General features: G+C 39.1%; 57 protein-coding genes and 1 tRNA gene (2 of these 58 cut by a window edge). 8 read left to right on the top strand and 50 right to left on the bottom strand.

From position 1 onward, the window contains the following. From rnr to KTHG_RS17215, 11 genes are all read right to left on the bottom strand, one after another. Window positions 1-980, bottom strand: the 5' portion of a protein-coding gene (rnr, locus tag KTHG_RS17265) for a ribonuclease R (RefSeq protein WP_139995526.1). Its footprint begins 1,396 nt before the window's first position; only the first 980 of its 2,376 coding nucleotides appear in the window; its start codon is at window positions 978-980; the stop codon falls past the left edge of the window. Window positions 981-1,007: 27 nt separating this feature from the next. Beyond that, entirely contained in the window at window positions 1,008-1,754 is a 747-nt protein-coding gene (locus KTHG_RS17260; protein ID WP_126991283.1) for an alpha/beta hydrolase, read from the bottom strand. Between the two features lie 108 nt (window positions 1,755-1,862). Continuing rightward, a complete protein-coding gene (gene secG, locus KTHG_RS17255) occupies window positions 1,863-2,090 on the bottom strand; it encodes a preprotein translocase subunit SecG (RefSeq protein WP_126991282.1) in 228 nt (75 codons plus the stop codon). 204 nt (window positions 2,091-2,294) lie between these two features. Next, on the bottom strand, window positions 2,295-3,590 hold the full coding sequence (gene eno, locus KTHG_RS17250; protein WP_139995524.1) for a phosphopyruvate hydratase: 1,296 nt from the start codon (window positions 3,588-3,590) through the stop codon (window positions 2,295-2,297). A 33-nt stretch (window positions 3,591-3,623) separates the two neighbouring features. Further along, complete coding sequence (gene gpmI, locus KTHG_RS17245) at window positions 3,624-5,150, bottom strand: 2,3-bisphosphoglycerate-independent phosphoglycerate mutase (protein ID WP_139995522.1); 1,527 nt, start codon at window positions 5,148-5,150, stop codon at window positions 3,624-3,626. Further along, window positions 5,143-5,904 carry a triose-phosphate isomerase gene (gene tpiA, locus KTHG_RS17240; RefSeq protein ID WP_126991279.1) on the bottom strand — a complete coding sequence of 254 codons (762 nt, stop codon included), beginning with the start codon at window positions 5,902-5,904 and terminating at the stop codon, window positions 5,143-5,145. Before tpiA ends, gpmI begins: the two co-directional genes overlap by 8 nt. Window positions 5,905-5,929: 25 nt before the next feature. After that, a complete protein-coding gene (locus KTHG_RS17235) occupies window positions 5,930-7,114 on the bottom strand; it encodes a phosphoglycerate kinase (protein WP_139995520.1) in 1,185 nt (394 codons plus the stop codon). A 182-nt stretch (window positions 7,115-7,296) separates the two neighbouring features. After that, window positions 7,297-8,304 carry a type I glyceraldehyde-3-phosphate dehydrogenase gene (gap, locus tag KTHG_RS17230; protein ID WP_126991277.1) on the bottom strand — a complete coding sequence of 336 codons (1,008 nt, stop codon included), beginning with the start codon at window positions 8,302-8,304 and terminating at the stop codon, window positions 7,297-7,299. A 27-nt stretch (window positions 8,305-8,331) separates the two neighbouring features. Then, window positions 8,332-9,369 carry a sugar-binding transcriptional regulator gene (locus KTHG_RS17225; RefSeq protein WP_126991276.1) on the bottom strand — a complete coding sequence of 346 codons (1,038 nt, stop codon included), beginning with the start codon at window positions 9,367-9,369 and terminating at the stop codon, window positions 8,332-8,334. A gap of 246 nt (window positions 9,370-9,615) precedes the next feature. Then, a complete protein-coding gene (locus KTHG_RS17220) occupies window positions 9,616-9,876 on the bottom strand; it encodes a glutaredoxin family protein (protein WP_139995518.1) in 261 nt (86 codons plus the stop codon). 159 nt (window positions 9,877-10,035) lie between these two features. Next, window positions 10,036-11,562 carry a DHA2 family efflux MFS transporter permease subunit gene (locus KTHG_RS17215; protein ID WP_139995516.1) on the bottom strand — a complete coding sequence of 509 codons (1,527 nt, stop codon included), beginning with the start codon at window positions 11,560-11,562 and terminating at the stop codon, window positions 10,036-10,038. A gap of 228 nt (window positions 11,563-11,790) precedes the next feature. Between KTHG_RS17215 and KTHG_RS17210 the strand changes: the two genes are divergently transcribed. Next, complete coding sequence (locus KTHG_RS17210) at window positions 11,791-12,672, top strand: TetR/AcrR family transcriptional regulator (RefSeq protein ID WP_139995514.1); 882 nt, start codon at window positions 11,791-11,793, stop codon at window positions 12,670-12,672. Window positions 12,673-12,715: 43 nt separating this feature from the next. Here KTHG_RS17210 and KTHG_RS17205 read toward each other — a convergent pair whose 3' ends face one another. Both KTHG_RS17205 and KTHG_RS17200 read right to left on the bottom strand, forming a co-directional pair. Further along, window positions 12,716-14,146, bottom strand: a complete 1,431-nt coding sequence (locus KTHG_RS17205; protein WP_126991272.1) for a polysaccharide pyruvyl transferase family protein — start codon at window positions 14,144-14,146, stop codon at window positions 12,716-12,718. Window positions 14,147-14,350: 204 nt separating this feature from the next. Then, a tRNA-Arg gene (locus KTHG_RS17200) sits at window positions 14,351-14,422 on the bottom strand. Between the two features lie 164 nt (window positions 14,423-14,586). Here KTHG_RS17200 and clpP point away from each other — a divergent pair. Both clpP and KTHG_RS17190 read left to right on the top strand, forming a co-directional pair. After that, window positions 14,587-15,177: an ATP-dependent Clp endopeptidase proteolytic subunit ClpP gene (gene clpP / locus KTHG_RS17195; RefSeq protein ID WP_126991271.1), complete on the top strand. Its 591-nt coding sequence runs from the start codon at window positions 14,587-14,589 to the stop codon at window positions 15,175-15,177. Between the two features lie 126 nt (window positions 15,178-15,303). Beyond that, window positions 15,304-16,113: a glycerophosphodiester phosphodiesterase family protein gene (locus KTHG_RS17190; protein ID WP_126991270.1), complete on the top strand. Its 810-nt coding sequence runs from the start codon at window positions 15,304-15,306 to the stop codon at window positions 16,111-16,113. A 122-nt stretch (window positions 16,114-16,235) separates the two neighbouring features. Here KTHG_RS17190 and KTHG_RS17185 read toward each other — a convergent pair whose 3' ends face one another. The 25 genes from KTHG_RS17185 to KTHG_RS17065 all read right to left on the bottom strand — a co-directional run bounded on the left by KTHG_RS17185 (window position 16,236) and on the right by KTHG_RS17065 (window position 39,804). After that, window positions 16,236-16,568, bottom strand: a complete 333-nt coding sequence (locus tag KTHG_RS17185; protein ID WP_126991269.1) for a hypothetical protein — start codon at window positions 16,566-16,568, stop codon at window positions 16,236-16,238. A gap of 209 nt (window positions 16,569-16,777) precedes the next feature. Continuing rightward, complete coding sequence (locus tag KTHG_RS17180; protein ID WP_139995512.1) at window positions 16,778-18,769, bottom strand: LPXTG cell wall anchor domain-containing protein; 1,992 nt, start codon at window positions 18,767-18,769, stop codon at window positions 16,778-16,780. A 386-nt stretch (window positions 18,770-19,155) separates the two neighbouring features. Then, a complete protein-coding gene (locus tag KTHG_RS17175) occupies window positions 19,156-19,410 on the bottom strand; it encodes an HPr family phosphocarrier protein (RefSeq protein WP_126991266.1) in 255 nt (84 codons plus the stop codon). Window positions 19,411-19,433: 23 nt separating this feature from the next. Continuing rightward, window positions 19,434-20,384 (bottom strand): DNA-binding protein WhiA, encoded by a 951-nt coding sequence (gene whiA, locus KTHG_RS17170; RefSeq protein WP_139995509.1) that lies wholly within the window; start codon window positions 20,382-20,384, stop codon window positions 19,434-19,436. 21 nt (window positions 20,385-20,405) lie between these two features. Beyond that, window positions 20,406-21,371, bottom strand: a complete 966-nt coding sequence (locus tag KTHG_RS17165) for a gluconeogenesis factor YvcK family protein (RefSeq protein ID WP_126991264.1) — start codon at window positions 21,369-21,371, stop codon at window positions 20,406-20,408. Between the two features lie 5 nt (window positions 21,372-21,376). Continuing rightward, a complete protein-coding gene (gene rapZ / locus KTHG_RS17160; RefSeq protein WP_126991263.1) occupies window positions 21,377-22,255 on the bottom strand; it encodes an RNase adapter RapZ in 879 nt (292 codons plus the stop codon). Between the two features lies 1 nt (window position 22,256). Beyond that, on the bottom strand, window positions 22,257-22,733 hold the full coding sequence (locus KTHG_RS17155) for an NUDIX hydrolase (protein ID WP_126991262.1): 477 nt from the start codon (window positions 22,731-22,733) through the stop codon (window positions 22,257-22,259). 275 nt (window positions 22,734-23,008) lie between these two features. Then, window positions 23,009-23,959, bottom strand: a complete 951-nt coding sequence (gene trxB / locus KTHG_RS17150; RefSeq protein WP_126991261.1) for a thioredoxin-disulfide reductase — start codon at window positions 23,957-23,959, stop codon at window positions 23,009-23,011. Window positions 23,960-24,033: 74 nt separating this feature from the next. Beyond that, window positions 24,034-25,563 carry a tetratricopeptide repeat protein gene (locus tag KTHG_RS17145; protein WP_139995507.1) on the bottom strand — a complete coding sequence of 510 codons (1,530 nt, stop codon included), beginning with the start codon at window positions 25,561-25,563 and terminating at the stop codon, window positions 24,034-24,036. Window positions 25,564-25,703: 140 nt separating this feature from the next. Continuing rightward, window positions 25,704-26,321 carry a bifunctional phosphoribosyl-AMP cyclohydrolase/phosphoribosyl-ATP diphosphatase HisIE gene (hisIE, locus tag KTHG_RS17140; RefSeq protein WP_139995505.1) on the bottom strand — a complete coding sequence of 206 codons (618 nt, stop codon included), beginning with the start codon at window positions 26,319-26,321 and terminating at the stop codon, window positions 25,704-25,706. Next, complete coding sequence (hisF, locus tag KTHG_RS17135; RefSeq protein WP_139995503.1) at window positions 26,318-27,076, bottom strand: imidazole glycerol phosphate synthase subunit HisF; 759 nt, start codon at window positions 27,074-27,076, stop codon at window positions 26,318-26,320. The genes hisIE and hisF overlap by 4 nt, the downstream gene beginning before the upstream one ends. Further along, on the bottom strand, window positions 27,076-27,813 hold the full coding sequence (gene hisA / locus KTHG_RS17130; protein ID WP_139995501.1) for a 1-(5-phosphoribosyl)-5-[(5-phosphoribosylamino)methylideneamino]imidazole-4-carboxamide isomerase: 738 nt from the start codon (window positions 27,811-27,813) through the stop codon (window positions 27,076-27,078). Before hisA ends, hisF begins: the two co-directional genes overlap by 1 nt. 2 nt (window positions 27,814-27,815) lie before the next feature. Next, the gene (gene hisH, locus KTHG_RS17125; protein WP_139995499.1) at window positions 27,816-28,460 is read right to left on the bottom strand and encodes an imidazole glycerol phosphate synthase subunit HisH; all 645 of its coding nucleotides are present in this window, start codon (window positions 28,458-28,460) and stop codon (window positions 27,816-27,818) included. 11 nt (window positions 28,461-28,471) lie between these two features. After that, window positions 28,472-29,062 carry an imidazoleglycerol-phosphate dehydratase HisB gene (gene hisB, locus KTHG_RS17120; protein WP_139995497.1) on the bottom strand — a complete coding sequence of 197 codons (591 nt, stop codon included), beginning with the start codon at window positions 29,060-29,062 and terminating at the stop codon, window positions 28,472-28,474. A 2-nt stretch (window positions 29,063-29,064) separates the two neighbouring features. Next, window positions 29,065-30,342 carry a histidinol dehydrogenase gene (hisD, locus tag KTHG_RS17115; RefSeq protein ID WP_139995495.1) on the bottom strand — a complete coding sequence of 426 codons (1,278 nt, stop codon included), beginning with the start codon at window positions 30,340-30,342 and terminating at the stop codon, window positions 29,065-29,067. Window positions 30,343-30,346: 4 nt separating this feature from the next. Then, the gene (gene hisG, locus KTHG_RS17110) at window positions 30,347-30,982 is read right to left on the bottom strand and encodes an ATP phosphoribosyltransferase (protein ID WP_126991253.1); all 636 of its coding nucleotides are present in this window, start codon (window positions 30,980-30,982) and stop codon (window positions 30,347-30,349) included. Beyond that, window positions 30,979-32,145, bottom strand: coding sequence for an ATP phosphoribosyltransferase regulatory subunit (locus KTHG_RS17105; RefSeq protein WP_139995493.1), 1,167 nt, complete (start codon window positions 32,143-32,145; stop codon window positions 30,979-30,981). The genes hisG and KTHG_RS17105 overlap by 4 nt, the downstream gene beginning before the upstream one ends. Window positions 32,146-32,291: 146 nt before the next feature. Next, complete coding sequence (locus KTHG_RS17100; protein WP_126991251.1) at window positions 32,292-32,798, bottom strand: acyltransferase; 507 nt, start codon at window positions 32,796-32,798, stop codon at window positions 32,292-32,294. Continuing rightward, the gene (gene ppaX, locus KTHG_RS17095) at window positions 32,791-33,441 is read right to left on the bottom strand and encodes a pyrophosphatase PpaX (protein ID WP_139995491.1); all 651 of its coding nucleotides are present in this window, start codon (window positions 33,439-33,441) and stop codon (window positions 32,791-32,793) included. The genes KTHG_RS17100 and ppaX overlap by 8 nt, the downstream gene beginning before the upstream one ends. A 76-nt stretch (window positions 33,442-33,517) precedes the next feature. Further along, complete coding sequence (gene lgt, locus KTHG_RS17090) at window positions 33,518-34,321, bottom strand: prolipoprotein diacylglyceryl transferase (RefSeq protein WP_139995489.1); 804 nt, start codon at window positions 34,319-34,321, stop codon at window positions 33,518-33,520. 20 nt (window positions 34,322-34,341) lie between these two features. Continuing rightward, window positions 34,342-35,271 (bottom strand): HPr(Ser) kinase/phosphatase, encoded by a 930-nt coding sequence (gene hprK, locus KTHG_RS17085; protein ID WP_126991248.1) that lies wholly within the window; start codon window positions 35,269-35,271, stop codon window positions 34,342-34,344. Window positions 35,272-35,375: 104 nt separating this feature from the next. Continuing rightward, window positions 35,376-35,696 (bottom strand): cytochrome c551, encoded by a 321-nt coding sequence (cccB, locus tag KTHG_RS17080; protein WP_126991247.1) that lies wholly within the window; start codon window positions 35,694-35,696, stop codon window positions 35,376-35,378. Window positions 35,697-35,756: 60 nt separating this feature from the next. Further along, window positions 35,757-36,983 (bottom strand): EAL and HDOD domain-containing protein, encoded by a 1,227-nt coding sequence (locus KTHG_RS17075; RefSeq protein WP_139995487.1) that lies wholly within the window; start codon window positions 36,981-36,983, stop codon window positions 35,757-35,759. A 91-nt stretch (window positions 36,984-37,074) separates the two neighbouring features. Then, window positions 37,075-37,719 (bottom strand): VTT domain-containing protein, encoded by a 645-nt coding sequence (locus KTHG_RS17070; protein WP_139995485.1) that lies wholly within the window; start codon window positions 37,717-37,719, stop codon window positions 37,075-37,077. 102 nt (window positions 37,720-37,821) lie between these two features. Next, window positions 37,822-39,804 carry a S9 family peptidase gene (locus KTHG_RS17065; RefSeq protein ID WP_139995483.1) on the bottom strand — a complete coding sequence of 661 codons (1,983 nt, stop codon included), beginning with the start codon at window positions 39,802-39,804 and terminating at the stop codon, window positions 37,822-37,824. Window positions 39,805-39,978: 174 nt separating this feature from the next. Here KTHG_RS17065 and KTHG_RS17060 point away from each other — a divergent pair, with 174 nt between their 5' ends. Both KTHG_RS17060 and KTHG_RS17055 read left to right on the top strand, forming a co-directional pair. Further along, window positions 39,979-41,343 (top strand): amino acid permease, encoded by a 1,365-nt coding sequence (locus KTHG_RS17060; RefSeq protein WP_126991243.1) that lies wholly within the window; start codon window positions 39,979-39,981, stop codon window positions 41,341-41,343. A 75-nt stretch (window positions 41,344-41,418) separates the two neighbouring features. Continuing rightward, a complete protein-coding gene (locus KTHG_RS17055) occupies window positions 41,419-41,703 on the top strand; it encodes a DUF4293 family protein (protein WP_126991242.1) in 285 nt (94 codons plus the stop codon). Between the two features lie 136 nt (window positions 41,704-41,839). Here the strand turns inward: KTHG_RS17055 and KTHG_RS17050 are convergent, their stop codons facing one another. The 6 genes from KTHG_RS17050 to lplA all read right to left on the bottom strand — a co-directional run bounded on the left by KTHG_RS17050 (window position 41,840) and on the right by lplA (window position 48,723). After that, entirely contained in the window at window positions 41,840-43,249 is a 1,410-nt protein-coding gene (locus KTHG_RS17050) for a long-chain-fatty-acid--CoA ligase (RefSeq protein ID WP_139995624.1), read from the bottom strand. 71 nt (window positions 43,250-43,320) lie between these two features. Continuing rightward, on the bottom strand, window positions 43,321-45,258 hold the full coding sequence (locus KTHG_RS17045) for an FtsX-like permease family protein (protein ID WP_255512494.1): 1,938 nt from the start codon (window positions 45,256-45,258) through the stop codon (window positions 43,321-43,323). After that, a complete protein-coding gene (locus tag KTHG_RS17040) occupies window positions 45,224-45,997 on the bottom strand; it encodes an ABC transporter ATP-binding protein (RefSeq protein ID WP_139995479.1) in 774 nt (257 codons plus the stop codon). The genes KTHG_RS17045 and KTHG_RS17040 overlap by 35 nt, the downstream gene beginning before the upstream one ends. Before the next feature lie 15 nt (window positions 45,998-46,012). Continuing rightward, window positions 46,013-47,002: a sensor histidine kinase gene (locus KTHG_RS17035; RefSeq protein ID WP_139995477.1), complete on the bottom strand. Its 990-nt coding sequence runs from the start codon at window positions 47,000-47,002 to the stop codon at window positions 46,013-46,015. Between the two features lie 2 nt (window positions 47,003-47,004). After that, a complete protein-coding gene (locus KTHG_RS17030) occupies window positions 47,005-47,709 on the bottom strand; it encodes a response regulator transcription factor (RefSeq protein ID WP_126991238.1) in 705 nt (234 codons plus the stop codon). Window positions 47,710-47,730: 21 nt separating this feature from the next. Beyond that, window positions 47,731-48,723: a lipoate--protein ligase gene (lplA, locus tag KTHG_RS17025; RefSeq protein ID WP_126991237.1), complete on the bottom strand. Its 993-nt coding sequence runs from the start codon at window positions 48,721-48,723 to the stop codon at window positions 47,731-47,733. A gap of 137 nt (window positions 48,724-48,860) precedes the next feature. Here lplA and yhfH point away from each other — a divergent pair, with 137 nt between their 5' ends. Next, entirely contained in the window at window positions 48,861-48,986 is a 126-nt protein-coding gene (gene yhfH, locus KTHG_RS17020; protein ID WP_081715080.1) for a protein YhfH, read from the top strand. Window positions 48,987-49,232: 246 nt separating this feature from the next. Here the strand turns inward: yhfH and KTHG_RS17015 are convergent, their stop codons facing one another. The 6 genes from KTHG_RS17015 to hemE all read right to left on the bottom strand — a co-directional run bounded on the left by KTHG_RS17015 (window position 49,233) and on the right by hemE (window position 55,786). Next, entirely contained in the window at window positions 49,233-50,627 is a 1,395-nt protein-coding gene (locus KTHG_RS17015; protein WP_139995475.1) for a sensor histidine kinase, read from the bottom strand. Then, window positions 50,627-51,304 (bottom strand): response regulator transcription factor, encoded by a 678-nt coding sequence (locus KTHG_RS17010; protein WP_126991235.1) that lies wholly within the window; start codon window positions 51,302-51,304, stop codon window positions 50,627-50,629. Before KTHG_RS17010 ends, KTHG_RS17015 begins: the two co-directional genes overlap by 1 nt. Further along, window positions 51,305-52,204, bottom strand: coding sequence for a YncE family protein (locus KTHG_RS17005; protein ID WP_255512493.1), 900 nt, complete (start codon window positions 52,202-52,204; stop codon window positions 51,305-51,307). Window positions 52,205-52,353: 149 nt separating this feature from the next. Beyond that, window positions 52,354-53,775: a protoporphyrinogen oxidase gene (gene hemG, locus KTHG_RS17000; protein WP_255512492.1), complete on the bottom strand. Its 1,422-nt coding sequence runs from the start codon at window positions 53,773-53,775 to the stop codon at window positions 52,354-52,356. Between the two features lie 11 nt (window positions 53,776-53,786). Then, on the bottom strand, window positions 53,787-54,719 hold the full coding sequence (hemH, locus tag KTHG_RS16995; RefSeq protein ID WP_139995471.1) for a ferrochelatase: 933 nt from the start codon (window positions 54,717-54,719) through the stop codon (window positions 53,787-53,789). 20 nt (window positions 54,720-54,739) lie between these two features. Continuing rightward, window positions 54,740-55,786 (bottom strand): uroporphyrinogen decarboxylase, encoded by a 1,047-nt coding sequence (gene hemE, locus KTHG_RS16990; protein ID WP_139995469.1) that lies wholly within the window; start codon window positions 55,784-55,786, stop codon window positions 54,740-54,742. Window positions 55,787-56,003: 217 nt separating this feature from the next. On the opposite strand from hemE, the gene KTHG_RS16985 reads away from it, so the two are divergent. Together KTHG_RS16985 and KTHG_RS16980 are read left to right on the top strand one after the other, a co-directional pair. After that, window positions 56,004-56,549: an antibiotic biosynthesis monooxygenase family protein gene (locus tag KTHG_RS16985; protein ID WP_139995467.1), complete on the top strand. Its 546-nt coding sequence runs from the start codon at window positions 56,004-56,006 to the stop codon at window positions 56,547-56,549. A 59-nt stretch (window positions 56,550-56,608) separates the two neighbouring features. After that, on the top strand, window positions 56,609-57,671 hold the 5' portion of the coding sequence (locus KTHG_RS16980) for a M20 metallopeptidase family protein (RefSeq protein ID WP_139995465.1). It continues 107 nt past the right edge of the window; the window shows 1,063 of its 1,170 coding nt (coding positions 1-1,063); its start codon is at window positions 56,609-56,611; the stop codon falls past the right edge of the window.

Here is a 57,671-nt window from a genome sequence, read left to right as displayed (position 1 = left end):
ATACCATTTGATAAACGGTGTGGAATCATTGGGATTACGCGGTCTGTTAAGTACACAGAAGTCGCACGCTCGTATGCTTCCTTATCTAAAATCGAATCAAGTGTCACATAGTAGCTGACGTCTGCAATGTGAACCGTTAATTTGTAGTTCCCGTTGTCTAATTTCACAACACCTACTGCATCATCTAAGTCTTTTGCAGATTCGCCATCGATTGTTACGACCATATCCTCGCGGCAATCGCGGCGTCCTACGCGGTCCTCATCTGAAATTTCGTCTGGCACTTGTTGCGCGGCCTCTACGACTTCTTCAGGGAATTCTACGTCGATATTGTGCTTATGAATGATTGATAAAATGTCTACACCTGGGTCATTTTTATGACCTAAGATTTGTGTAATCATACCAGATGCAGAGCGTTTTTCGTCTGGCCATTTTGTAATTTCAACAACAACTTTATGCCCGTCAACAGCGCCTAATGTGTGGCCTTGACCGATGAAAATATCTGTACCAAAACGTTTGTCATCTGGCAGTACGAAACCGAAGTTTTTATTCGCTTGGAATTCACCAACGATACGTGATGTCCCACGTTCTACAACCTCGATAATTTGACCTTCACGACGTTCACCTGTTGAGTCAGAAGATACTTTCACGATGACTGTATCACCGTTTAAAGCGCCACCTTTCATTGTTGGTGGAATGAATACATCATCTAAGCCTGCTTCTTCTGGTGCTACGAAGCCAAAGCCTTTTGCATGGCCGATAAAGCGACCTTGGAATGTGTTCATACGTTCAGGTGTACCGTATTTGTCATTGCTGCCGCGTACGATTGTACCTGCTTCTTCTAATTTCACTAATACTTTTACTAAGTCTCTGAAGTCATCTGCCTCTGTAAGTCCTAAGTTTTCTTCTATCTCCGCCACCGTTAGCGGTTTAATTTCTGGTTCTGTGAGTAACGCAAGTGTGCGTTGTTCTAAATTACTCAAATGTTTTCCTCCTACGTTTTCTGACGATTATTCCTGCCAATCTAATGTATTTAGAAATGCTAAAATATCCTCATGTAATTGTTTTTTCTCTTTATCTAACGTAATGACATGGCCTGATTCCTCATACCATTTTATGTGTTTGTCAATTGACTCTACTGTATCATAAATAATCTGCGCTGACTTCGGATTTATGACATCGTCTAATCGTCCTTGTACAACAAAGATCGGTGCATACACTTCATCTACGTGACTGCGCACATCTTGAATCAGTTCAGGAAGTTTTGGCAATGAGGGCATTCCTTCACGCTTAATGTCTTCCTTTAGCGCTACTCGTTGCTCTTCAGTATATCCAAATGCGCGACTAAAATCGTTCGCATATTTTAAAATGCCGCTAAACATTGTGTCGGTTGTACGCATCGTCATCGGCGCACACATCGTCACAATGCCTTTTAGCGGTTTTGTATAACCTAAACGAAGAGAAAAGACGCCGCCAAGCGATAGGCCCGCTACAGCAATTTCTGAGTAACCAGCTTCCACTAGCTCCTCATACGCCCTTTCAACATCCTGCCACCAATCTTTTGGTCCAGTTTGAATAAGCTCCTTAGGTGATACACCATGGCCCTTATAATGCGGAGCTTTAACGGTATATCCTTCCTTTTCTAGAAAGCGCCCTAAAATACGCACATCCGCTGAACTCCCTGTAAATCCGTGTAGTAATAATACTGCTCGTTTCCCAGCCTCAAAAAAGAATGGCTCTGGCAAAGATACCTTCACTTCAAAAACCTCCTGATGTGTCATTCGTTGATAAATATGTCTTTCTCTATTATATCCTTAATAAATATAAAATGCCTAACCTTTTGGTGGTTAGGCATCAATCGTTTATTAGAATTTTGCAATTAAAATTGCTACCACGAAAAATAATACTGAAAGGACCATTGTTACGCGGTGTAAAACAAGTTCAACACCACGCGCTTTTGACTTACCAAATAGCTGCTCAGCACCACCTGAAATGGCGCCTGAAAGACCAGCACTTTTTGGTTCCTGCATTAATACTGTCGCAATAATTAACACTGATAAAACGATTAATGAGATTAGTAAAAATGTATGCATCATGCCACCTCCTGCTCATCTACATCACAACTTTGCCTATTTTATCATAGACCCAGCAAGCAATGCATAATTTAAACGTAATCATACATAATGCCATTTTAACATGAATACGTGCAACTATATAGCAAAAAACGGTATTTTTTTAAATCCACATAATGAAAAAAGGAATTGCGCCTAAGCACAATTCCTCTTTCACTCACTCAATTATTTGTTTAAATTATAGAATGATTTAAGACCTTCGTATTTTGCAACGCTTTCTAATTCGTCTTCGATACGTAGTAATTGGTTATATTTTGCTACACGGTCTGTACGAGATGGTGCACCTGTTTTGATTTGACCAGCGTTTGTCGCAACGGCAATATCCGCAATTGTTACGTCTTCTGATTCACCAGAACGGTGTGAGATAACAGCAGTGTAACCTGCGCGTTTTGCCATTTCGATAGCGTCTAATGTTTCAGTTAATGTACCGATTTGGTTTACTTTAACTAAAATTGAGTTACCAACGCCTTCTTCAATACCGCGAGATAATTTTTCTGTGTTTGTTACGAATAAATCGTCACCTACTAATTGTACGCGGTCGCCGATTTTTTCAGTTAATAATTTATGACCAGCCCAGTCATTTTCGTCAAGACCATCTTCAATTGAGATGATTGGGTATTTAGAAGTTAATTCTTCGTACCAAGCAACCATTTCCTCAGAAGTTTTCGCAACGCCTTCACCATCTAAGTGATATAGTTTGTCGTCGTCGTTGTAAAGTTCAGAAGAGGCAACATCCATTGCAAGCATTACTTCTTCGCCTGGTTTGTAACCAGCGCGTTCAATTGCTGTAACAATTGTTGATAATGCTTCTTCGTTTGATGTTAAGTTTGGTGCGAAACCACCTTCATCACCTACAGCAGTGTTGTGGCCTGACTCTTTTAATACCGCTTTTAAAGAGTGGAAGATTTCAGCACCCATGCGTAATGCGTGGCGGAAGTTTTCAGCGCCTACTGGCATTACCATGAATTCTTGGATGTCCACGTTGTTATCAGCGTGTTCACCACCGTTTAAGATGTTCATCATTGGTACAGGTAATTGTTTCGCGTTTACGCCACCGATATATTGGTAAAGTGGTAAACCTAAGTAGTTCGCACCTGCGTGCGCTACTGCTAATGATACGCCTAGGATTGCGTTTGCGCCTAGTGCACCTTTATTTGCAGTGCCATCAAGCTCGATCATTTTGTTATCAACTGATACTTGATCTAGCACTGAAAATTCACCGATTAATGCAGGAGCGATAATGCTGTTCACGTTATCAACGGCTTTTAATACACCTTTACCTAAGTAGCGAGATTTGTCACCATCGCGTAATTCTACAGCTTCATATTCACCAGTTGATGCACCAGATGGTACGATTGCGCGACCATAAGCGCCTGCTTCTGTGAATACTTCAACTTCTACTGTTGGGTTACCGCGTGAATCTAATACTTCGCGAGCTAATACGTTTGTAATAATTGACATTGTTTGAACTCTCCTCGGTTTGTGAAATTAGTTTTAATCGAATAATGGTTTACCTGTCATTTCGGCAGGTTGTGCAACATCTAACAATTTAAGCATCGTTGGCGCTAAATCCGCTAAGATGCCATCATGCATTGTGATGCCCTCTTTTGTAACAATTACTGGTACTGGGTTTGTTGTATGTGCTGTCATCGGGTTCCCTTCAAGCGTCACGACTTCATCAGAGTTACCATGGTCTGCTGTAATAATCGCATGACCACCTTTTGCTAAGATTGCGTCTACAACATCACCTAAACATTCATCGACTGCTTCGATTGCCTTAATCGTTGGCTCTAGCATACCGCTATGACCAACCATATCAGGGTTCGCGAAGTTTAAGATAATCGCGTCTACTTTGTCGCCGTTAATTTCTGCAACAAGTGCATCACGCACCTCGTAGGCACTCATCTCAGGTTTTAAATCATATGTCGCAACTTTTGGTGAGTTGATTAAAATACGATTTTCGCCGTCGAATGTATCCTCACGTCCACCGCTCATAAAGAACGTCACATGTGGGTATTTTTCTGTTTCTGCGATACGTAATTGACGTAATTTCGCATCTGATAACACTTCGCCGATTGTATTTTTTAAATCGTCGTCGTGGAAGGCGATATCACCGATTACACTTTCACTATATTTCTTAAAGCAAACAAATTCAAGGTTTTTTGGTTGTTTTTCTGAAATTTCAAAACCATCGAACTTCGGATTTGTGATAGCTGTTGATAATTGGATTGCACGGTCTGGACGGAAATTGAAGAAAATAACCGCGTCATTATCATGAATTTTTGCAACAGGTTGCCCGTCTTCTTCAACAACAAATGGGATGACAAACTCATCTGTTACACCCTGCTCATAAGAAGCAGCAAGACCAATACCTGCTGATGGTTGCATTGGGCCTTCGCCTTCTACAACGGCATCAAATGCTAATTTTACACGATCCCAGCGTTTATCACGGTCCATCGCATAGTAGCGTCCGCTAACTGATGCGATTTTACCGATGCCAATTTCTGCAATTTGTTTTTCTGTTTCCGCAAGATACTGTGGTGCTGTTTTCGGACCCACATCACGACCATCTAAAAATGCGTGAATATACGCCTCATCAAGACCTTGCTGTTTTGCTAGTTTTAACAGCGCAAATAAATGCTCATAATGGCTGTGTACACCGCCATCTGAAAGTAATCCTAAGAAATGCAACTTCGAATTATTTTCCTTCACATGGTTGATTGCTTTTAGAAGCACCTCATTTTCAAAGAAATCACCGTCTTTAATCGACTTATCGATACGTGTTAAGCTCTGATACACGATACGACCTGCGCCAATATTTAAGTGACCTACTTCGGAGTTCCCCATTTGACCGGCCGGAAGACCAACTTCCTCGCCTGACGCAAGTAACTGCGCATGTGGGAATTGTTTGTAGTAGCGATCAAAATTTGGCTTATTTGCTTGTGCTACTGCATTACCGAAAACTTCTTTACGACAGCCGAAGCCATCTAAAATGATTAGTGCTACTGGTGTATTAGGCATTTGCCCCCGCCTCCAATAATTTTAAGTATGAATCTACTTCTAGGCTGGCACCGCCGACTAAGGCGCCGTCAATATGTTCCATCGATAACAACTCTTCAACATTCGCTGGTTTTACAGAACCACCGTATTGAATACGTGTTTTTTCAGCCACTTCTGCACCAATTTCCTCAGCGATTGCATGACGCACCTCGCCGCATACTTCATTTGCATCGGCTGCTGTTGCTGTTTTACCTGTACCGATAGCCCAAATTGGCTCATACGCGATAACCGCTTGTGCCACTTGCTCACTTGATAAATCTTTAATTGCCGCTTTTACTTGTGAAGAAACTTTTGAAACCGTTTGACCCGCTTCACGTTCCTCTAAAGTTTCACCCACACAGATGATTGGCACTAAATTATGTGCAAATGCTGCATGTGCTTTTTTATTAACGGCTTCATCTGTCTCGTTGAAATATTCACGACGCTCAGAATGACCTAACACAACGTATTGCACGTGAATATCTGCGAGTTGCGTCGGGCTGATTTCACCAGTAAATGCACCCTCTGTTTCAAAGTGCATATTTTGTGCGCCGATGGCTAAATCTGTTCCTTTTGCAGCTTCAACTAACGTTGGTAAAAAGAGTGCAGGTGCACAAACAACTGCCTCTACTTTATCATTCGCAGGTACTTGTGATTTGACTTGCTCCACAAAATCTACAGCCTCTGAAAGTGTTTTGTACATTTTCCAGTTGCCAGCAATAATTGGTTTACGCATGTTTCAATCATCCTCCAAATATAGTTTATTTATCGTTTAACGCGACAACGCCTGGAAGCTCTTTGCCTTCCATGAATTCAAGTGAAGCACCGCCACCAGTTGATACATGTGACATTTTTTCTGCAACACCGAATTTTTCAACCGCGGCAGCTGAGTCGCCACCGCCGATTACTGTATAGCCTTCTGTTTCTGCCATCGCATTGGCTACGGCTTTTGTACCGTTTGCGAAAGCATCCATTTCAAACACACCCATTGGGCCATTCCAAATGATTAATTTTGAATTTTTAATAACGTCCGCATAGATTTCAGCCGTTTTTGGACCAATATCTAATCCCATATAATCTGCAGGAATTTTATCGATATCGACTACTTTTGTATTGGCATCTTTTGAAAACTCGTCCGCTACAACTGCATCGACAGGCATATAGAAGTTTACGCCTTTGTCTTCTGCTTTTTTGATAAATGATTTTGCTAAGTCAATTTTGTCTTCTTCAAGAAGAGATGTCCCAACTTCGTGACCTTGTGCCTTTGTGAATGTGTAAGACAATCCGCCACCGATAATTAAGTTATCCACTTTTTCTAACAGGTGGTTAATCACGTCGATTTTATCTTTTACTTTAGCGCCACCGATGATTGCTGTGAATGGACGATCAGGGTCTGCTAGTGCTTTCCCTAAAACATCTAATTCTTTTTGCATCAAGAAGCCTGATACAGCAGGTAAAAATTCTGCGATACCTGCTGTTGTTGCGTGTGCACGGTGAGCGGCACCAAAGGCGTCATTCACATAGACATCTGCAAGCTCCGCAAATTGTTTTGCAAGTGCTGGATCATTTTTTTCCTCACCAGCGTGGAAACGTACATTTTCAAGTAATACGATGTCGCCATCTTCCATAGCTGCGACAACCGCTTTCACGTTTTCACCTACAGATTCGTCTAATTTCTTCACTGGCTTACCTAGCAATTCTGCTAAACGCTCGCCTGCTGCTGTTAAACGAAGCTCTTCTTTTACTTCACCTTTTGGACGGCCTAGGTGACTTGATAAAATCACTTTGGCACCTTCATCGACTAAATATTGGATTGTTGGTAATGCTGCGCGAATACGTGTGTCATCTGTTACTTTTCCATCTTCCATTGGCACATTAAAGTCCACACGTACAAATACGCGTTTACCTTTCACATCAATATCTTTTACCGATTTTTTCTCATTCATCTACAGAATGCCTCCCTTTAGCGCGTGTAAAACGCTTACTTGCTATCAATAAAAAAGGAGAAGTAACCGTCTCGCTCTTCTCCTCTTTTTTCAAACTCATTATATACGCTAACTACTTAAAAGGCTAATTATTTTTTCAAAATAAAGATTTCTTTTAAAAGCGAGCGTTTCGTATTCAATTATTAGAATCCTTGTTTTGCAACATATTCAGCAAGGTCTACAACACGAGTTGAGTAACCTGTTTCGTTATCGTACCAAGCAAGTACTTTCACTAAATTGTCTTCAAGAACCATTGTTGATAATGCGTCAACTGTTGAAGAAGAAGTGTTACCGTTGTAATCAATTGATACAAGTGGTTCTTCAGAGTAAGAAAGTTTACCCGCAAGTGAACCTTCTTCAGATGCTGCTTTGAATGCGGCATTTAATTCTTCAACTGTTACGTTTTGATCTAACTCAGCTACTAAGTCAACAAGTGATACGTTTGGTGTTGGTACGCGGATTGCCATCCCATCTAATTTACCTTCAAGTTGAGGTAAAACTTTTGCTACTGCTGATGCTGCACCTGTAGTTGTTGGGATGCTAGACATAGCAGCCGCACGTGCACGACGGTAATCTTTGTGTGGAAGGTCTAAGATTTTTTGGTCATTTGTGTATGAGTGAACTGTTGTCATCATACCGCGTTTGATACCAAATTTTTCGTCTAACACTTTCGCTACTGGCGCTAAGCAGTTTGTTGTACAAGATGCGTTAGAGAATACGATATCTTCGTCTTTGTTGTATGTTTCTTCGTTAACACCCATTACGAATGTTGGCATATTTTTACCTGGAGCAGACACGATAACTTTTTTAGCACCTGCATCAACGTGTTTTTTCGCATCATCATAGTTTGTGAAGCGACCAGTTGATTCAACTACGATATCAACGTCTAATTCACCCCATGGTAATTTCGCTGGGTCTGTTTCTGCGTATACACGAACTTTTTTGCCATTAACAAGTAAGTTTTCGCCTTCGTAAGATACGTCAGCGTCTAATTTACCGTGTACTGAATCGTATTTTAAAAGATGTGCTAACATTGCTGAGTCCGTTAAGTCATTTACTGCGACAATCTCGATGTCCTCGCGTTGTAATGCTGTGCGGAATACTAATCGTCCAATACGTCCAAATCCGTTGATTGCTAATTTAAAAGTCATGTCTATTTCCTCCAATAGTATAATTAATTAAATTTCTTCTCGAATTATTTTTAACATTTCCTGTGCAGCAGATAAATCTGTGATGAAGTTTGTTTGTTCTGGTGCATTTGTAAAGTACGCTAAAATCGCTTTGGCTTTTGAAGCACCACCTGCTAAGGCGATAACAGTGGGACATTTTTTGACCTGCTCTAGTTGTAGACCAACTGTCCGGATGCGCTGTACAGCTTTCCCTGTTTCATCAAAGTAATAACCAAATGCCTCGCCGATCGCACCATGCTCTCGTAACTTCTCTACTTCATCAGAGGTAGAATTACGACGCCATGCCATCTCGTCGGCAGAACCAACACCGTGAACGACGATATCTGTGCGATCATATAAATCGAGCATGTCCTTTACAATAGGTTCGTGAATCATCGCATTATATGCGGCTTCACTTAGATGCTCTGGTAAGTACAATGTGCGATACTCATTGCCAGTATTGTTCGCAAACTCTGCGGCAATCGTATTCGCTTGCATCTTCACATCAACACCCATGCCCCCACGCGCTGCGATAAATGTCGCACCGCGTATCTTCGAAGCTGTCGACAACTGTTCACCTACCGCCGCAACCGTACTACCACCTGTAACGGCGATAATATCACCTTGCTTCGCTTCACGTTTTAAAAGATTCGCCGCTTCGACGCCCATCATTGCCTTCACTGAAGGTTCCTGATCGACATTCCCATCGACAATCGTCATACGTTTCACGCGTAAATGTTTTTGCAGTTGTCGTTCCAAATCTGTAATACCTGACCATTCATACACAAGCGGCTTCAGCACATCTAAAATTTGAATTCCTGCCTCTGAAATCGACATCCCTGTACGATTTGCAACGATTAACCCCTGCTCACGCATTAGGTCTGTTTCTTTCCTCACTTCTCGCTCTGCTAGAGAGAGACTATCTGCTAAAGCACGACGACCGATTGGCCCAAGCATTTGGACCATATTTAAAATACGGTAGCGTACTTGTAGCAAACCTGACATCTCAGGCAGCATTTTCAATTGTGCTTCCGTTAATGAAGGCATACTCTCTCTCCTCTCAGTGGGTTCTTTTTATCCCATATATACATTTTCTATCCCACTCACTATAAAAAAATATTTCTTTTGTTCCTACGTCCATTATAGCAGGTTAAATATTGCTTTGCAAACATGGGCTAATTATGTCCCACCGAGAGTGGCTAATTAAATGTTTACATTAATTTGTATTCCCACTTAGCCATAATTAAAACATTTTTTAATAAAAAAAGAAGAATTGCTCGAAGCAATTCTTCCCTAAAGTGCTTGTTCAAATGATGAATCCGGCTGTTCTGTCACTGCTTCAATAATCGTCTCATAATCTAAGATACCATATTGAATCATTTCGCCGTCTTTTTCGAGAACCGGAATCATCATCATGTACCTCTCATGCAAGTCTTCATCCTGTTCGATATCTACGGTCGCAAATTCAAACGGAACTTCCTGCTGGACGAGGCGCATCATGTTCATTCCTTCCTCACAAAGACGACAATTTTGTCGACTGTAAAAAGTGAGCATGTGAACACTCCTTTGCTGTTTTATATTGATTCTCTATATTATAGAAGAAACTCAAATAAAATGGTAGCGTTTACCCCCCGCTAAAGACAGAAAAAAAAGCAGTCAAACGAGAAATTCGTTGACTACCCTTTTCTATTTCTTCCTATTATAAAGGAATGTTTATTTACCCATTTTCATTGGCGTTACTTGTACGCGTTTTAAGAAGAATGATAAGACAAGCGCGACAATTGTAACAATCATTGCGATAAAGAATGAGAAGTTAATCCCTTCAACCATCGCTTTGTTTGCCATTGTTTCAGCAAGCTCTTTCCCGTATTTCGCTAATTGAACTTCTGTCATTTGCTCACCATTTTGAGCAGCTTCCATTGCTTTTTCTTTTACTTTATCTGCAACAGTTGCTTCAATATCTAGATCTTCTGCTGCTGATTTTGTACGATTTGTCATAATTGTGATCATCACGGCTGAACCAATTGCACCTGCAACTTGCTGAAGTGTGTTGTTGATTGCTGTACCATGTGGATTTAAACGCATTGGTAATTGGTTTAAACCATTTGTCATGATTGGCATCATTACCATTGACATACCAAACATACGCACTGTATACGCTACGATTAAATACGTGTAAGACGTATCTAATGTTAATTTAGATAAATAGTAAGTTGATGCTGTGACGATTGCTAGACCTACGATTGCTAATGGACGCGGCCCAACGCGGTCAAATAATTTACCTGTAATTGGTGACATGAAGCCCATCATTAGAGCACCTGGTAACATCATTAAACCAGCATCTAATGGTGAAATACCGCGAACATTTTGTACATATAATGGTGTTAAAATCATACCAGAGAACATCGCCATTGAGATGATAACGGAAATGACACTACCCATTGCATACATTGGGAATTTATATACTTCTAAGCTTAGAAGCGGTTTTTCTAGTTTCAGTTGACGGAAGACGAACAAGATAAGTGCGATGGCACCGATTGTGATCGTTCCCCATACTTCGATTGCGTCCCAACCTGCTGATGAAGCAGTTGAGAAGCCATATAATAAACCACCAAAACCAATTGTTGATAAGATAATCGAGAAAACATCGAGTGTTACTGGTTTTGTTTCCATAATATTATCAAATTTAAAGATCGCTAATAATAATGAAATGATAGCGAACGGTAAGATGATAATGAATAGGTAATGCCATGAGAAGTGCTCAACTAAATAACCTGATAATGTAGGTCCGATAGCTGGCGCCATGATCATTACAAGACCAAAGATACCCATTGCTGCACCACGTTTTTCAACTGGGAAGCTGACTAACATGATGTTCATAAGAAGTGGTCCCATAACAGAAGCACCTAATGCTTGAATCATACGAGCGGCTAATAAAATACCAAAGTTTGGTGCGACAATTGCTAATGCAGTACCAATTGTAAAAATCGCCATTGATGTGACGAATAATGTTTTGTTTTTAAAACGTGTAATTAAAAATGCACTGGCTGGTACAAGTACCCCAGTTACAAGCATATAACCTGTTGCTAACCATTGAACCGTTGATGCTTCAACATCAAAATCTTTCATGATTGAAGGTAATGCTACATTTAATAGCGTGTTATTTAAGAACGCTACGAATGCCCCAACGAATAAAATGGCAATCATTAAATACGGGGGCTTTTTAAGTGGTTGATCCATGTTCAATTCCCTCTTTGCCTAATATTTATATTTACTTCGATTTCAAAGTTCACTTGATACATTTTATACTCGCAGTCCAATTTTTGCAAGAAAAATATTTTATTCGAGAATAAACCGCCATTTAAAGCGTTTTCTTCACTATAATATGAGTCCAATTCACTTGAAATTAATCCGAACTATGATTAAAATTATACTGCTAGTCCAAAATAGAATAAAAAAGGTGACTAAATGAACAACCGCAAAAGACAAATTATTCAGGCCTGTATTAAGCTCTTCTCTGAAAAAGGCTTTGTAGAAACGTCCATTCAAGAAATTATTGAAGAAGCTAAAATTTCAAAAGGCACATTTTATAATTACTTCCCATCAAAAAAAGACTGCCTAATCGCCATCTTAGATATCGGGCGAAAAGAAACGACAGTCCGTAAAGTTAAAGCGATTACTGGCAAAGAAAAAAACGACAAGTCTGTCCTTGCCGCTCAACTTATCGCCACGATGCAAGTGAACCACGAACATAATCTGCTACCGATTTTTGAGTCCATCCTGCATTCGGGTGATAAAGATTTAAAGCGCCTCGTCGATCAAAATCTCCTGCAAGAGATTGATTGGACCGCGCGCAGATTACTAGACGTCTATGGCACAAAATTAGTTCCCTATCATTATGATGCATCCATTCTATTATTTGGTATGATGCATCAGATGTTCCACATCGGGAAGTTAATTAATTACCCACGTGGCAATGCGATGGAATTTATAACATTCGCATTAGACCAACTAGATGCCATTACCCCAACATTAATTAGCAACCAAAAGACGCTGCTTGGACCAACTTTTGAGGAATTTATTAATGAAAATATCGAAGCACGTATCATTGATAAAAAGGAACTTCTCAAGCAGCTCCATGGCTTTAAATCGTATTTAAAAGATTTATCAAACCAGCAACAAGAATACATTGCTTATTTAATCGAAGAATTAGAACGTGATATACCACGCTACCATGTGATTAATGCGGTTGCTTTCCAGTTTTATAATAGCTTCCGTGATACACCGCACGCACCAGAAGCCATTGAAATCACGAATCAGCTATGGCAACTTTCAAAAAATAATAGTTAATCAAAAAGAGGTCAGGACAGTTACGTCCCGACCTCTTTTTTTATTATTTTTTATTACCACGTAATTTTGCGACTTTATCCGCTAAGCCTAAAGTTGCTTTTACCGCTTTACGATTTAATGTGTTTTCTTGGAATTTTACTTTTTTATTCAGTCGCTCAATTTCCTGCTTGTACGCCGCAATTTTAGCTGCATCATTTTTCTTCGCAGCCATTTCACGTTTTACACGACGTTCTGTACGTGCATTTTCTGCGTCATTAAATGCTTGCCAACGACGTACTTGCTCATCAATTGGTGCTGTTACATATGGTGTCACAACGCCTGGAATATCAACATTTTTGATTTTCTCATCAAAAGGTGTCGTTTTTGGATACATTGTTTCCTTATACGCATGGTCTAAGTTATTTTTATTTAAGAAGCCAATAAAGCGGTCAAAGTTCTCATTCGCCACTTTCTCTGGTTTATGGAAGTCACTTTGTTCGATAATATCCCAGATGTTTGTGTCCTCTGTAATATCTGGACCCCAGTAATTATTTAATTGGTGATAGTCCGTTAATTCACGCATACGACCATCTTTCGGCAAGATGATGCTTGGTGTCCCTGCAATCGTTGCAGCAATATTCCCGTGAAGACGTGCACCAAAGCTTAAATCTACTTCTTGTAATAACTCCATCCATGTTGGAATATTTACTGGGTAGCGCACATGATCTCCTGTGTAATATTCATCTAATACAGATTCCGGATACACTTTATTTTGGCTAGGTAGGTCCGGTCCACCTAAGTAGGTCATTTTCAGTTCTTTTAGCCACTGTGGAATATAGTAGTAGTTGCCAAATTCATGACGGCTACGATCAATAAAGTTTAATACATTATCTGGTGATAAACGTGAGTTGTTAATTGACACTAACGAATCCTTTGTAATGTTCGTATCTCGAATTTTCAAATCACGACCGAAACTATACATCGACGGACAGCCAATTGGCATATGGTCTACGCCTTCTTGGAAGCCAAGTCCTGTTAAGTAGTCTGAAGTGATTTGACCACGTACCCCAATCATTGCTGATTTATTTAATACAGCTTTTACGAATTTTTTCGTTGCATCGTCAAATTCATATTTCGCACCTTTTTGTGCATCAAATGGCGTACGAGCCCCTACACCGATTACATAAACCGGAATTGTTAATTTATTAATCAGCTCTGCATAACGCTCTAAATGCCCGATGAAATCTGGACGGAATGCATCCGCTAACGGAATAATATAACCGTCATAATTTGCATTAATCATATCTGCATCTTTCGGATTTAATCGATAATAATCCGGCACAATCATGACATCCTCAGTCGTTAATGTGCGGTAAATCCCATAAGCATAAACTAAGTTCCCTACATTCCCTCCAATAGAGTTCGTAGAAGCGATATGTGCTGGGTCAAAGTTGTTTAGTGGGGACATCCCAGAACGCATTAAGATTTTTTTCATATTTGTTCTCCTTTCAATTACAATCACTTTATTAGTTGTCCGTACAAGCACTCTACTACATAGTAGTTAATTTATATATGAAATGTCAATGAAATCACTTGCTCCATTGTAAATGCTCTAAAATATAAAAAAACCGCACAAATGCACAGTTTTTTTAGAAATTATATGTTTCAATTGACCTATCAAAAGGTATTTAAAAATGGATGCCCCTGGAGGGAATCGAACCCCCAGCCTAAGAACCGGAATCTTATGTTTTATCCATTAAACTACAGAGGCATAGCTATATGACGACCTTACTATTATACTAGGTAAAGAGCGTATTATCAACTTTCTATTAAATGATTCATTTCATTTGACCTTTATTGACCAAAAAAGTTATGATATGTTTACAAGGCAACGAAACAGTGCCAATTTTATGGACATATAAGGAGGAAATACTTATGAACTTAATTCCTACAGTCATCGAAACAACAAACCGCGGCGAACGCGCATATGACATCTACTCTCGTCTTTTAAAAGACCGCATCATCATGCTAGGTAGTGCAATCGACGATAACGTAGCAAACGCAATCGTATCTCAACTTCTATTCCTAGAAGCAGAAGATCCAGAAAAAGATATCTACCTATACATCAACTCTCCAGGTGGCTCTGTAACAGCTGGTATGGCCATTTACGATACAATGCAGTTCATCAAACCAGATGTACAAACAATCTGCATCGGTATGGCTGCTTCAATGGGATCATTCCTATTAACAGCTGGTACAAAAGGAAAACGTTTTGCATTACCAAACGCTGAAATCATGATTCACCAACCACTAGGTGGCGCTCAAGGTCAAGCGACTGAAATCGAAATCGCAGCAAAACATATCTTAAAAACACGCGAAAAATTAAACCGCATCTTAGCTGAACGCACTGGTCAACCGATCGAAGTAATCGAAAAAGATACAGATCGTGACAACTACATGTCAGCTGAACGTGCGCTAGAATACGGTATCATTGATAAAATCATGGAACGTAACGAAACAAAATAGTTTTTCATTCCTAACACTAAACAACCATTTCTCATTGGTTGTTTAGTGTTTTTTTATGTTTTTTAGTATTCATTTGCCAAAAAAATGCAGTATGATAGAATCATATACTTAAGGGAGGGATTTTAATTGACCTATTTCAAAAGAATTTTAGCTATTTGTCTGAGCATGAGCTTAGTTTCACCTATGGTCGCTTCTGCTGATACAAATACAGCTTCCTGGCTAAAATGGAAGAATACAAAACTCAGTGCTCACCGTGGTGCACAAGTGGTCGCACCTGAAAATTCATTAGCTGGTGTACAAGGCGCAAAAGAACTTGGCTATGCCTTTATTGAAATCGATGTGCGTAAAACAGCAGACAATCAATATGTATTAATGCACGATAAAACAATCGACCGTACAACTACTGGATATGGTTCTGTCGCTAGTCAAAAATTAAAACAACTTCGTGTATATCATCTTGTAGATAAAAATAATAGGCTAACAACCGAAAAAATCCCAACATTAAAGGACGTATTAGCTTCAGCCAAAAAATATAATGTTGGCGTCAATATTGATGGCTCGAAAGGCGATTTTGGTGATCAAAAATACGCCAAAGGCATCGTGACCCTTGTCAAAAAGGCCAATATGTACAATAAAACATTTTTCGTCATCTCAGATAGTAAAGCACGTGCGAAATTCAATAAAAATTATCCAAATGCCACAATTTCATTTATCGGCAATCCTAAAAAAAGCGTAGCAAGTGATATTAAAAAGCTTAAAAAATACAAACATGCCATTTATACAACCCATATTAATAATCTTGATGCCGCTACAGCAAAAAAAATCCGTGCTAGCGGACTGCGTATTCATATTTATGGCGTCAATACAAAAAGCGCCTATAAACGCGCCAAAAGCTATAAGCCACTACTAGTCGAAACCGATAAACTGAAACCATAAAAAAAGAGAGCTCCCAATCGGAAGCTCTCTTTTTGTGTGCCATTCGGCAGCACTCTCTGTAACAACAAGAAATGACCTAAAAGCGTTCGTTTAGACTTTTTCTTACTACCACAAAACAGTGGTTATTCTACAACATTGTGTAATTGTTTTAATTCATAATAGAAGTCGCCTGATTTACTACCAACGTTACCAGCGCGTAATGCTGTAGTGTAGTGAATAGTTGTTGTTACTTCTTTACCTTCAAATGTAGAAGTTGTTGTTAAGTTATTCATTTCTTCGCCATCAGTAATTTCTGGACGTTTAACGTTTGTGTGACCTAATTCTTCTAAAAGTTCTACAGCTTTGTTTTCACGACCGATGTGGAACTCGATTAATTCAGGGATTTTTAAGTCGACGATTTGTTCTTTTTGACCTTCAGTTTTGATATGTGCAATGTACGTAATATCTAATTCCATGATGAAAAATCCTCCATCCAAATGTATAAGTTTTATTTATACTTATTCTATCATTTAATTACCCCGCTTCACACTTTCAAAACTTACGCCACCGCATAAATTGCATCTAGAAAAAGAACAATTCCGACCTAAAGAGCGTTTTTGAAATTCGATATAGTAAAAAAGAACAAAAAAAAGAAGGAACCACCAAAGCGGTGATTCCTCTCTTTTTATGCTTTACGACGATTACGCTTAAATAACATAAACGCTGCGCCAATTAACAGCATCCCTACTAAGCTATAAAGCGCTACCTGCTCCCCTGTTTGAGGTAGTAGGCTACTTCCTGTTGAAGGTGCTTTATTGCCAGTAGTGTCATTTGTCGCATTATTGCCGTTTCCTGGCGTGTTATTGCCATTATTGTTGTTACCATTTTGATTATCTGAGTTATTATCATCAGCATCAGTGTCGCCATTTTGATTGCCGTTATTGTTATTGTCGCTATCATCGCTATCCGGGCCTTCATCTGGCATGTTGCCATCATTTGGATCCTCATCTACACCATCATCCCCATTATCCGGGTCTTCAGGGTCTACATCTGGATCTTCTGGATCGGTTGGTTCTTCTGTTGCATCATCCGCTAATAATGTGATTGTTACGTCACATTCATCTTCTGGTACAATCGCTGTTTCTGTTTCATAATTTGATTTTACAAATGTAATTTCTGTACCTGGCACTAGTGGTGTATCAAATGTGTACGTACCATTTGTCGTTTTCACTGTTTTACCATCTACTGTTACTTTTACAGTATTAATGATATCACCATCTTCATCGATTACATTTACAGTGAAATGTTCACATTTTTCTGGTGTTGTCGGCGTAATTGTAATAATCGTATTACACTCTTTTTCATGTAATGGTACGGTTGTTTCTTCGTAACCATTTACTGTTACCGTTACCTTTTTACCCGGCTCAAGCGTTGGCTCGTTGCCTGGTTCAAATGTTACTTTACCATCTTCAGTCACTTTACCAGTCGTTGTTTTACCATCTTCTGTTGTCACAGTTATTGTTGTACCCGCTTCTGGTTTATCACCTGTTGAAGGCGTTACTGTAATCGTTGGATTTTCACATTTTTCCGGTGTTGGATCTACCGGCGGTGTAATTGGTGGTGTTACTACTGGCGGATTTGGTGGGTCTGTTGGTTTATCTTTCGCTAACGTTACTGCCACTTCACAATCTTTATTCGCAGAAACCTTCATTTCACCATAGCCTTCTTTTGTTACCGTAATTTGACTATTTTCAGTAATTGCATTACTTTCAAATGTCACGACACCATTTCTATCTGTCGTTGCAGTAAGGCCTGTACCATAGATTGAAACGGTTGCTCCTTCTACAACACCATCTTCGTCATTTACTGTAACTGTAAAGTGTGGACATGCTTGAATATCTTGCTGTAATTTCACTGTTAAGATTGTCGCACAGTTTTCTAAATCTGCTTTTGTTAATGTTAAAGTTGTTGATTTATAACCGTCCGCTGTCACTTTTACAACGACACCTTCAGAAATATAATCTTTTTTCTCTGCATCTGTTAATGTCGCAAGACCTGCTTCATCTGTCGTTGCAGATAATTTTGTTGTCGTAACTTTAGCTCCTGCAATTTCTTTACCTGTTTCATCGGTCACTTTGATTTCAAATTTATCACAGGCAGCAGGTTTTGCCGGTAATTCTACTTCTAATTTACATGGTGCTTCCTCTTTAATCACAATTGTTTGTTTCTCATAACCTTCTTGTGAAATTTCAACAATTGTTCCTGGTTCTAATGTTGGGACCGCATTGTTTTCAAATTCAACAATACCTTTTCCCCCTACAATACCTTTTAATGGTGTTTCCGAGCCATCTTTAACAATGACTGTCGCACCTTCAAGATATGGAGATTTTGCAACGTCTACTTCAAATGTAGGGCAAACTTTTGGTGCTTCTTCCATTGAAACCGCTAATTCACACTCTTCTGTTTCGCCTACAACTTGGGCGATTGTTGTATAGCTATCTTTTGTAACAACAATTTTTGTATCTGCTGTAATACTTACATCTTCAAATGTTACCGTACCGTTTTCATCTGTCATTTTAGTATCTTCACCATATACTTTAACTTCAACATCTTTTAATGGTTGCCCATCTTTATCCGTCACCGTAAATGTGAAATCCGTACATGCTGTTTTTTGCATTGTGATAATCGTGCTACAGTCTTTTGCAGCTGTTTTGCCAACGATCGTTGTCGCTGTTTCATAGCCGTTTTTCGAAACGGTTAAATTCGTACCAACTTTGATGACATCTTTATCAGCTTCTTTAAACGTTACTTGGCCATTCGCATCTGTCGTACCTTTAACTGCTGTAAAAATATCCCGTATTTCTTAATATAAAAATGCTTTTTTTCTAATTTCAAATATGTTTTTTTATCATTTAAACCATTCGCTATACATCCTTATTATTGAAATTTATTATGTAAATTTTAAGAAGGTTTATTTTGTGAATTTTTCATAGGCAAAAAGAAGCTTTTTTTAAAAAACAAAAAAACCGCACAAATTGTACGGTTTTCGCTACTTTAATCTATTTATTTACTCGTTAAAAATTTACTTAATTTCTCAATTGCCTGCTGTTCATCTTCACCATCAGTTGTGAGCGTAATGCTTTCACCTGATGAAATGGCTAAACTCATCACTCCCATGATGCTTTTAGCGTTAATATGCTTGGTTTCTTTTTCAATAAAAATATCACTCATAAAGCTATTGGCCTCTTGTACAAAGCTTGCCGCTTGGCGTGCCTGTAACCCTGCCTCTAGCTCAACCGTTAGTTGTTGTTGGATCATTTCTTTCTTCCACTCCCCTATGACTATTTTAAATTTACCTTTTGACCTGCTCGTAATGAATCGGCAATCGAATCAATTTTACGCAGGCGATGATTAACCCCTGATTTACTAACAGTGCCCGTAGACACCATTTCCCCAAGTTCTTTCAATGTTACCTCTTGATGCTCGACACGTAAACGCGCAATTTCACGAAGCTTATCAGGTAATTGTTCAATCCCAATCATATTATCGATGAATTTAATATTTTCGACCTGACGTAGTGAGGCACCAATCGTTTTATTTAAATTGGCTGTTTCACAGTTTACAAGTCGATTTACACTATTACGCATATCTCGTAAAATACGAACATCTTCAAATTTCATCATAGCAGAATGCGAGCCCACTAGGCTTAGAAAATCGGAAATTTTTTCCGCTTCCTTTAAATACGTCACAAAGCCTTTTTTACGCTCAATCGTTTTCGCATTTAAGTCAAAGACATTCATTAAATCGGCTAGTGCCTCACCGTGCTCGCGGTATAATGAATAAATTTCTAAATGATAGGCAGATGTTTCTGGATTATTGACAGAGCCACCTGCTAAAAATGCACCTCGTAAATAAGCGCGGCGTTTATTTGATGTATCGATTAAATCATGTGATATTTCATGGTTAAAGAGGAAATTACCCGATAAAATTTCAAGGCTTTCAAGCAACTCTTTCGCACCTTCACGCACGCGGCAAATGTACACATTATTTTTTTTCAAGCGCATTTTTTTACGCACCAATAGCTCGATTGGATAATCATATAAACGCTTTAAAATGGTATACATGCGACGAGCAATCGCTGCATTTTCCGTTTGCACATCTAAACTCAGTTGACGATTTGCAAAGGATAATGAGCCATTCATCTGGATTAGCGCAGATAGCTCGGCCTTGCAACTTGCGTCGTCCGCTTCAATTTGCGTCAACTCTTTTTTCATTTCTGAAGCAAATGACATATCGATTTCCCCCTTTCGTTTTTACACTCGTTTTTCATTCGTATAGTTATATAGCCACTCGGCCACGCGTATCGCTTTATGACGGACTGTCCCGTTTTTCACGGTCGCAATGTCTGCTTGAATCACTTCAAGTCCCAGTCCTTCTAAGCGCTCTATATCGAAAACAACGGGTTCCGCACGTTCTTCTTTGTAATTTTCTTCTATATCATCCGGTACTTCCGAATGATTATTTAATAAAATGGTTTCAATAAAGGCTGTCCCTACATGATCATAAATCGCTTGCACATGATCTGCAGCTGTGTAATACGATGTTTCTCCGTCTTGCGTCATCAGGTTACAAATATATACTTTACGTCCACTCGCTGCAATGACAGCATCACGGATTTCTTTCACAAGGAAGTTTGGAATAATACTTGTATATAAGCTACCTGGTCCCACAATAATTAAATCCGCCTCTTCAATTGCTTCAATGGCATCTGGTAGAGGGCGCAGGTTTTCTTGCTTCAAAAAGACTTGTTTAATCTTTTTATGTTGTTTTGGAATAATCGATTCACCTTCGATAATTGAGCCATCTGTAAACTCTGCTAATAGCGTCATGCTTTCATTTACTACTGGAATGACACGACCATGGACATTTAACACACGGCTTAATTCACGAATGGCATGCGAAAAATCACCGGTAATCTCAGTTAATGCCGTCAGCATCAAATTACCAAGTGAGTGGCCTTTTAGCGCTTCTTTTCCTTTAAAACGATATTGAAACATTTCTTCGACAAGTGGTTCTACCTCTGACATTGCAGCAATGACATTACGCACATCGCCTGGTGGTGGAATGTCATAGTCATCGCGCAGACGACCAGAGCTACCGCCGTCATCTGCTACCGTCACAATCGCTGTCAAATCAAGAGGATACTGCTTTAATCCACGAATTAACGTAGATAAACCCGTACCGCCACCGATAATGACAGCTCGCTTGTTAGTTCCCATAAGCATTAGCCCTTTCTTTTCTCGACATCTCGGTGAGTAATAACCGTTGGTAACTCTTTTTCAAGAAGGTGCCCAAAATATTCCGCTAATGTCACAGAACGATGTTGACCACCCGTGCAACCAAACGCAATTACTAATTGGCTTTTTCCTTCTTCTTGATAACGCGGTAGCATAAATTCAAATAGATCCGTTAACTTGTTAATAAGCGTTTGCGTATCGTCCATTTTTAATACATAAGAGGATACTTCCTCATCTAGCCCCGTCATTGGACGCAGTTTTTCAATATAATAGGGGTTCGGTAAAAAGCGCACATCAAATACGAGATCCGCATCAATTGGCATCCCATGCTTAAAACCAAATGACATCACATTTACATTAAAGCTTTTCGACATTTGTGCTGAAAACTCCGTAATAATGCGCTCACGCAATTCTTTTGGTTTCATGCTTGATGTATTGTAGATGTACTGCGAGCGTTCTTTTACTTCTGTTAATAATTCACGCTCATGACGAATGCCATCTAATGGACGTCCTGTTGATGCCAATGGATGTGAACGACGCGTTTCTTTATAACGACGTACGAGTACCTCATCATCTGCATCCAAGAATAAAATTTTCGTTTCCACAATATCCTCATCCGCAATTTGATCAATCGCATCAATTAATGATGAGAAGAAATCGCCTCCACGTAAATCCATGACCGCAACCATTCGAGTAATGCCTTTTGTTGATTCTTTCATGAGATTGACAAAAGTAGGGAGTAATGTCGGTGGTAAATTGTCGATGCAATAAAAACCTAAGTCCTCAAAGCTGCGTACTGCTACCGATTTTCCCGCCCCTGACATTCCTGTAATAATAATTAACTCGTTCGATTGTGGGTTTGGCATGTTAATTTCCATTCCTTTCGACAGACGTCTGAACTGTGCTATTTAGTAATTCATATTCTTCCGTATATGTGAATGTACCGTATTGAACACCAGGCTCATTTACAGCAAATAATAAATCAATTCGGTCGCCTTCATTCATTGGCAATGTTTCTAAGTCCTTCACGTCGCGCCATTCTAAAACGCCTTCACGTGTTTCCCCGTATGGTGTACCTTCAAGGTCATTTGCTAAAAATGTATAAAGCATCCACTCATTAATGACCTCATCACCGCGCTTGATAACCATTGTAAAAACACCTTTTAAATGTGCATCAATGGCCTTCGTACCAGTTTCTTCAAAATATTCACGTGTGGCTGCCTCAAAAATTGATTCGCCATCTTCCATTTTGCCTCCTGGTGCTACATACCAGCCGCGTCGTGGTTTTTTTAATAGAAGAACTTTTCCATCCTTCTTTACTAATAAGTTCGCAATTCGTTGCACAACACGACACCTCATTTCTCTATTGTTCTATCCTTCATTATACAATGGATAGCTAAAAACGTATATCTTTCGGATTGCGCTAGTGGCATAAAATGTCGCGAAAAAGGCCCTGAATACAAAAAAAGACCCCTTCTCGCGTGCGGTCGAGAAGGGGCTTACCAATATTCTAAAACTCAAAGGGGTTATTACATGTACTACTATAACTCATATGTGTAACAGAGCTGTTACGCACATATTTGAATTTTATTTCAACTATTTCAATTCGATTGCAAAGCCTACTTTTGTACGGCTAATTCTTCGATTAATTCTTCGATATATGCTTGTGCAGCTTGTGCAGCGATACTACCATCACCTGTTGCCGTAACGATTTGACGAAGTGTTTTTTCGCGTACGTCACCAGCAGCGTAAATACCTGCTACAGATGTTTCCATTTTTTCGTTAGTTGGAATGTAACCAGCTTCGTTTGTGATGCCTAGTTCTGCGAATGGTTTTGTTAATGGATTCATGCCAATGTAGATGAATACGCCATTTGCATCAACAGTTGATTCCGTACCATCCACTGTATTTGTTAATGTTACGCTACCTACTTTACCATCTTGTTCATTGATTTCTTTTACTGTGTTATTCCAAATAAAATCAATTTTTTCGTTTGCAAACGCACGATCTTGGATGATTTTTTGTGCGCGTAATTTATCACGACGGTGAACGATTGTTACTTTGTCAGCAAAGCGAGTTAAGTAAATTCCTTCTTCTACTGCAGAGTCACCGCCACCTACAACGATTAAGTTTTTGTTACGGAAGAATGCGCCATCACATACAGCACAGTAACTTACGCCGCGGCCACCAAGTTCTGATTCGCCTGGCACGCCCATTTTTTTGTACTCAGCACCTGTTGAGATAATAATTGTGCGTGTTTTGTATTCTTTTTGACCAGCAACGATTGTTTTATATTCTTTGCCGTCTGTGATTGAAGAAACGTCACCGTATGCATATTCTGCACCGAATTTTTTCGCGTGCTCGAACATTTTTGTTGAAAGGTCTGGACCTAAGATTGTTTCAAATCCTGGGTAGTTTTCAACTTCCTCTGTATTCGCCATTTGACCGCCTGGAATCCCACGCTCGATCATTAATGTTGAAAGATTTGCACGAGATGTATAAACAGCAGCTGTCATACCTGCAGGACCTGCACCGATAATGACAACATCATAAATTTTTTCTTCTGACATTTCAAATTCCTCCTAAATAGTTCCTCTATACCCTAGATAGTATAGTATCTTTTCTTTTTTCACAACAAATCTGCCTAGTCAAAAATCGGCAGGAATTGCATAAGTTCATCTACATATTTGGTAAGTGTTTTCGTTGTAGTACCATACCATTCGGCAATTTCTTTTTTCGTAACTTTTTCACGTACAGCATAAAACATGTATTCTGTCGCCGCAGCTAATGCTAGCGGATTTTTGAACGCATATTCTTCGTGCAATCCTTTTTCAAAAAGCACAAGCCATAGCTGTAGTAAAAATGTTGTATCCATTGTTAGCGGCTCATGTTGCGCATATAATTTTTCAAGTACTTCTACAGCACGATAAAAGTTTGCTAGTGCCACATCCTCTGAAAAATCGTGGTTCATAGCGTACGCTAATAAAAGCTTTTCAATGGTCGAATAATTATCGATATTAATCAGTGTTGGATGCGCTAGTAGCTCTTGCTTAAATGGTGATTTACCGAGTAAGAATAAGCCAAGTAAACGCTCCTGTAAAATTTCATGCTCTAAGCGCCCAACCAAATAATCGCGGTCGCTTAAAATATTGTCACTGTCCGGCACTTCCACGACATTTGCCCATGGTTCTAAGCCTTCTTTTGACGGGTCAATTAGCATCAATTCATCCCATACTTTATGAGATTCCTCTTCGCATCCTGAAAAATAGGCTGCATGAGATAACCAGAAGTAATAACCCGTATCCCCAACATAGCCAAGCTTTTTCAAGCTACGAAGCCACTTGTACGCTTGCTCATATTGGCCAATCAACGCCAGTGTCGCACCTAATTTGTAGCGATGCTCGACAAAATAAGGTTGTAGCTTTAACAAGGTTTCTGTTAAGAGATGTAATTCATCGGCATCATTTTGTTCATAATAAGACATCACCGTTAAGTTGCAAAGTGCATGAATATTGCCGTAATTGCCAATGAGCACCTCATGTAGCAGTGCGCGTGCCTGCTCATGCTCGCCCTTATAAAAATACGCAAGCGCTAAATTATTATAGGCTGACCAAAAATCTGTATATTCCGCAATTAAGTTTTCCAAGATTTCAATTGCTGGTTCAAAGTCGCCCTTCTCCATTAAATGGCGTGCGCGCTCTTGCTCATAATTCTTCTCAGCAGAACCCTGACGATCCTCAAGTGGTTCTTCTTTTAAAAGCTCCGTCACAATCTCAATAATCTCTTCTGCCTCTTCGCGGTATTCACCAGCCGGTTCAATTTCTAAATAATGCGTTGCAAAATTAATTGCATCTTCTGCAAGCCCCATATTCGCCGAAACCTCTGCTAAAAAAAGCACCGTCTCCGGGTCATTTGGCTCCACATTATTCGCATGTCGTAACAGTTCAAGTGCCTCTAAAAACGATTCTTCTTCCATTTTTAAATAAGCCATCTGAACAAGAATTTTTGCATCATCAGGACTTAACTCTAATGCGCGTTTTAAATATTTTTTTGCTTGGTCAAAATGGTTCTGTTCCAGTGCTTTCATCGCCTTATGATAATAAAAATCACCTGTTGGGATGAACGAAACAACATTATTCGCACTAGTTTCCATCGTTGTATGATTTTTCTCCAAGAAATTTTCCTCCGAAAAGCATGAAGGAACGTCGTCGCGTCCCTGTATTTTAATTCTTTTAATTATAGCATACCTACGATTATAGCAATGTTTGCACCAGAAAAAAAGAAGCTTAGCTTATGCCAAACTTCTTCATTTCATTATTCATGTGAATCATGACGTTTTTCTAGGACACCTAAGACATCATATAAATCAACATTTTGCTCTTTAAGTAAAACAAGCAAGTGATAAATCAAATCCGCTACTTCCCATTTTAATTCTTCTGCATCACGATTTTTAGCGGCAATAACCGATTCTGTCGCTTCTTCGCCGACCTTCTTACAAATTTTATCGACACCTTCATTGAAAAGATACGTCGTGTATGCCCCCTCTGGCATTTCAGCTGCGCGTGTATCAATGACACGTTTTAGTGTTTCTAAAATGTCGAGTGAGCCCGTCTCAGCCGGCTTCTCTTGAATGACATTATAAAAGCATGACTCCGCGCCCGTATGACAAGCAGGTCCTGCTGGTAAAACTTCAACAACAAGTGCATCCTCATCACAATCCGAGCGCATTGCAACGACCTTTTGCGTATTGCCACTCGTTGCACCCTTATGCCATAATTCCTGGCGTGAACGTGAGTAAAACCACGTTTCCCCCGTTTCAAGCGTCTTGTTATACGATTCTTCATTCATATAAGCAACAGTTAATACTTCCTTTGTTTGCGCGTGTTGCACAACAGCTGTAATTAACCCTTTATCATCAAATTTTAAGCTCATCGTACAGCGACCCCTTTACTACGCAAATAATTTTTCACTTCAGCAACCGATGTTTCCTTGTAGTGGAAAATCGATGCTGCAAGTGCCGCATCCGCATCTGCTTCCGTTAAAGTTTCATAAAAGTGCTCCGCATTCCCTGCACCGCCACTTGCGATAACTGGCACATTCACTGCTGCGCGAATTTCTTTTAGTAATGCATTATCAAAGCCCGTCTTTTCACCGTCTTTATCCATACTTGTCACAAGTAATTCCCCTGCACCTAATGCGACGGCTTCCTTCGCCCACGCAACGGCCTCTTTCGGGAATTTATTACGACCTCCATGGGTATAAATCATCCATGTGCCGTCTTCCTCACTCCATTTCGCATCGATAGCAACGACGATACATTGTGCGCCGAAATAATCCGAGCCTTCTTTAATTAATTGCGGATTTTGTAGTGCCGCCGAATTTACCGATACTTTATCAGCACCCGCACGCAGCATACGCGTCATATCTGCTAACGTACGAATCCCACCACCAACAGTGAATGGAATCGATAACGCAGACGCCGTTTCGCGAACAACATCAACCATTGTTTCGCGTCCTTCATGCGTTGCGGAAATATCTAAAAACACGAGCTCATCCGCGCCTTGCTCATTATAAAATTTTGCAAGCTCCACAGGGTCTCCTGCATCACGTAATGATACGAATTGAACGCCTTTTACAACGCGTCCTTCCTTCACATCAAGGCATGGAATAATCCGTTTTGTTAGCATTATTTCGCCCCCTCAAGGGCCTCTTCTAGCGTAAATCGGCCTGTGTATAAAGCTTTCCCGATAATCACGCCGCCGATTGTTGAGTCGGTTGCCGCTTCTTTCACCGCTTTAATATCCGCTAATGAGCTCATCCCACCACTGACAATTACTTCTGCGCCTGTTGCAGCTGAAAGCTCTTTGTTTGCGGCAATATTCGGTCCTTGTAATGTGCCATCTGTCGCAATATCTGTGAAAATGAAATGCTTCGCGCCACGTTCCACGAAATATTTCGCTACATCCGTCGCTTTTTGGTCCGATGTTTCAATCCAACCATGTGTTGCGACCATACCGTCTTTCGCATCTAGGCCAATGACAATACGATCTGCGCCAAATTCTTCGATAAATGTTGCCACAAGCTCTGGCTCACGAATCGCCAATGAACCAATGATCACGCGGTCTACATCATTTTCTAAATAAAAGCGTACATCCTCAATTGAGCGAATACCACCACCGATTTGTACCTTTACAGGAAGCTCCTTTGCAACGCGAATCACGTCATTTGCATGCACGCGCTCGCCGTCCTTCGCTCCATCTAAATCAACCATATGTACATATGTCGCACCTGCATCACTGAACTGCTTTGCCATATCAAACGGAGAATCCGCATAGACTGTTTCCTGCGCATAATCCCCTTTATATAAACGTACGCATTTACCGCCACGCATATCGATTGCTGGATAAATTTGAATTGTTGTCATCGTTAAGCCTCTCCCTTTTCAATGCCTTCTAGCCAAGCCGTTAATAATGCCACACCGCAGCTACCTGATTTTTCTGGGTGGAACTGCATCCCTGTAATCGATCCTTTTTGAACGATACCCGGTACAATTTCACCACCGTAGTCTGCATAGGCGACTAAATCTGCGTCCTCTAAATCCGTCGCATAAAATGAATGCACGAAATACACATACTCATTATCTAATGCTTCTTTTGACAGCCATATTGGGTAGCGTTTAAATTGTAAGTTATTCCATCCCATATGCGGTACACGATATGCTTCACCTGCAGCATCTTTCCCGCTAAATTCGGCAATGCGTCCTTTGAACAAGCCAAGACCTTTGTTGTCGCCTTTCTCTACGCTTGTCTCAAATAATAATTGCATTCCTAAGCAAATGCCTAATAGCGGTTTTTTAGTCGCGACGACTTCATCAAATAAAGAAACTAGATTCGTTTCCTCTAGACGCGTCATGGCATCCGGAAATGCGCCAACTCCTGGTAAAATTAACGCATCTGCTGCTAATAGCTCTGCCTTATCCGCAGAAATAATTACATCTGCACCAAGACGTTTTACCGCTTGCTCCACACTAAATAAATTGCCCATGCCATAATCGATAATCCCAATCTTCATCAAGTTTCCCCCTAGCCTAGCAAGCCTTTTGTTGATGGTACACCTTTTACGCGTGGATCGATTTGAACAGCATCATCTAGTGCACGTGCTGTCGCCTTAAACATCGCCTCGATAATATGGTGTGTATTGTGACCATACGGAACAATAATGTGTAAATTAATACGTGCTTCAAGCGCAAATTTCCAGAAGAATTCATGCACAAGCTCTGTATCAAATGTGCCGACCTTAGCTTGTGGTAGCTCTGCGCGGAATTCTAAATGTGGACGGTCCGAGCAATCAACGAATACTTGTGCAAGCGCATCGTCCATCGGAACGAATGCATGACCATAGCGACGAATACCCTTTTTATCGCCAAGCGCTTGACGTACAACCTGACCTAACACAATACCTAAATCCTCCGTAGTATGGTGGTCATCGATTTCTGTATCGCCCTTCGCTTTAATGACACCATCGTATAAACCATGCTTCACGAATAAATCAAGCATATGGTCCATGAAAGGTACACCCGTATCAACCGTAGCTTTCCCTTCACCATCTAGGTTTAATTCGATTTCAATTTGTGTTTCATTCGTTTGACGTGCAATTTTTGCTGAACGTGTCATCATTAGTCCTCCTTATTCCAGCCGCGAGATTCTACTGCGCGGGCATGTGCTTCTAAGCCTTCAAGTCTTGCAAGTCGCGCAATTTTCGGCGCATTCTCTTGCCATGTTTGTTCTGAATAATATACAACGCTCGTACGTTTAATAAAGTCATCTACATTTAAGCCTGATGCAAAACGTGCTGTTGAGTTCGTTGGTAAAACGTGGTTGGTCCCCGCAAAATAATCCCCTACTGGCTCTGAGCTATAGCGTCCTAAGAAAATTGCACCCGCGTTTTTCACTTGTTCCATAATAGCCTCTGGATTTTTCGTGACAATTTCTAAGTGCTCTGGCGCTAATGTATTAATCGCGTCCACTACTTGTGTCATCGTTTCACCAACATAAATCGCACCATAATTTTCAATCGCTTTACGTGCAATCGCTTCACGAGGTAATGTTTGTAGTTGTTTTTCCACTTCATCAGATACTGCTTTCGCAAGCGTATCACTTGTTGTTACAAGTACCGCACAAGCCATTGGGTCATGCTCTGCTTGTGATAATAAATCAGCTGCCACTTCATCAGCATGTGCTGTTTCATCCGCAATAACCGCAATCTCGCTTGGACCAGCAATCATATCAATCGCTACTTCACCGAATACTTCACGTTTTGCGAGTGCCACGAAAATATTCCCTGGACCTGTAATTTTATCGACACCGTCAATTGTTTCCGTCCCATATGCAAGTGCCGCAATCGCTTGTGCACCGCCCATTTTATAAATTTCTGTTACGCCTAAAATAGAGGCTGCTGCAAGTACCGCTGCTGGTAGTTTGCCGTCCTTATCACAGGGCGTTGCAATAACAATGCGTTCAACGCCTGCTACTTGTGCGGGCACCACATTCATTAATACAGAAGATGGGTACGCTGCAGAGCCACCTGGCACATATAAACCAACCGATGCAATCGCCGTAATGCGCTGTGCAAGCCATGATCCATCTGCTAGCGGTAATTTATAGCCATCGCGTTTTTGTTGCTCGTGATAATAACGAATATTCGCTGCCGCTTCTGTTAAATCGGCAATGATTTGAGGATCCATTGAAGCAACGGCTTCGTCGATTTCCTGTGCAGTTACACGTAACGCATCAAGTGCTACACCGTCCCATTTTTCACTATATGCCTTTACCGCTGCATCGCCCTTCGCTTTGACATCGGCTAATACTTCACGCACCGTACGAAGCTGTTCTTCATTGCCACCTTCTAACTGACGTTTTAATGAAATGTCTGCTGTTAATTGTTGAATTTTCATTGTTTTAGCCTTCTCTCACACATTTTTTCAGACGTTTTACAAGGTCTTGGATTCGGTCATTTTTCATGCGGTAGCTCGCTTGGTTTGCAATTAAACGCGATGATACATCGACCACAAATTCATACTCTACTAAGCCATTTTCTTTTAATGTTTGACCCGTTGATACAATATCGACAATACGATCTGCTAGACCAATCATTGGCGCCAATTCAATTGAGCCATTTAAACCAATAATTTCGACCTGCTCGCCCTTTTCACGGTAATAATCTGAAGCGATATTTGGATATTTCGTTGCGATACGTGGTGCAATGTCGTTTAGCTCTGTATTTGGTAAACCAGCTGAAGCCACATGACATTTTGAAATATTTAAATCTAATAACTCATGTACATTGCGACGTTCCTCTAACAGAACATCTTTTCCAGCAATGCCAATATCCGCTACGCCATGCTCTACATACGTTGGTACGTCCATTGGCTTCGCTAAAATAAAACGAATATTTTCTTCTGGAATTTCAATCATCAGTTTACGTGACATTTCGACGTTCGCTGGTAAGTTGAACCCCGCTTCGATTAACATGTCATATGCTTCTTCAAAAATACGACCCTTTGGCATCGCGATTGTTAATGCTGTATTACTCATAGTGAAGTTCCTCCTTGACCAATGCGTACGACGTCGCCAAACTGTTCTTCAAATGTAGCTAAGTCATCTAAGCCTTCAATTGCTTGTAATGTTGTGCGTTTTCCTTGTGCACGGAGTGTTTCTGCTGTTTCTAATGCTTCTTTTAATTGTGTAGAGACGAATAATACAAGTACATCGTCTTTTTCGATTTCCTGCTTCGGCATTACTTCAACTAAATAATCGATACGCATTCCAAACCCAATCGCACCGACATCTTTACCAAAGTCACTTAATAAGCCATCATAGCGCCCACCATTTCCTAGTGAGAAACCTGACCCTGCTGCATACACTTCAAATAGCATCCCCGTGTAATAATTCATATGACTTGCTAATGTAAAATCGAATGCGATATATTTTGCAACATCTGCGATTTCTAAAATCGATGCTAGCTGTTCCATATAAAGTAGAGCTTGTTTTTCTGATAAGTATTTTGAAATTTGGCGAATACTTTTTAGCTCTGTCGCTTCTTCTAAGAAAGCAAGTAACGTTTCCTCTTCACTACGTGGCAGACGATAGCGCGCAACTGCTTCTTCAAATCCTACAAGGTTTTTCTGCACAAGTAATTGATGTAATTCTTCAAATTGCTCATCTGTTTCAACATTTTTACGAAGAATGGCATCTAAAATACCGGCGTTTCCAATCGTAATTTTGAAATCTTCAATGCTTAATTGTTTTAAGAAATCAATCGCTGTTAAAATCACTTCCGCATCTGCATACACAGAAGAATCTCCGATAATTTCAATACCCATTTGACTAAATTCTGCTGGGCGTCCTCCTTCATGCTCCTGTGCACGGAAAACATTCTCAAAATACGCCAGACGCAACGGAATTTTTTCCTTCAATAATTTTGATGAGGCAACACGTGCAATCGGCGTTGTCATGTCCGGACGAAGTACAAGCGTATTCCCTTGTGTATCGACTAATTTGAATAATGAAGATTCGACAATAGCCGACGCTTTACCGACTGTGTCGTAGTATTCAAGTGTAGGTGTTTTTAAAAATTCATAGCCACGTAACTGTAGAAATTCGCGCCCCTTACTGCGAACGGCTTCTTGCTTTTCAAATATTTTTGGGAATGTATCGCGCATTCCTAGCGGTTTTTCAAATTTACGAATTGATGACATGTTGACACTTCCTTATTCAAAATACTTTAATACACTAGAGTATTAGAGAACTAATATGTTGAAGATATTTTAACGCAATCATGTTAATTCGTCAACCTTATTTCAGATTTGATTGAATAAACAGACTATTTGAATCAAAAACGAGGTTATCTCCTCCTCGCTTCACGTTCTTCTTTCGTATAAATAATACGCATCGGATTGCCACCAGCCATTGCACCTGCAGGAACATCTTTATTCACTAATGTCATCGCAGAAACCACTGCCCCGTCGCCAATTGTCACACCTGGTAAAATTGTTGAGTTGGCTCCGATCATCACATTATTTCCAATGATAACATCACCAAGTCGGTACTCATCCACTAAATATTCATGCGCTAAAATCGTTGTGTTAAAGCCAATAATGGCGTCATCTCCAACTGAAATACGCTCTGGGAACATCGTATCAGGTGTCACCTTCAGCGCGAAGGCTGTTCGTTTCCCTACCTTCATCCGAAGAAACGTCCGATACATCCAGTTCTTCCATGATAAAAATGGTGTAATGCGTGCAATTTCAATAACGATAAAACATTTAACAATTTTCCAAAAAGAAACCGTTTTGTATACCTGCCATAGCGACGTCGACCCTTCTACTGGATAGCGTGTCGTTTTACGCATGGCTTTTAATTCCTACGATGTCGTATAAATCCGTCATATCATGTAGGATATAATCCGGATTAAATTGCTCTAAATACGCTATACCTTTATATGACCATGCCACACCGGCTGCTTTAACGCCTGCATTATGCCCACCTAAAATATCATGTGAATTGTCGCCAATCATTAAAGTTTTTGATTTTTCAACACCAAGAAGCGCAACTGCTTTTTCAACTGGCTCTGGATGTGGCTTTGTATGCGTTACTTCATCCTGTGAAATAATAACTTCAAATAATTCCGTAATGCCCATTAAATCTAAGCCTTTTCGTAGTGTATCACCACGTTTCGTTGACACAACAGCTAAACGTACACCTGCTTCTCGCAACGCTACTAGCACTTCTTTTACATGTGGAAACTCTGTTACTAGCTCATCGTGATGCTCCTGATTCCATAAACGATACTCAGCTACTAATGACTCCGCATTAATTGCATCTACCTCTGTAAAAGATTCCATGAGTGTTGGCCCGATAAATTTCAAATAATCTTCACGTTGATAACGTCCTGGAAATTTTGGATCAATAACATGCGCGAACGTTTCAATAATTAAATCATTCGTGTTTAACAATGTTCCATCAAAATCAAATAATAATGCTTCAAAATTCATAAAGCGGCACCTCTCTTTTCTTTTCTTTATTATAACGAAAAAAAGAGCATCGCGTTATCCGCAATACTCTTATCATTTAATCTTTATAACGTACCTGTTTCATTTTTACACGACGATAAATAAAAACAACCACCGCGATTACTAGGGCAATTAATGAAACAAGCTGTGCTGTACGGAAGCCCATAATTAATAGACTATCTGTGCGAAGGCCTTCAATAAAGAAGCGACCAAATGAATACCAAATGACATACGTTAAGAAAATTTCGCCACGGCGGAGATTCACTTTGCGTAATAATAGTAAGACAATCAGCCCTAAAATATTCCACAGTGATTCGTATAAGAATGTTGGGTGATAATAAATACCGCCAATATTCATTTGATTAATAATCCAATCTGGAATCATTAAGTTTTCTAAGAATTCTTGTGTCACAGGGCCACCATGCGCTTCTTGGTTCATAAAGTTACCCCAGCGACCAAGAATTTGACCAATTAAAATCGATGGCGCTAAAATATCTGCCACTTGCCAGAAGCTAACCCCACGCTTTTTACAAAATACATAAACTGTAATACCGCCACCGATTAATGCACCGTGAATCGCAATCCCACCATTCCAAATTTGAATGATATCCCCAGGATTTTGACTGTAATAAGACCATTCAAAAATGACATAGTAAATGCGCGCGCAAATGATGGCGATTGGCACTGTCCAAATTAATAAGTCGGTTAAAAATTCATCTCCAAAACCGCGTTTTTTCATTTCGTTTTGTGCAACAAAATATCCGAGTAAAATTCCGCAAGCAATAATAATACCATACCAGCGGACATCAATTGCTCCTATTGAAAAAGCTACCGGATCAATTGCCATTAAAGCTAAATCCATGTTGTTCTCCTTTCACAACGTTACATATCTGATTTTTCTTGAATAACACTTTCAAGACGTTGTGTAAATTCTTCAGCCGAGTTAATTCCTAGATTTTTCAAACGATAGTTCATCGCTGCTACTTCAATAATAACGGCTAAGTTTCGTCCTGGACGCACCGGAATCGTTAACTTTGTCAGTTCTGTATCAAGGACTTTCATCGTTTGTGTTTCTAGGCCTAGTCGGTCATATGTTTTTTCAGCATCCCATAGTTCTAAATCAATGACAAGCGAAATGCGCTTATTACGACGTACGGCACTAGCACCAAACATTGTCATAATATTAATTAAACCAATTCCACGAATCTCTAACATATGGTCAATTAACTTTGGTGCATTGCCGACCAACATATTTTCCGATTCTTGACGAATTTCTACGCAATCGTCCGCCACCAAGCGATGGCCTTTTTTTACAAGCTCTAGCGCCGTTTCACTTTTACCTACGCCGCTTTTACCTGTTAATAAAACACCAATACCATAAATATCAACTAGCACCCCATGTACTGCTGTCATCGGTGCAAGACGACTTTCCAAATAGTTTGTTAACATACTTGAAAATCGTGTCGTTTTTAACTTTGTCATTAATACAGGAACATGATTTGCCTCTGAAGCTTCAATCAACTCTTTTGGCACTTCCATGTTATGTGAAATAATAATTGCCGGTGTATTTGCGGCACATAATTGATTCATACGGTCACGCTTCGCTTCAACCGATAATGTATTAAAAAATGATAACTCTGATTTTCCTAACAACTGTACGCGTTCGGCCGGGTAATGATGAAAGTATCCTGCCATCTCTAACCCTGGACGTGAAATATCACTTGTTAAAATGTGACGACCAATACCTTCTTCTCCGCTTTCTAGCGTCAAATCAAACATTTCCATTACATCTTTTGTACTCACTTGATCCACTTCATACACACTCCTCTCATACCTTCCTATTTTAGCAACCTAGCACATAAAAAGAAACTGTTCCAAACGCGTAACTTTGCGTTAAGAGCAGTTTCGTAGAACAATTATTTTTTTTCAGCCAACCATTTCGCTAAAGTATCTGCTTCCTCATCTTTTACAAGACCTGCTGGCATGCCGCCTTTTGTACCTTCTTTAATAATTTTCGCAATTTCCTCTTCTGATTTTTCAGCACCAATTTTAGTAAGTGCAGGTGCTGAGCCACCTTCTAAGTTTTTACCGTGACAACCCATACATTTTTGCTCTGCTAATTGCGCTGCATCCGGTTCTGCTGAAGTACCATTTTCTTTTCCTGATTCATCACTACTTCCACATGCTGCTAACAATAGTGATGCTCCCATCATGACGCCAAAAAATGCTTTTTTCAATGTGACTCCCCCTCCAATTATTAATCCTTGCAGTCGCTTTCAGTATAGCATGAAATCTACCTAGTGAACTTGCTTTGCCCACTTATTCGCCTCATAATGCATGCGTAAAATAGCACTTGCCGGTACTTCTATTTGCTGCGCAAATTGACGAATACGCTCGATTTCCATATTTTCTAACGAAATAACAAGTTGTAAATAAGGCTGTAATGGCGTAGCTTCTCCATTAAGCGTTGCAACAACACCTTCTGACAATGGCAACTGCTCTAAAATTTGATGCAACGGTCGCCCTAAAATAACATCTATCAACGAAAACATACCGACTAAAAAATATTCCGAATGCAATTTCCCACCATTATAGCGTGCTAGTGATTCACACATTTTTGCACGAATTAATGAGGTCCGCATCACTTCCTCCATACGCCCCGAAACTTTTGTGTCCCGCATTTCTCGATACGTTAAAATATGCAACCACTGCTGTAAATCACGTAGTCCAAGTGAAATAATCGCCTCTTTAATCGAACGTACTTTATTCAAACGTCGTTTAGGGGAACTATTAATCAATTTTAATAATTTATAAGATAAAGACATATCACGCTCGATTGTTTCTGCTAAGTCATTAATGTTTGGATCTGTTTCACGTAAAAGAGCGATCACACGGTAATACTGTAAAATGTTCGCAGGAATTTCCTGCGTCACAATAATCTGTGGACGTTTAAAAAAATAGCCTTGGAATAACTTATAACCATGTCTACGCGCCCATGTATATTCTTCAACAGTCTCTACTTTTTCAGCTAATAATGTAATATGCGGATAATAGCTGCGCACTAAATATTCTATTTTTAGGCGTTCCTCCTCAGATGCAAGTAAGAAATCCACCTTAATAATATCAACATACTTAAAAATTTCAGATTCTAGTAAATCATCGTTTAATAAAAAATCATCTAATGCGATACGATATCCTAAACCCTTTAATTCCTGCACACGCTCGATAATATCCACTGTAATGACGATATCTTCTAGTAGTTCAACAACGACAAGTTGGGCTGAAAGTTGCTCAAATATGGGGCTCATCAAAAGATTCTCTGTGAAGTTAATAAAGCATGGCCGTCCTTGCGACAATTCGTCTACACCAAATGAAACAAACGTTTTCGCAATGACATCATAAGTAGCTACATCTGCATCTGGCATCTCAAAATAATTTTTTTCATTATGGCGATACAGTAGTTCATACGCATACACTTGCTCTAACTCATCAAAAATCGGTTGCCTCCCAATATACGCTTCCAAAAGCAGCCTCCCCCTCTAACGTTGTTTCCCATTATTTTACACAAAAAAATAGCTGTAGGAAACGTATTCCCTACAGCCTTAAAAAATATGCTTATTTCTTTGAAAATTTTGCCCTAATCGCAGCAATCAAAGCTGGTAAAACCGAGATAAAAATAATCGCTAAAACAACAATTGAGAAATTATCCTTCACAATCGGAATATTACCGAAGAAGTAACCCGCTAATACGCAAACTGCTGTCCATAATGCGCCACCGATAATATTATACATAAGGAAGTAGCGATAATTCATACGACTAGCGCCTGCTACAAATGGAATGAAGGTACGGATAAAAGGCATAAAGCGCGCAATTAAAACTGTTTTACCACCATGTTTATTGAAAAATAGTTGTGCTTTTTCAACGTTTTCTTGGCTAATAAAACGCCCTAAAAAACTTCCTGGCTTGATTGTTGTTCCAACACGTTTCCCAATTTCAAAATTCAAGCTGTCGCCTAACACTGCTGCAACGAAAAATGTTAGCAACACGAGTGGTAATTTTAATCCACCTATAGCTGCTAAAGCACCGCTTGCAAATAATAATGAATCACCAGGCAAGAATGGGAAAATAACGACGCCGGTTTCAATAAAGACGATTAAAAACATCAATCCATATGTCCAGAAACCAAAGTCTTTAATCAATTCAACTAAATGTTCATCAATATGCATAATAAAGTCGAATAAAAATTTAATAATATCCAAATTTGTCACTCACAATCTTTCAAAATACGTAATGTATCATACGCCTATTGCTACTTACAAGCAACGTTTTATTGCTTTTAAAGTTGCGTATTTACATAATCTTTACAAATATTTTTCAAACCATACGACAAGTTGTTTCAGACGTTCTTGTCGTAAATTTGGGAGTCCGGTACGTGATAAATCATGATTTGCTCGTGGGAAGCGAACAAACTTCGTCGTTTTCCCCATTGATTTAAGCGTCATGTAAAATTGCTCTGCTTGCTCAATTGGACAGCGATAATCTTGCTCGCTATGTAAAATCAGTAAGGGCGTTTCAACTTTTTCCGCATATTTCAGCGGCGAATGCGCCCATAATTTATTTACATCCGTCATATCGCTGCCAATTTGCCATTCTGTAAAATAATAGCCAATATCTGATACACCGTAAAAGCTTGTCCAATTGGAAATAGAGCGCTGTGTTGCCGCTACCTTGAACCGATTTGTATGACCAACAATCCAATTCGTCATAAATCCTCCGTAGCTACCACCTGTTACAGCTAAGCGATGTTCATCAATCCACGAATTTTCTTCTAAAACGATGTCTACAGCTTGCATTAAATCACGATAATCGCCACCACCATAATCATTGCGACAGCCATTGACGAATGCTTGACTATAGCCATGACTACCTCTTGGATTAACATACACAACACCATAGCCTTTTGCCGCGAACAACTGCATTTCATGAATAAAGGTATTGCCATACATCATATGTGGTCCACCATGAATATTTAAAAGTAGCGGATACTGCTTGCCCTCTTCATATGCTGCTGGTTTCATTAGCCAGCCAAATACAAGCTCACCTGCATCATTTGTAAAATTAAATGCTTCAGGCTCTACAATCGTTACCTCTTTTTCAAAAGCTATATTAAAACGTGTTAACTGTTCACGTTCACCTGTTGAAATATTAAGTGCGTATAATTCACCAATATGCGTCGAATCACTAATTGTCGCAATCGCATGGATTGCATCGTGATTAACATCATAGCCATAGACATGCTCATTTTCAGGCGTTGCTGGATAAATTGCTCCGTCAAGCGTCGCGTAATAAAGACGTGTATCACCCATCGAAGACATTTGGAAATAAAGTGCATTATCATCACACCAAACAACACCTGGGGCTACAGCACCTTGTTGTACGTCCGCTGTTTGATAATCTCCTACTGGTAAGTCCATTGCTGCCGTTAAGCTGTAATAATACTGTTCTTTCACATCATAAATATATACTTCTGCATGTGCTGCATTTTTAAACGGCTCTAAAGGCGAGCCAACAAACGCTACATACCGATCATCTAAAGAAAAATACGCCTCTCCGAAATACCCTTGCATATCCGTAATCAATGTTTCTTCCTTTGTCTCGATATCTACAATATAAAGTGGTGAGCTAAAATCATGATCCCGTTGTTCTTCATCCGCGCGATTCACAGCATATACTAGCTTCGTTCCATCATTTGATAAAGCCGCAAAATGGTAGTCAAATGTGTCATTTGTAAAACGTGTAATGCGCTGTGTAAGTACATCAATTGAGCCAATTTGGCTATGACGATTTTTAGCGAGTAATCCCATCCCATTTAATTTGTAGCGCATGCCACTAACTTCATATACGTCTGGGCGCTTAGGATTGATTTTCGTTGCCATATCTGTAAATTCTTTATCTTCTTCTACATTGGCACTAAACCAAATAGATTCTGAATTCGGTGACCATTCATAGTTTGTTAGACCGTACATAAAGTTCGTTAAGCATTGTGCTTCGCCACCTCGAGTTGGCAAAATATATAGTTGATTCTTTTTAGAACGCGTCGCTAAAAAACTTACATAGCGTGCATCTGGTGACCACTTAATATTTAAAATACGTTCCTTAAGATGTGTCCATTGCGTAATTTCTTTCGTTTCTAAATTAATATGATACAAGTAGCCATAATACGTATTGTCGCGATCATTCATCTCTGTACGGACAAAAATTGCTTCTTTTCCATTTGGTGATAATACTGGACTTGTAACTGAATGTAATTGATATAAATCCTTTGATTCTATTAAACGTGTCATCTCAAATTCCCCCTCGAAATTCTTCGCATACCATATCTTACCATACTCACTAAATTATCTAAGTTTTCTATTATGTTCTGAAAATTTATGTAAAAACCCTTGTCTTTGTCATGTATTTGTCACAGTTTTATGATAACATTGATAATGCAATTTCATAGCATCGGAGGCGTTTTTATGTCAAAACAGCAACCTGAACTTCAGCGAGGTCTGGAGTCAAGACACATCACGTTAATGTCGCTCGGTGCCGCTATCGGGGTAGGATTATTTTTAGGTTCTGCGGGAGCAATTAAGTTAGCCGGACCTGCCGTCTTACTGACTTACGCACTCGGGGGTATTTTCATTTTTTTCATGATGCGTGCACTTGGTGAAATCGCAACAGATCATCCTGTTGCGGGTTCATTCAGCCGCTACGCACAAGAGCTACTAGGTCCACTCGCTGGATTTTTAACGGGCTGGAACTATTGGTTCTTATGGATTGTCACATGTATGGCGGAAATTACTGCAGCAGGAATTTACATGCAGCTTTGGTTCCCGGATTCGCCAAAATGGATGTGGGCATTATTTGCACTTATCCTAATGACGATTATTAATCTAATCGCTGCAAAAGCATTTGGTGAACTGGAATTTTGGTTTGCAATGGTTAAAGTCGTAGCCATCATCTTTATGATTGTTCTAGGCCTTGGCTTAATCTTATTTGGCCTTGGAAATGGCGGAGATGCAATTGGTTTCAGTAATTTATGGTCACATGGTGGATTTATGCCAAATGGATTTGGTGGTATCATCGCCGCACTACCAATTGTTATGTTCGCTTACTTAGGAGTTGAAATGATTGGTGTAACGGCTGGAGAAGCGAAAAATCCGAAAAAGATAATTCCACGTGCAATTAATACCGTATTAATTCGTATTCTCGTATTCTATATCGGCGCATTAACGGTCATTATGGCTATTTATCCGTGGGATCAAATTACAGATGGTAATAGCCCATTTGTCATGATGTTTGAAAACGTTGGTATTCGTTACGCAACCGGAATTATTAACTTCGTTGTATTAACCGCTGCCCTTTCAAGCTGTAACTCAGGAATTTTCAGTACGGGTCGTATGTTATTTAATTTAAGTCATCAAAAGCAAGCTCCAAAAATTTTCGGAAAAGTTGGTAAAACAGGTGTACCTACAAATGCGATCTATATGTCTGCAATTGTTTTACTAATTGGCGTTGTATTAAACTACTTTGTCGATGAAAAGGTCTTTACATATATCACAAGTGTTTCAACATTTGGAGCTGTCTTTACATGGATTATGATTTTGATAACACAAATTAAATATCGTAAAACCTTATCGAAAGAACAAATAAATAAGTTATCATTTAAAATGTTCCTTTATCCATTTACGTCGTATATTTCGATTATTTTCTTCTTATTCGTCGTTATTTTAATGGCATTTAACGAAGGCACTCGTATCGCATTAATTGTCGGTCCAATTTGGATGATTTTATTGCTTGTTCTATACTTCGGTTACTATAAAAATAAAATGATTAAATAATCATTCATAGGCCCACAGCGCAAAAAGGACGACTGAGTTCGCGCTGTGGTTTATTTTGTCTAGGAGGGTAAAGTTGTGCAAGACACTTTTACATTATTCGAACCATTATTTTATTTTATTTTAGCACTATCACTTATCATGCTTGTACTGGCGATTATTCCAAAATATCGCTCGCGCTTTTATCAAATATTCTTTGGGGTTAGTAACTTAGTATTCATCATATTACTATTTTTCACAGAGGGTATTATTGTTGAAGAATTTGATTTAAAAGGTGATGAGGTAACTTTTTCACTTGGTATCATCGCTGTTACAATTAATATATTAGCTGTATACTTTGCCTTTCGTAAAAGAAAAGTATAAAAAGACACTGGGACAAAATACGTCATGTTCCTTTTTTAGCGTTCGCAACGAAAAACCGGAACCGCGCCGCAGCGCGATTCCGGTTTTTCTTATGCCAATAGGAGAGGTTGCTTTTACACGTATTTCTCAATCTCTTTTATAATTCATATTTTAAAATTTTTCCTGTACTATTTTTAGGTAACATCTCAATTTGTTGAATACGTACTGGACATTTATAGCGTACTAAACGTTTCGCACAATATGCTTTTAAATCTTCTTCATCTAGTTTCGTATTACTTACAACAAACGCTACAACTTCCTCATCTAGTTGCTTACTACGTTTTCCGACAACTGCTACCTCTGTTATATCTGGATGACGATAAAGGACTTCTTCCACTTCTTTTGGGTAGACATTGTATCCACCTACCAAAATTAAATCTTTCTTTCGGTCAATAATCGTCACATACCCTTCTGAGTCGATAAATGCTAGATCTCCTGTTCGTAGATAATGCCCTGTAAAAGCCGCAGTAGTTGCTTCAGCATTTTTATAATACCCTGCCATCACATTTGGTCCACTTACCGCAAGCTCGCCGATATGCCCTGTTGCTACTTCGCTTAATCCTTCATCTATAATTTTAAGCGACACATTTGGAATAGCCGTCCCTACTGTACCTATTTTAGTGCGCCCTACAGGATTAAAACATGTAACAGGAGAAGCTTCTGATAAACCATACCCTTCTGAAATTTGTATATTAAAGATACTCGCAAACTTTTCGTGAATGGCAAGTGGAAGTGGTGATCCTCCAGAAATAGCTAAACGCAAACTACTTAAATCTCGTTTCGTAGCTGCTTGTACCATATAGTTATACATTAATGGAACGCCTGCAAATAATGTTACTTGTTCACGTTCAATTGTATCGAGTACAGTAGTTGGACTAAACCGTGGTAAAATAATTAACTTCGCTCCAACAAATAACGGCGCATTCAAAGCTACAGTTAATGCAAACACATGAAATAACGGTAATGCGACAATAACGATATCCGTTGTCTTATATAAGAAAAACTGTGCAACATCTCGCGCATTACTATATAGATTTAAATGACTTAACATAGCTCCCTTTGGCTTACCTGTTGTGCCTGATGTATATAAAATTAGTGCAGTTTCTGTATCCGTCACATGCCAATTTGTAGGTTTACATCCTTCTACGTGATTAATCTCCTCAATCGTTGTATATGGTACTTTACCAATTCCATCCGTTGAAGCAACAATAGCATACCTAACGTCTCCATTATCTAAAATGTACGATAGCTCCGCTTCTGTATAGTCTGGATTTAAAGGCACCGCTACTGCTCCAATTACCCAAATAGCATATAGACTTTCCACAAATGCTCGATGGTTATCCATGATTAATGCAACATGGTGTCCTTTTGATACACCTTGTGTACGTAAATGAACGGCAATCCCTTCAACTCGCTCACATAAAGCCTCGTAATTCACTGTTTGCCCTTCAAATATGAGCGCAGCGCGATCTGGCTGCTGACTTGCTAATCGCTGTAGTAAATTCAACATGCGTCACCTCTTCTACCCTTTATTATACAAAAAAGGAATCGTACCCGAAACAGGCCGATTCCTCTATATTATTTTAAATGCGCTAAATAACGCCAACGAATCAAATAGAAATACAATAATTGTAGTCCAGTCATAATTCCCACTACCATAATAAGCGTTTTTGCAATCGATAAATCCGCAATACCTTCCCAAAATACTTGAAGGCCAATAAAAGCAAAACTGCTGTTAACTACTGCCACACCCCATGGTAAAAAGAATTGTGGAATAAGTTGGCGGTTTACCAGTTTACGTATTTCTCGATCTGTTACGCCCATTCGTCGAAGTGTCGTATACTGAACTTTGTCACGATCTAAGTTTGCATATAATTTAAAGTAAATAAAACTACCTGCTGCTAAGAAGAATACTGCAGAAGCTAAAATACCGATAAATAAAATGAGCGCAAAGGTTGAGCGTAGAATCTCGTAATCAATCCCATTATTTTTATAATAAAACGGCGTTGTTCCTTGGCTGTTCGTTAACGATGCCTCTGTCATAATATTATCGAGTGCATGCCCAACATATTGTGTAGCAGTCCAATCCTTAACAGTGAATGCGAAGATTTTATCAATGCGACTACCTGTATGATAGCCTTCTTTTAAATTATAAAGACGCGCATAATCATTACTCTCTACAACAATCGCATTAACACCCAATTGATCTTTTGAAAAGAAGCTGACAGGATATGCACCTTGAATACGAATATTCACATCATTTTCAACCAATGTTGTCTTTATATCTAATGTATTCAATGTTTTATACGCTTCATCTGAATATGGAATAAACATTGCATGACCGCGTTTCAAATCGATGGTGGGTTCATCTAATGCTTTTGCTAACTGATTAAATTGTTCCTCACTAACAACTTGAATTGCCTTGCCCGTTTTTGAAGACGTCTGTGGTTTCACTTCGATCATCGATAGTTGATAATCTAAATTGCGATCATTTAACTCATCTTCTAAACTCATCAAATGCTGATATTCATACGGATTATCAAGTTTACTAATATAAATCATACTAATTGGATTAATTTGATGATATTGATGTGTAAATGCCGACATCGAACTCAATGTACCTATCGCTAAAAATGATAACGTTGATACAATCGACGAAATAAAAAACATACGAGAATTTGCTTTTAGCATTTTTGCATACTCTGACCAAGCAAGTAAGCGATATTTACGCCAATAAATTTTCTTAGACTTCCTTAACAAATCAATTATAAATAACACCGCATCACTAAAGAAGAAATACGTCCCAATCATCATAATCGGTGGCACAACGAGCGCTAAAAACAGCAAATTACTTTTATCTACATTCAACATAATATAATAGGTTAAACCAAGTAATAAAAATCCTGTAATAGCACCCATTTTCGAATACGGCTGTGGTTGAATATTTTTATCTGTTCCACGTAATAAGTAAATTAACTCTTGGTCTTTAATTGTTAGAACACTTAAATGTGACACTACAATAAAGAGCGTTGCAAATGTCAAAATCGTTAGCATAAATGGTTTCCATGAGAAATAAATTGGCAATGCGGAAATCTGTAAAATTTCACGAATGACCATAAAGAAAAATTTTGAAAAAGCAAAGCCAAATAAAATCCCCACAATAATCGATGCAAAACCAATTAGCATCGTTTCAAGCGTTACTAGTTTATTGAGTTGCTGCTTCTCCATCCCAAGTTGCATTAAAACCCCAAATTCTTTCGAACGCGCTTCTAAAAAAGCACGCATCGAATAAAAAAGGAAAAAAAGCATAAACAACACTAAAATGATTTGTGCAAAGTACATACCACGAAATGCAATATCAATCATAAACTCATTTTCAACCTTAGGATGATACATCAACATCGAATAAATAAAAAACACCATCACCGATGATACACTAGCTAAGAAAAAGGCTGCATAAATACGATGATTTCGTACAACATTACGATAAGCGAACTGACGAAAACTCACCGACATGACCTCCTAGTAGGCTCAACACATTTAAAATGCGTTGGAAAAAGGTTTGACGATGATCTTCACGGTAAATTTCATTGAAATATTCGCCGTCCTTAATGAATAACACACGGTCGCAGTAACTAGCCGCAATCGGATCATGCGTCACCATAACGATGGTTGTATTATCTCGCTTATTAATTTTCCCAAGTAACTCAAGCACATCCTTCGATGAATTTGAATCTAAATTACCTGTTGGTTCATCTGCTAAAATAAGCGTCGGTTTATGAATAAGCGCACGCCCAATCGCTGTTTTTTGCGCCTGACCTCCTGAAATTTCATTAGGCAGACGATGTAAAATATCCTCCATGCCTAAATGATGTGCAAGCTCTGCAACGCGAGCTTCCATCTCTTTTACATTCATATTATCAAGCGTTAATGGCAACACCATGTTTTCTTCGACATTCAATGTTTGGAGTAAATTAAAATCTTGAAAAATAAAGCCTAATTCTCGACGACGGAAAAAAGCCAATTCATTTTTTTTCAATGTATGCGGATTGACACCATTGACTAAAATTTCCCCGGCTGTTGGTCGATCAACTGTTGAAATCATATTCAAAAGAGTTGTTTTACCACTGCCAGATGGCCCCATGACTGCGATAAATTCACCTTTTTCTACTTCGAAGCTTAACTGATTAATCGCACGATGCGTTACTTTGCCCTCATATACCTTTGTCACATCATTAATTTCTAAAATCGCCATTAAAAATCCCTCCACTTATGACAAATTGAATGTCACCGTTACCGTTGTACCAGCGTCAACTGCTGAATCAATTGTTAATGTATGGCCTAGCTTGTGACAAATCTCGTCTGCTAAATACAGCCCCATACCTGTTGATTCACCAGATTTACGACCATTTTCACCCGTAAAGAACGCTTTTTTTACACGTTTTAAATCGGTGGACGGAATACCTATCCCTTCATCACGCACATGCAACTTCACTTCATTTGCGGATGTTTCTGTTGTAATATACACTTTCTTACCCTCTTCAAATGTATACTTCACAGCATTCGTAATAAACTGGCCAATAATAAATTTCATCCATTTCGAATCCGTCATGACGAGCGTTTCTTCCGCGATCTCGACGTTTGGAAAAACTCGATTCGTAATAAATAAACGTTTGTTTTGATTGACGACTTCCATGACAAGATGTTTCAGATCAACCTTTTCAATATGCATATCTTCTTCAAATGTATCAAGACGCGCATTCATAAGTACCATTTCAAGCCCATGCTTTAAGCGTTCTACTTCTTCTTGTACACCTTTTTTATCAAGCTCATCTGGATCTTGTAACATCAACTCTAATACGGCAAGCGGCGTCTTCATTTGATGCACCCATTGATTCATAAACTGAAGATGACGATTTTGCGTTGCATACAATTCCTGCGCTTCAAGCTGATAAATACGATACAATTCATGCACATATTCTTCACTCTGAATTTGCTCAGCTGTTTTACCGGTTGATTGTAGCGCATCTTCCATTGTGTTAGGCACTTGTAGAATCTTTTCATAATAGCGTTTACGAATAATATAACGAGCCGCTAAAAACGTACTTGTTAGCATCAATGTAATTAAAATCGAATAAATTGCTGTATTCATATCACGGAAACCATCTAGCCAATATAAAACTAAAATAAAACCTACTAGAAAGATTTCAAATATAATAATCGATACATGTTCGCGCAAGAACAACCACACTAATTGCATCGCTACACTTCCTGACTATTCAGTACGAAACGATAGCCTGCACCTCGTACCGTTTCAATGGTTGATAGTACATTGTAATCTGCTAGCTTTTTACGCACGCGTGTCATGTTCACATTTAACGTATTTTCATCTACAAAAGCTTGGTCATCCCACAGCTCTTCAAGTAAACGTTCACGTGAGACTACTTTTGGAGATTCCCCCATCAATAGCTCCAAAATAACACTTTCTTTCTTTTGTAATGCTAGTTGATCTGTTTTCGTATGCAGTTCCATGCGTTCTAAATAAAGCGTTAACTGTCCTAACTTAATCGTGCGTTCTTCTTGCTTTGCCGCATATTCGCCATATGTACGGCGTAATTGGCTTTTAATTTTTGCTAGAACAATTTCGTAATGGAATGGTTTTGTAATGAAATCATCGCCACCATTCTCAAGCGCAAAAATTTGATCCATCTCGCCTGAACGAGCTGAAATATAAATAATTGGTACCGTCGTAAACTGACGTAGTTGACGACACCAATAAAACCCATCATAAGATGGCAAGTTTATATCAAGCAGTACGAGATGAGGGTCGAACGCTTTAAATTCTTCAATAATCTGATCGAACATTTCCACTGTTTTCACTTCGTAGTGGTACTTGCGAAGTGTATCTGCAAGCATATTTGCGATTTTCATATCGTCTTCTACGATTAAAATCCGGTGGGTATTCATCGATTCTCCCCTCCATTTCTGTTAATACATTAATTCAACAAAATCTTCTAATGATGTGCCCCCAAAATAGCGCGGTACATCGATTTCTTTTAAAGCCTCAATAATTGACTCTTTTTCATAACGTTTTCCTACTAACGCCTCTTCAATGTCCTTCATATCGCCAATGCCGAAAAAGTCACCAAAGATATGGACGTCTTGCATAATACCTTTGTTCACAGTTAAGCGTAAATCGATAAAGCCCGATGCAAATTTTTTCGAACGTTGAATGTTGAATTTTGGTGATTTACCGTAATTCCATTCCCATTTTTGATAACGTTCTTCTGAAATTTTATGGATTGCAGCCCAGTCTTCATCTGTTAAATCATAGTATTTTACATTATCTAAGCCACCGAAAATTGATTTTAAAATTTCTAATCGGAAATCTTCAACTGTCATCGATTTATCTTCTAACATTTCTATCACATTCGTTACACGTGAACGTACAGATTTAATCCCTTTTGACTCGATCTTTTCTTTTTTCGGACGTAGCGCATTTACGACTTCGTCAATATTTGCATCAAACATTAATGTGCCATGGCTAAACATACGACCGTTTTTTGAAAACATTGCATTCCCTGAAATTTTACGACCATTTGCTAAAATATCATTACGACCAGAAAGCTCTGAATCAATGCCCATATTTTTAAGTGCATCTACTACAGGTTGCGTGAATTTTTTAAAGTTTTGGAAGTTGTCACCGTCGTCAACTGTTAAAAAGCTAAAGTTTAAATTTCCTAAATCGTGATAAACTGCACCGCCGCCTGATAAGCGACGCACAACAATAATTTCTTTTTCATCTACATAGTCTGTATTGATTTCCTCAACTGTATTTTGATTACGGCCAATGATGATTGATGGCTGGTTAATATAGAAAAGTAATAATCCCTCATCAACATTTAAATTATTTAATGCATACTCCTCAATTGCTAAGTTAATACGTGGGTCATGAATACCCTTATTATCAATGAATAACATGGAATAAATCCTCCCTTTTTCGTTCTATAAATATTTTAACTTAAATTTGATTTTTTGTATTGACTTTTAATCTTCTGTTATAATACAATAAGTAACAACAAATCAGTAATATAACAGATTGAAGGAGGAGAATGAATATGTTAGAAAACGTAGTAGAATTTTTCAAAAACTTACCAGCTAAGAATTGTGCAGAATGCGGTGAAAAAATTGAGGAACAAAGTGAGTGCTACTCTAACACTTGCGAAAAATGCAATTCTCTATAAACCTTAATCACTGACTATTACTGTATTAATCGCTACCCCAATGGCTATTAATACTCTCATTCATAAATTTGTCGTTTAAATACTTTATGAATCTATAATTAAATCGCTTAACGAAAAGAGGACACGCCCCCAACGTGTCCTCTTTTTTTCGTAGTAATACAGTTTTATGCTTTTTTCACTGCTAACTCTACTGTTCTTTACTATTAATTAAGACGTATAAAAAAAGAACTGTAGTAGCACAGTTCTTTACATGTCTTCAAACGCATATAGTGGCAAATATAATGTCACTGTTGTCCCTTTGCCAACTATACTGTCGATTTTCCATGATCCATGATGCACTTTTATTAATTGATCAACAATCGAAAGGCCAAGACCACTGCCGCCATCACTACGACTTCGCGCCTTATTCACACGATAAAATCGCTCTGAAACATGTGGTAAATCTTTTGCTGGTATCCCTATTCCATAATCTTTTACTTGTAACTTCGCCGTCTTTCCTTCTCTACAAGCAGAAACAAATACAGTTGTTCCAGCATCTGAGTAGCGAATCGCATTTTCAATCAAATTAACAACGATTTGTTTCAACTTTTCTTCATCCGCTTCAACAATTAGTTCTTCATCAGCCTCTACAACGAGCCTCATTTGCTTAACCTGCGCTCGCTGCTCTGCTAACGCTGTCGCCTCGCGTAACGACTCGGCCAATACAAGTGGCATCAGTTCGATTTTTTCGATTTGCTCTGCACGAGACAATTGTAATAATTCTGTTGTTAGTTTTTCCATACGTTCCGCTTCTCTCGCTATTAACCCCAGTTTTTCATCACAATCTTCTTTCGGAATAAGTCCGTTCGCTAGTGCTTCACTATAGCCTTTAATATAGCTAATTGGTGTCCTAAGCTCATGTGAGACATTTGCCAAAAATTCTTTTTGTTGCTCATCACTTTTTTGAATAGAGGTAGCCATTTCATTAAACGTCTGTGATAACTGACCAATCTCATCCTTCGATGTCACTTTTACACGTGTTGTGTAATCACCATGAGCCATATCATGTGACGCCTTTTGCAAGCGTTTAAGCGGCTTCATAATAACTCCAATACCTTTTATTGTAATAAAGGTCATAAAGGCTAAGAAAAGCAATGCTGCAATTATAATGAGTGTAATATCTTTCGAGGCTAGTTCTGTAATCTTTTCGAGCGGAAAATATAAATATAAAATTCCTTCTAGTCGTTCATTATCAACAAGTGGCACAACAACTGAAATTAATTGTCGATCAAAGCGTTTCTCATAACCTTGCTTCGTCACTGTATTCCCTTGCAATAATTGCTGCCTTTCTTCCGGTCCAATGAGTGTATCGTATTCTATATCAAACGGCACACAAGCACTTAGCTCACGTGGATTTCGTACTGCAAAAACATTTATATTTGAATACATATTATAGCGGTCAACTGCTTCCACAAAATCATCTGCTACTTTACCACCTTCATACATGCCTGTAAGTTTGGTGCCGACTTCAATCATAGATTGCTTTGTATCTTGCACGTACAAACGCTCATATAAAAAATTAGTTAAGGCGTACATGAAAAGTACTGTAAATACTAAAAAAGAAACGACTAACAGCCAAATTTTTGTCGATAGCTTTTTCATTATTGGTCACATCCAAAGCGATAGCCTATTCCCCAAACAGTTTGAATATATCTACTTGCAATCTTTCCTAATTTTAAGCGTAATGTTTTGATATGTGTATCAACTGTACGTGTACCACCTTCATAATCATGCGACCATATTTGTGTTAATAATTGTTCACGTGTATAAACGATATTCGGATGTTTCATAAATAAATGTAGCAAATCAAACTCTTTCATCGTAAGCGACACGCGCTTCCCATCATAGGTTACTTTACGCGCAATTTCATCAAGTATAAGTTTTTCATAATGTATATTCGATGAGGTCTGGTGTATAGCGCCTGCACGACGTAATACCGCTTCGATACGTGCTACTAATTCTTCTCCGCTAAACGGTTTGACAATATAGTCATCTCCACCAAGACGCAAGCCATGAACTTTATCCTCATTTGCATCTTTTGCTGTTAAAAAAATAACGGGTACATTCGATATCTCCCGAATCTCTGCACACACCTCAAAACCATCTTTTCCAGGCATCATCACATCAAGTAGCACAAGATCGATATCTAATTGTGCCAATAAATCAAGCGCTTCTTGACCATTTGATGCCTCGTATGTTTTTAGGCGATCTTTCTGTAGCATAATGCGTACAAGCTCTCGCATTGGTTGTTCATCGTCTACAATTAAAATCGTCGTCATCTACTTTTCCCTCACTAACAATTGAAATGGTCCAGTACCAACTGTTTGGCTACGCTCTACTTCTGTCCCATTTGTCCAATAAATTTTATGATCATCATACCCTGCCACAATAATATGTCCTGAAAAGCTTGCAAGTGTAAATGGATTTGCGCCAACTTCCTTACTTGAAATCTCTTTACCGTCTGTATCTAGCTTATGCAGCACATTCTCGCCATGACTCAATACATAAATCGCATTATTATCCTTTAAGAAAGCAATCGGCATCATTGGTAGCTTCACTTTTTTTAGCATATCACCTGTTTTAATATTAAGTCTTACTACATTGTCATTTGGTGTACTGCCTGAACCATGTCCACCAATCCATAATTCATTATTAACAACTACTAGACCATTAGATGACGCTGGAATTTTCCATTCATGCTGTTTTTGAAGTGTTTTTGCGTCTAATACACTCAACATTGTATCTTTAAAATTCACGACAAATAATTGATGGTTATACCGTATCATCGACATCGGATACTTTCCTACCTTTTGCGTTGAACGCTCTTGACCGTTTTCATCATATGCGGATACTGTATTAGTCCAGCTATTCGCTAAATAAACAAGCTTCGTCTGCACATCATAAAGCGCATTTGTAGTCCCTTCACCTGTTTCTATTTCAGTTACTCTTTTCCCTGTACTTAATTGAAAAATATCAGCATGTTCTAGGTCATGACCATATAATAAAATGCGGTCGTCGCCAATCAATGTCGCGCCACTATAAGCTTCTGCAAGTGGCCATACCGCAAGCTGCTTCCCCTTTGAATCAATAAAATCAATCGAGGGCTCTTGAATATTCACTGATGCAATAAAATCTGTTTGTGTATCAATCTCTGAATATGCAGAATGATTGCACGCCACAAGCAAACTGCTAAGAAACATTATTCCAAGTAATTTAAACCGCACAATCATTCCTCCCTTTCCTTTATTGTAACGAATCGTTGTGAAATGTCTGTGAACTATTAGAGAAAAATAAAAGAGGCTCGCCTAAGCTTGCCTCTTTCTATCATTTATTTAAATAACTCATCTAATAATTCTTCTGCATTCTTCATTCCTTGCTCAATGCACTTTGGCAAGGAAATGCCTTCATAAGAATTACCCGCAAGGCGAACAGTTGGAAACGCCTCATAGAGTTCTTTTTTCGCATGCTTAATTCGGTCAATGTGGCCGATTGTATATTGTGGCATAGAATCTTTCCATCTCGATACAACCGTTTCAACTGGCTGCTCTGTTACACCAGACAATTGCTTCAAATCCTCAATAACTGTTTTTTCAATTTCGCTATCCGATAATTCAACAATGGCAGCATCACCCGTGCGACCGATATAACAATTCAGTAATGTATATCCTTTTGGCGCAATATGCGGGAATTTCATCGTTTCATTTGTAACGGATGTTAACGAATAATCGCTATTACGTGACATATAAACATCAGTACCATCAAACTCTGGTAACGTCTCGTCTTTAAAAATCATCGAAACAGAAGCTACTGTATTGGATGGAATACTTTTTAAATCTTGTAATAATTGTTGCTCGCTAAAAAGTTTTTGTGCTGCCTGGTGAGGCGTCGCAATAACGACCCCATCTACTAACAGCTTTGATTTATTATTGAGCGCTAAACAAACACGGTCGTTTGATTTCTTAATTGATTGCACACGTACACCCTTCATTAGCTGACCATTAAATGCATCTGCAAGAGCATCAACGATAATATCCATTCCATTTGTAAATGTTTGCACAGAAAAAGCATTATGCTCCTCTGTAAATGTACGTGGATCCATTGATGTTAACTCACGGCGCATTCCTCGCATGACACTTCCCGTTTCCTGCTCATATTGTAGCAAGGTTGGTAATGTCGCTTGAAGGCTTAGCTCGTCGATGTCGCCAGAAAACACACCCGATAGAAAAGGCTCTATTAAGTTTTGTACAAATTCTTCGCCAAAACGTCGGCGCATAAATTTCCCGAGAGATTGATCCCCATCAATCCTGCTCGGTGGCAGAATCCAATCTGCTGTAGCTCGTACTTTTCCGCTCCACGACACCAAGTTCGATGCCATAAATGGTTTGATTTGTGTTGGAATCCCTAGAATAGTGTTCTTTGGGACTGGCTGCAGTTCTTTGTTGTTCACCGCAATATATGTTTTTGCATTCGCTGTTTGTACTAGGTCATGATCAATCCCTAATTTTGTCGCTAAATCTAAAACAGTATGATTGCGGTCAATAAAAGAATCTGGCCCGCGTTCAATTATAAAACCATCCTTGCGTAGCGTTTGAAGTTTCCCACCTAAACGATGAGAACCTTCTAATAATACGATTTCTAATGGATAGTGATGTAATTTCGCCTGTTCCTGCAAATAGAACGCTGCCGATAAACCGGTGATTCCGCCACCGATTATGGCTACCCTTCGCGTATTGTCAGTCACATGTATCATCACTTTCTATCCTATTTCGCGAACGCTTTCTGAACGGCATCTGCCATAGCATCAATGAATAAAGCATTGTCATTTGGCATTGCTGGACGGTGATAGTTCGCACCTAATTCTTCACATACTGTCTTACATTCATAGTCATTGTCATAAAGTACTTCTAAATGTTCTGCAACAAAACCAACTGGTACATAGGTGAATGAACGGTACCCTTTATCATTGTATAAGTCACGTGTTAAATCTTGTACATCTGGGCCTAACCAAGGATCTTTTGTTTGTCCAGCTGATTGCCATCCAAATGCAACATTTTTCAAACCTGTACGTTGTTGTAGTAAATCTTTTGTTTCGAATAGTTGATCTGCATATGGGTCACCCATTGCGATAATTTTTTCTGGAAGAGAATGCGCACAAACAACTAAACAAGCTGTTTCACGTTCTTCATCTGACATCCCATCAAATTCAGCATTAATTTTTTCAGTCCAGTATTGTAAGAATTTTTCTTCCTTATACCAGCTATCGATGCCTTTAAATTTGAAGTTTGCATCTAATGTTTGAGCTTTTTCGATTGCACGTGTGTGATACGCTTTAGTTGAGAATGATGAAAAGTGTGGTGCTAATACGATACCAACAGCTTCGGTTATACCATCATTAATCATTTGTTCAACTGCATCTTCAATAAATGGTGCAATATGTTTTAAACCGATATACACTTTATATTCCACTTCATCTTGTACTTCATTTAAACGAGCACCTAATGCAGCTGCTTGTTTTTCTGTCGTTGCTGCAAGTGGTGAAATACCACCGATTGCCTGGTAGCGACTACGTAAGTCTTCGATTTGTGCGTCTGTTGGACGGTGTCCGTGACGAATATGTGTGTAGTATGGAATTAAATCTTCGTCTTTTTGTGGTGTGCCGTATGCCATCACTAATAAACCAATTTGCTTTTTCATTATTGTTGTCACCTCAAAAATTATTTTTTCGCGATTTGTTCGCGGCTATAATCATGGATTAATGTTGTTAAACGTTTTAATACATCTGGATCAACAGATGGGAATACACCGTGACCTAAGTTGAAAATATGCCCAGGCGTTTCTAATCCTTGGTCGATAATTACTTTGGTACGCGCTTCAAGAACATTCCAATCTGCTAATAGAAGCGTTGGATCTAAGTTTCCTTGCACTGGCTTTGTGATTCCCATTTGACGTGCTTGCTTAATTGGTAAACGCCAATCTAATCCAACCACATCAAGCGGTAGCTCCTGCCAATCAAGTACAAGGTGGCTTGTGCCAACCCCGAACATAATCATTGGTACGCCTTCATCTTTTAATTCATTAAAGATTCGTGTCATAACAGGCTTAATAAAAATTACATAATCTTCATGGCTTAATGCGCCTGCCCATGAATCAAAAATTTGGAATGCTTTTGCACCAGCTTGAATTTGTGCTTTCAAGTCTGTAACAATCATATCTCCTAATTTATCCATTAGTTTAAACCATGCTTGTGGCTCAGATACCATAAATGATTTTGTTTTCGCATAGTTCTTTGATGGACCGCCTTCAATCATATAACTAGCAAGCGTAAATGGTGCACCTGCGAAACCGATTAACGGTACATTTAATTGTTCTTCTGTTAAAAGTTTAATCGTATCTAATACGAAGGGCACATGCTCTTCTGGATGAAACTCACGTAAATTATCAATATCCTTCGCTGAGCGAATTGGATTTGAAATAACAGGACCCACACCAGCTTGAATTTTCACATCAACGCCCATTCCAGGAAGAGGCGTTACGATGTCTTTGTATAAAATTGCCGCATCAACATTGTAGTTTTGTACGGGTAAATGTGTGACATACGCACAAAGTTCAGGTTGATGTGTAATTTCCTCAAGTGAGTATTTCTCTTTAATTTTGCGGTATTCTGGTTGTGAACGACCGGCTTGGCGCATATACCAAACAGGGGTATGCTCCGTGCTCTCACCACGAGATGCACGTAATAAAGTATCATTAAAAACTGTCATATCTGTATTTCTTCCCTTCTCTCATTTCTAATTTTACATAAAAAATCCGACGTTTGTATCCATTGTTCACTATAATCTTTCAATGCCGCGATGTATAGTTTTCGGCTCAATTTGTCATATAAATTTCTTAAAACGTGACAGAATTTTGTCGGTTTCGTTTCACCTCTCTGTTATAAGGTAATATAATAAATACACTATTAAATAAAGGGGTATAACCATGACAAATTTATATATTGCAATTGGTACAGCCGATTTCATGCAAACGCTTAAAGAAAAGTATAAAAAAGAACAAATGATTTTAGCACATAATGAAATCAATTCAATTTTGCTTCATGAAACCGATAAAAAAACAAAGTTCGCAGCACCCAAAAAATATGAGGTTGTTGCGTCAGAAGGTCAGCTTGAAGAACACGGCTTTTTTGCAGTAATCTACGTATCTATTATGCAAGAACAACATCAAGTATTTGAAGATCGTTTTAAACGGCGCCAACATGGCATCGGTAAAGAACCTGGCTTCGTTGCATTCCGTTTATTACGTCCTTTAAATGATACAGATTACGCTGTTTTAACAGAATGGACAGGTGCCGGGTCATTTGAAGCATGGAAGTTAACAGATGATTATAAGGATGCCATCGCTAGTTATCAGGAAATTGGCACAATTAATATGAACAGTCAGGCATTTGAACCAACACTCTTTACAAAAACGTATACAACAAATCTTGACGATGTTGACTTCCCCGATGAGGATGACGAACGCCGTTAATAAATAAGCTGGCCAATATGGTCGGCTTTTTCAATATACAAAAAGAAAGTGGGGATTTTATGGATTTTTATCGAGAAATTTCAGATGCTTTTGAAGAAATGCGCCAAACACGACGTTTTTTACATATGCACCCCGAACTGTCGTTTAAAGAAACAAAGACCGCTGCTTTTATTACCGCACAATATGATGCCATGGGTGTCCACTACGAATCAAACTTTGGTGGAGGCTATGGTATCGTTGCACGAATTAATGGCGCAAACCCAGGTAAAACAATTGCGCTTCGTGCAGATTTTGATGCACTACCTATTCATGACCAAAAAGAGGTTCCATACCGTTCCCAAACAGACAATGTTAGCCATTCTTGTGGCCATGATGGGCACACTGCAATGCTTCTTACGATTGCACGTATTTTAAAGCGTCATGAAAAAACGATTAGTGGTAACTATGTTCTAATTCACCAGCCCGCAGAAGAACATCCGCCAGGTGGTGCTATCGACATGATTAAAGCAGGTTGTTTAAATGGTGTGGATGCTATATTTGGAACACATCTCTGGTCACTTTTTGAAAGCGGTCATATTTATACAACACAAGGTCCACTTATGGCAGCCGCCTCCAACTTTAACATTACATTAATCGGTAAAGGCGGCCATGGTGGTGCACCACAAACTTCTGTTGATGCTATTGCGTTGACCGCTACGGTTATTCAACAGCTTCAGCAAATCGTTTCTAGACGACTTAATCCATTATCTCCAGCAGTTCTTTCAGTCGGTGCAATAGAAGCTGGCGAGACCTATAATATCATTGCAGAAAAAGCCATTTTAAAAGGCACTGTACGCGTATTTGATGATGAAACTAAAAAAGAAGTTTACGACGAAATGACGCGTATTTTGCAAGGTATTTGTCTGAGTGCCGGCGCTTCCTATGAACTTAATATTATTGATGGGTATCCACCGGTTATTAATGATGATCGCTGCGCACAATTCTTACATGATTTTGCTTACTCAGTGCCTGCTGTTATCGATAGTCATTTTATTCAGCCGTTGATGATCGGCGAAGACTTTGCATATTATCTAGAGCAAGTTCCTGGCGTTTTTTTCTTGACTGGTGCAAAGCCAAAAAGTG

This window comes from Kurthia sp. Dielmo (assembly GCF_000307285.2).
GTDB lineage: Bacteria > Bacillota > Bacilli > Bacillales_A > Planococcaceae > Kurthia > Kurthia populi.
This window is presented reverse-complemented; position numbering and strand designations above follow the sequence as displayed.

What these genes read in the sequence shown, in the direction of transcription:
- KTHG_RS17235 (WP_139995520.1), bottom strand. Translation starts at nt 7,114, where the DNA reads ATGAATGAGAAAAAATCGGTAAAAGATATTGATGTGAAAGGTAAACGC.
- KTHG_RS17180 (WP_139995512.1), bottom strand. Translation starts at nt 18,769, where the DNA reads ATGCAAAAAACAGCATGTACGGATTTCACATTTACGGTGACGGATAAA.
- tpiA (WP_126991279.1), bottom strand. Translation starts at nt 5,904, where the DNA reads ATGCGTAAACCAATTATTGCTGGCAACTGGAAAATGTACAAAACACTT.
- secG (WP_126991282.1), bottom strand. Translation starts at nt 2,090, where the DNA reads ATGCATACATTTTTACTAATCTCATTAATCGTTTTATCAGTGTTAATT.
- KTHG_RS17015 (WP_139995475.1), bottom strand. Translation starts at nt 50,627, where the DNA reads ATGAAAAAGCTATCGACAAAAATTTGGCTGTTAGTCGTTTCTTTTTTA.
- hemE (WP_139995469.1), bottom strand. Translation starts at nt 55,786, where the DNA reads ATGACAGTTTTTAATGATACTTTATTACGTGCATCTCGTGGTGAGAGC.
- whiA (WP_139995509.1), bottom strand. Translation starts at nt 20,384, where the DNA reads ATGTCATTTGCTTCAGAAATGAAAAAAGAGTTGACGCAAATTGAAGCG.
- hemG (WP_255512492.1), bottom strand. Translation starts at nt 53,775, where the DNA reads ATGATACATGTGACTGACAATACGCGAAGGGTAGCCATAATCGGTGGC.
- ppaX (WP_139995491.1), bottom strand. Translation starts at nt 33,441, where the DNA reads ATGAATTTTGAAGCATTATTATTTGATTTTGATGGAACATTGTTAAAC.
- lplA (WP_126991237.1), bottom strand. Translation starts at nt 48,723, where the DNA reads ATGTTATTCATTGATAATAAGGGTATTCATGACCCACGTATTAACTTA.
- KTHG_RS17030 (WP_126991238.1), bottom strand. Translation starts at nt 47,709, where the DNA reads ATGAATACCCACCGGATTTTAATCGTAGAAGACGATATGAAAATCGCA.
- hisH (WP_139995499.1), bottom strand. Translation starts at nt 28,460, where the DNA reads ATGAAGATTGGGATTATCGATTATGGCATGGGCAATTTATTTAGTGTG.
- KTHG_RS17185 (WP_126991269.1), bottom strand. Translation starts at nt 16,568, where the DNA reads ATGGAATTAGATATTACGTACATTGCACATATCAAAACTGAAGGTCAA.
- hisG (WP_126991253.1), bottom strand. Translation starts at nt 30,982, where the DNA reads ATGAGTAATACAGCATTAACAATCGCGATGCCAAAGGGTCGTATTTTT.
- KTHG_RS17060 (WP_126991243.1), top strand. Translation starts at nt 39,979, where the DNA reads ATGTCAAAACAGCAACCTGAACTTCAGCGAGGTCTGGAGTCAAGACAC.
- gap (WP_126991277.1), bottom strand. Translation starts at nt 8,304, where the DNA reads ATGACTTTTAAATTAGCAATCAACGGATTTGGACGTATTGGACGATTA.
- KTHG_RS17035 (WP_139995477.1), bottom strand. Translation starts at nt 47,002, where the DNA reads ATGCAATTAGTGTGGTTGTTCTTGCGCGAACATGTATCGATTATTATA.
- KTHG_RS17165 (WP_126991264.1), bottom strand. Translation starts at nt 21,371, where the DNA reads ATGGGAACTAACAAGCGAGCTGTCATTATCGGTGGCGGTACGGGTTTA.
- trxB (WP_126991261.1), bottom strand. Translation starts at nt 23,959, where the DNA reads ATGTCAGAAGAAAAAATTTATGATGTTGTCATTATCGGTGCAGGTCCT.
- hisD (WP_139995495.1), bottom strand. Translation starts at nt 30,342, where the DNA reads ATGAAAATTCAACAATTAACAGCAGACATTTCATTAAAACGTCAGTTA.
- KTHG_RS17010 (WP_126991235.1), bottom strand. Translation starts at nt 51,304, where the DNA reads ATGACGACGATTTTAATTGTAGACGATGAACAACCAATGCGAGAGCTT.
- KTHG_RS17220 (WP_139995518.1), bottom strand. Translation starts at nt 9,876, where the DNA reads ATGCTCACTTTTTACAGTCGACAAAATTGTCGTCTTTGTGAGGAAGGA.
- hemH (WP_139995471.1), bottom strand. Translation starts at nt 54,719, where the DNA reads ATGAAAAAGCAAATTGGTTTATTAGTGATGGCATACGGCACACCACAA.
- KTHG_RS17175 (WP_126991266.1), bottom strand. Translation starts at nt 19,410, where the DNA reads ATGATCCAACAACAACTAACGGTTGAGCTAGAGGCAGGGTTACAGGCA.
- KTHG_RS17210 (WP_139995514.1), top strand. Translation starts at nt 11,791, where the DNA reads ATGAACAACCGCAAAAGACAAATTATTCAGGCCTGTATTAAGCTCTTC.
- gpmI (WP_139995522.1), bottom strand. Translation starts at nt 5,150, where the DNA reads ATGCCTAATACACCAGTAGCACTAATCATTTTAGATGGCTTCGGCTGT.
- KTHG_RS17215 (WP_139995516.1), bottom strand. Translation starts at nt 11,562, where the DNA reads ATGGATCAACCACTTAAAAAGCCCCCGTATTTAATGATTGCCATTTTA.
- eno (WP_139995524.1), bottom strand. Translation starts at nt 3,590, where the DNA reads ATGTCAATTATTACAAACGTATTAGCTCGCGAAGTATTAGATTCACGC.
- KTHG_RS17040 (WP_139995479.1), bottom strand. Translation starts at nt 45,997, where the DNA reads ATGGCGATTTTAGAAATTAATGATGTGACAAAGGTATATGAGGGCAAA.
- hisA (WP_139995501.1), bottom strand. Translation starts at nt 27,813, where the DNA reads ATGACAACAATTCAAATTTATCCAGCAATCGATATGCGTGGCGGTAAA.
- yhfH (WP_081715080.1), top strand. Translation starts at nt 48,861, where the DNA reads ATGTTAGAAAACGTAGTAGAATTTTTCAAAAACTTACCAGCTAAGAAT.
- KTHG_RS17065 (WP_139995483.1), bottom strand. Translation starts at nt 39,804, where the DNA reads ATGACACGTTTAATAGAATCAAAGGATTTATATCAATTACATTCAGTT.
- clpP (WP_126991271.1), top strand. Translation starts at nt 14,587, where the DNA reads ATGAACTTAATTCCTACAGTCATCGAAACAACAAACCGCGGCGAACGC.
- KTHG_RS17205 (WP_126991272.1), bottom strand. Translation starts at nt 14,146, where the DNA reads ATGAAAAAAATCTTAATGCGTTCTGGGATGTCCCCACTAAACAACTTT.
- KTHG_RS17105 (WP_139995493.1), bottom strand. Translation starts at nt 32,145, where the DNA reads ATGTCATCAATTCGTAAATTTGAAAAACCGCTAGGAATGCGCGATACA.
- KTHG_RS17045 (WP_255512494.1), bottom strand. Translation starts at nt 45,258, where the DNA reads ATGTCGGTGAGTTTTCGTCAGTTCGCTTATCGTAATGTTGTACGAAAT.
- lgt (WP_139995489.1), bottom strand. Translation starts at nt 34,321, where the DNA reads ATGGATTTAGCTTTAATGGCAATTGATCCGGTAGCTTTTTCAATAGGA.
- hisIE (WP_139995505.1), bottom strand. Translation starts at nt 26,321, where the DNA reads ATGAGCTTAAAATTTGATGATAAAGGGTTAATTACAGCTGTTGTGCAA.
- KTHG_RS16985 (WP_139995467.1), top strand. Translation starts at nt 56,004, where the DNA reads ATGACAAATTTATATATTGCAATTGGTACAGCCGATTTCATGCAAACG.
- KTHG_RS17100 (WP_126991251.1), bottom strand. Translation starts at nt 32,798, where the DNA reads ATGCGTAAAACGACACGCTATCCAGTAGAAGGGTCGACGTCGCTATGG.
- hisB (WP_139995497.1), bottom strand. Translation starts at nt 29,062, where the DNA reads ATGACACGTTCAGCAAAAATTGCACGTCAAACGAATGAAACACAAATT.
- KTHG_RS17225 (WP_126991276.1), bottom strand. Translation starts at nt 9,369, where the DNA reads ATGCCTTCATTAACGGAAGCACAATTGAAAATGCTGCCTGAGATGTCA.
- hisF (WP_139995503.1), bottom strand. Translation starts at nt 27,076, where the DNA reads ATGCTAACAAAACGGATTATTCCATGCCTTGATGTGAAGGAAGGACGC.
- rapZ (WP_126991263.1), bottom strand. Translation starts at nt 22,255, where the DNA reads ATGCCAAACCCACAATCGAACGAGTTAATTATTATTACAGGAATGTCA.